This window comes from Pantoea sp. Lij88 (assembly GCF_030062155.1).
Taxonomy (GTDB): domain Bacteria; phylum Pseudomonadota; class Gammaproteobacteria; order Enterobacterales; family Enterobacteriaceae; genus Pantoea.
The window spans coordinates 2071890-2128155 of record NZ_CP118269.1; the positions used below are offsets into that span (position 1 = coordinate 2071890).

Here is a 56266-nt window from a genome sequence, read left to right on the forward strand (position 1 = left end):
ATATCTTTAATGGCATATCGGGCAATGTTCTCTTCGGTGATCGCGCTGCCGGTGAGCTCTTTGGTGATCCGCCCCTCCCGCATGACCAGCACCCGGTCAGAGATGCGCATGATCTCGGTCATCTCTGACGACACCACCACGATGGCTTTACCCGCCTGCGCCAGTTTTTCGATCAGGTGATAGATTTCAGACTTGGCGCCAATGTCGATGCCGCGCGTCGGCTCATCAAACAGGAACACGTTGGCATCCGCTGCCACCCAGCGACCGATGATCACTTTCTGCTGATTGCCGCCGCTGAGCGTGCCGATGGTTTTTTCGATGTCCAGCGGGCGCAGTTTCAGATCGCCCATCACCCTCAGCGCCTCACGGTCGAGCCGGGCCTGGTTCATCAGTCCCGCCGAGGTGAAACGGTGCATCGACGGTAGTGCCATGTTCATCTTCACCGCCCGCTCTTTGATAATGCCCTCTTTCTTGCGGTCTTCCGGCACCAGGCCAATGCCCGCTTTGATCGCCGCGCGCACGTTGTGGTTCTGCACTGCGTTGCCGTTGACGCTGACCGTGCCAGCAGTGCGCCTGTCGATACCGGCAATCAGCTTCAGCAGTTCGGTACGCCCTGCACCCACCAGCCCGGCAATCCCCAGCACTTCGCCAGCCCGCACGCTGAAGCTGGCGGCCACCACGTCGTTGCCACGCGTCAGATCCTCTACCCGCAGCACTTCGCGATCGCTGACAAACGCCTGATGGTCGAGCTTGTCGATCTTCCGTCCGACCATTTTGGCGACAATGCTCTCCTCATCCTCGTCACTGATGTTGACCACGCCTACCTGCCTGCCATCACGCATAATGGTGGCGCGGTCGCAGACCCGGAAAATCTCATTCATCTTGTGCGATACGTAGATCAGCGAGACGCCGGTCGATTTTAAGTCACCAATCAGCTCCGCCAGACGGTCGAACTCGCGGGGCGTCAGGCTGGAGGTCGGCTCATCCATGGCGATAATTTTCGCGTCATCCAGCAGCGCCCGCGCAATCTCAACAATCTGCTGCTGCGATACCTTAAGATTTCTGATCGGCGTATCGGGGTCGATAGTGGGATCCAGCGTCTTCAGAATCAGCGTCGCCCGCGCCAGCTGGGCTTTTTTATCCACCCACCAGCCCCCGGCACGGGTCAGCGGGCGGCCCAGAAACATGTTCTGCGCCACGGACAGCTCCGGAACGTGCTGCAACTCCTGGTGGATCATGGCGATCCCGGCCTGACGGGCGCTGAGAGGACTGCGGATCTGCACCCGGTTGCCGTTGACGCTGATCTCCCCGCTGTCCGCGCCGCGCACGCCGGAGAGGATATTCAGCAGCGTCGACTTACCCGCGCCGTTTTCCCCAATCAGCGCATGCACCTCGCCGGGCCGCACTGAAAAATCGACATCCTGCAGCGCGGCGGCGTTACCGTAACTTTTGCTGATGCCGCGCATCATTAAGCGAAACTGTTCCATACCCGCCTCCGCCGGCTTATTGCTGAGCCAGCAGCTCACGCAACCGGTTGTTGTCTTTGGTGGAGAACGCGTCGACATTCTCTTTGGTGATCAGCGCCTGTGGCGTAGAGATCACGCGCGACAGTTTCTGTCCATTGATCAGACGGATCATCACGTCCATCGCCACTTCACCGGTCAGCACCGGGAAGCTGTCGACCGTACCGGTGAGTTCACCGCGCCTGATGGACGCATAGGCATCGGAAATACCATCAGTACCGAAGATCGCCACCTGTGACGCTTTGTTCTGCGCCCGCACCGCTTCCACCACGCCCAGCGCCATGGTGTCGTTGTTCGCGTAGAAGCCAATCAGATCGGGATGCTGCTGCAGAATGGTCGAGGCGGCGTTAAATGCCTGCTCACGACTCCAGTTCGCCGGCACGCTGGCGACGATGGTGAACTTACCATTCGCGTCCAGCGTCTCTTTAAAGCCACGGGTACGCTGTCCGGCGGCGTACACCCCTGGCTGCCCTTCAATCACCGCGACCTTGCCGCCCTGCGGATGATGCTGAATAAACCACTTCGCGACCCGCACGCCATTATCTTTCTGGACGTTGCCGACGTAGTAGCGCACATTCGGCATCACCGCATCGTTGACGTTCACCACCGGGATATTTTTACTGCTGGCACTCTCCAGCGCAGGCTGCAGGTTGATATCGGTCTGCGGCGAGACCAGCAGGCCGTTAAAGCCCTGCGAAATCAGGGTTTCTGCAATCGACAGCTGACCGAGCTGATCGTCTTCATTGGCTGCCGCCTGATATTCGACGGTAATGCCATACTTCTTCGCCGCGTTCTGGTAGCCCTGGCCGAGCAGGCGCCAGTACTCATTGGTCAGGGTTTTCGATACCCCGCCAATCTTCAGCGACTTGTCGACTTTCGGCAGCGCGCCATATTTAGTGTCGAGCTGGGTCCAGTCGGTGCGATCCGGTTCGGTGTCTGACTGCAACGGGGCCAGTTCTGCCGCATAGACGGTGCTGCAGAGCAGTGAGGAAGCGATAAAGGCAAGCAGGCGTTTTTTCATGTTTTTATTCTCAGCATGTTGGGTAGAGTTTTTTTGTTATGCAGGGTGCTGTTGTTATCGCGCCAGCATGATGTCATTGACGATCTGCTGGGTGGCGACCGCATCCTGGCGCTCAATGGCCGCCAGTAACGCTGCGTTGCCGTGCAGCTGGTCGCAGAGCCGCAGCAGCCGGGTCACGGTCGCGATATTGCTTTCTGCTTCGCGGATCGGGTCAAGACCGCTGGCATCCGGGAAGGTATCGAAGTAGTAGGCCCCGCTGTAGCCGTCGCGCTGCATCTGCCAGAGAAACTCCAGCGTCGCGCGCGGATTCACGGAGGCGACCATCAGGCCGTCGTCACGTTTGCCCCAGCCGTCATTGAGGTCCAGCCCCAGCAGGCGTGAGCGGCGTGCCACCATGGCAGCGGCGTAAGCCGGAATCTCATTGGCAAACAGCACGTGCGCAAAATCCAGGGTGATGCCCAGATTGGCGCAGCCCGCCTCTTCTACCGCCAGCAGACAGGTGGTGGCGTTGGGGAAGATGCTGTAGGCGCGTGGCTCATTGGGTTTGTATTCAATGCTGACGTCCACGTCCGGGGCATACTCAGCCACTTCACGCACGGCGCTGACCGCATCCTCCCAGATCTTCTTATAGTCCGCCTGGAAGCAGTAATCGAACCCATCCTGCCCCATCCACAGCGTCATCAGCCGCGAACCGAACTCCCGGCCTGCATCGATGCCGCGCTTGGTCAGCTCGATCGCTTCACGCCGCACTCTGGCGTCAGGATGGGTAAAGGCGCCGATTTTGAACTGCGGCGCATCCCAGCGCATCTGCATGCCGTTGACGGCCAGACCCGCGTCACTGATTGCCTGGCGCAGAGTGGGAATATCGCTGGTCAGATGCTGCGGAAAGTTGAGGTCGAGATGCGTTAAGCCTTTGACCTTGCCTGCGCGGGCAACCATCTGCAGCACAGAGGGCTTGCCCTGCTGATCGGGCCAGTAGAGGTGAGCTCCCGAGGCAAACGAGTTGAGACGGGTAGCAAATTTCAGTTCCGACATGAGCATCAATCCTTCAGAGTGCGTATTGTGAAGTACTTTTCATATTCACGATTAATTGTGAAGTTATGTATTAATCTACGCCTCGCGCTTCAATGCGCAAGTCAGTCAGGCCAGGGAAATCCTTAAACCGGGAGCGCGGTCACGAAATAGTTTCGGTGCGTTATCAGATGAATGACAGGCAGCCTGGGGGGAATTGCAGAGAAATACAACGGATTGAGGCGGGAAGCCGGGGCGTGAAATCTGACAGGAAAAAGCGTGAAAAAAGCTGAGCGCCAGGGCGGCGCTCAGCGGGACGACATGACGTTACTTCAGACGGAAAGCGACAACGCTGTCGCCCGCCGTGGTGCCAAGCGAGCCGTGGCCGCCTGCGGCAATCACCACATACTGCTTACCATCTTTACCCATAAAGGTGGATGGCGTGGCCTGCGCTCCGGCGCTGAGTTCAGTCTGCCACAGCAGTTCACCGGTGGTGCTGTCGTAAGCACGGAAGAAGTTATCTGCCGTTGCGCCGTGGAACACCAGATCACCCGCCGTCAGCAGCGGTCCGCCGTGCGCGACCATCCCCATCGGGAAACCGAGCGGGAAGCGGCCAGGCAGGAAGCTGGTTTTGAGGTTTTTCGTGGTGCCAACGCGACGCAGCCATTCGGTTTTGCCGGTGGTCAGATCCACACCCACCATCCGTCCCCACGGTGGCGCGATGCAGGGAATACCCAGCCCCGACGCCATCTGCTGGATGTGGATAGCGTAGTCACCGTGGAAATTCTCATTCCAGTACGGCGTGCCATCTTTGGTGAAGGTACGCTGGGTTTCGGTTTCTGGCGTGCGTTTAATCAGGTTGTATTTGTAAGCCAGGCGCACCGGTGCCGCAATCAGCATCTGACGCTGTGGATCAACGGCCACGGAACCCCAGTTAAACACCCCGATATTGCCCGGGAAGATCAGCGAGCCTTTTTCGGTTGGCGGCGTCCACGGGTTACCGTCATAACGCAGCTCACGGAACGTGATGCGGCAGGCCATCTGGTCAAACGGCGTGATGCCCCACATTGACTTCTCAGTCAGCGGCTGCGGAATGAAGTTCAGGCTGGAGACCGGCTGGGTCGCCGCATACTGCTCGCCCTTGATGCCATCCGTGGAGACCTTAACCTGCTCTACCGGGTAAACCGGTTCGCCGGTCAGGCGGTTCAGTACAAACAGGTTGCCGGTTTTGGTCGGCAGGATCACCGCAGGCTGCGGGTTGCCCTGATAGTTGATGTCCACAAGCGACGGCTGTGACGGGTTATCGCGATCCCACAGGTCGTGGTTCGAACTCTGATAACGCCATTTGAACGCACCGGTTTTCAGATCCAGCGCCACCAGCGCATCACGGAATTTCTCCGTGTTGCTGGCCGGGTCGCGTTCAATGCCGACTTCATCCGGCGAGGCGTTACCAAACGGCACATAGACCAGGCCGTTTTTCAGGTCCGCGCTCAGGGTCGCCCAGGCGATCGGGGTATCCTGCGGATAGGTGGCACCTGCCGCGACCGGTGCGGTGTTATCCGGGTTAGCCGGATCGAAGTTCCACACCAGACGACCGCTGACGGCGTCATAGGCACGGATCACACCGGATGGGTTGCCGCTGTTAAAGCCGTTATCCATCACTGAGCCGCCGACAATCACCAGATTGCCCGCCACCAGCGGTGCTGCGGTCTGCATCAGCGCGTGCGGACGTACTTCGCCCATGTTATCGCGCAGGTTCACCACACCGTTGTCACCAAAGTCAGCGCACGGCTTGCCGGTGTCGGCATCCAGCGCCAGCAGGCGGGCATCGGTGGTTGCGTTAAAGATACGCTTGCGGCAGAGGGCCGGGGACGCGCCCGTCTGCTGCTGCGCCTGCTGACCGGCGTCGAAATAGCTCACGCCACGACAGGTCTGGTGCTGCTGCAGATAAGAGCGGTTTTTATCCGGCATCGTTTTCCACTTCACCGCACCGGTTTCCGGGTCGAGCGCATGGACTTCGTTGTGCGGCGTACAGAAGTAGAGCATGCCGTTGGCTTTCAGCGGCGTCGCTTCAAAGGTGTACTCGGTTGCATCATCACCCTGACGCAGATCGCCAGTATGATAGGTCCAGGCCACTTCCAGATCTTTGACGTTATCTTTGGTGATCTGCTTCAGCGCAGAGAAACGCTGGCCATCCGCCGTTCCGCCGTAGGCGCTCCACTCTTCAGCGGCACCACCGGTCGCAGAGGCGTTGCGCGGCGTAGTAATGGTCCCCTGCTGCGGCAGCGGATCGTAAAAACAGAGGCCGATAACCAGCAGTACCATCAGCACCACCGAACCGCCGAGGAAAGGATGGAAGCGACGCTGCCCCTGATAGAGCGGACGTACCACCCACGGCAGAGCCAGCCAGACGCCCAGCACACCAAACAGATCGCCGCGCGGGATCCACTGCCATTTGTCGAAGCCCACTTCCCGGATAGTCCAGAACAGCGTGACCCACATCAGCAGCGCATAGAGCGTCAGCGCACTGCGTTTGTTCATCATCAGCAGAATCGCGCTGAGCAGAACACCCACGCCCATCAGCGCATAGAACGCGCTGCCTCCTGCCAGCAGGAGTTGTCCTCCCATGTAAATCAGGGCAATAGCAAATATCACCATGATTATACTGGTTATTTTATTGATCATGATCCTTCCTCGGGTCATTAGCGGCGATTAAAAAGTTAATCCCGAAACATAATTTCAACGCGATTTTAACGTATGGTCGAAATATGTAAAAACGTGTACAGGCGTAAATGATTAGTAATATTTATTATAAATGTGACTCGCAGAGGGGTTCAGGCCGATTTTTTTACTTTCTGAAGGGGGAAGAACGGGATAACCATCACAAAAAGTTAACCATAGGCTGCTAACTATCGCACCTTTTGTTCAAAGGCGAACAATTAACAGACAAGCGGTGCTTCTCTGATTCCCGGCTAAAAGTTTTCCCCGGCCAGCCATTACAGGGTGTGAATTACCCTATTGATATTAATGGCCATCTAAATGGAATCTGCTTCTCAGGGCAGTAATAAATCACTTCACATAGGGACTGCATCTCATCACTTTAACACTCAAGCAGGCATCAACGGATGGACTCCATCACCGTTGACGAATGTCAACACAGAGAATAGAATCCAGTTATTCGGAGGCAAATGAAGAAACATCCGAACAGGCCTGTTCAGGCAGCCATTGATTATGCGCTAAAGAATGGCTGGATTTGGGTTCCACCGGGCGATTCAGCCCATTGCTTTTGCAAGCTGCGTTGCGGGAATCCAGAAGATGAGCACCGGGATCATCAAATGAGTGTGTGGTCTACGCCACGAAGCCCGGAGAACTACGCTAAGCAAATCAGGCGTAAGGTCGATCGCTGCACATGATTTTGCCCGGTAATGAGCCGTTAACGCCACTCTTTACCGGGTCACACACCCACGAAAAGAAGAGGTAATATGGCGCTTTATAACTTCACTCTGACTCTCTCCGGCGTAACCTATGAGACCGAAGGACTGGAAGATGCGCTGTTTGAAAGCGGCTGTGACGATGCGCTAATTTGCGCATATGGCCGATCTGTTTATCTGGAATTTGACCGTGAAGCAGACTCGCTGGACTACGCTATTGCATCCGCAATTGATAACGTGGAGTCTGCCGGTATAGGCGCTACAGTAACGTCTGTGGATTCTGCACTGGTCGGGCTAAGCGACATTGCAGAGATCACAAAAATGTCCCGCCAGGCCATCGCTATGCTGAAAGACGGCACGCGCGGTAACGGTGACTTTCCCTGCCCGATTCAGCGCATTAAAGGCCAGTCACCGCTTTGGGATTGGGCTGACGTTGCTGCATGGCTGGCAGAGAATGGACGAATTAAAGCAGGCAGCGAACTGGCTGCTAACGCCCGTACACTCAGCAAATGGAATCTGGCACTAAGAGCCAGTGCTTCAAAAGACTTTACGGAAGTGGAGTCGATCGCTACCAGACTGATCGAACGTCGTCGCCAGGTATGTGCATAGTTGTCGGGAAAAGGTCGCGATCGGACGTCTGCTATCACGTCATGGCTGATAACCAGTGTGAGCAATTTTACTGTCAAATAATCGTAATGATTGATTCACCCTGCCCTGCAATAACTCTTAATGCTGAAATCGGGAAAGTCTCCGCTCTGCTGTTAATATCGGTGTGATATTCAACGCTGGTGCGGGGTGATGCATTTTCAGAGGCATTAATTTCTCGAGTCACAGACCATTTCATTATTTTTTTAGTTACACACCCCTCAAAAAACAGATTAATTAAAAGCGGAATACGGACAGTGAAAACGATTTCAGATATTCCGTAGCCTGACGCTGTTTTTATCTGTGATATATATCATCACTCTTATTATTATTTATCCGGCCAGCAGGCGGAATTTTCTCTGGCAGCAATAACCCAGGCAGGTTCACTATGTCCGTACTCCATGCTATTTATCGCAAGTTTCGTTTCCCGTTTAAATTTATCAATGCCGCGCTTCGCTATCCTGCTGCACAGGCACGGGTAAAACGTTATTCCGTTATGTCGATTGAAGAAACCATTGACCTGTTATTACATAATCCACAATTATCGCTGGCCCGGTATGGCGACGGTGAACTGGAAATGACCTGGTATAAAAATATTGGTTTCCAGCCATTTGACCCGAAGCTGTCCGCCCGGCTAAAAGCCCTGCTGCAGCAGGATTCAGCGGCCAACCCGAACTGCCTGATTTGTCTGCCGGATGCCTTTCGTACCACCCGTAATATGCGGAGTGGATCGGCCCTGTTCTGGTTCTTCCATAAATCATTTTACTTTAAACATTATGAGGCTCTGCTGAATAAACAGGTCCGGTATGGAAATACTTCCGTGACCCGGCCTTATCACGATTATAAGGGCAAACAATTATCCCGGACGATATTTGATAAATTTAAACAGCTCTATCAGGGCCGTCGGGTATTAATTGTTGAAGGCAGTGGAACGCGTCTGGGATTAGGCAATGATTTACTGGAGGGTGCCAGCGAAGTGAAACGTATTACCACGCTGAACCGCAACGCCTTTTCTGTTTATGATCGCCTGTTTGAAACTGTATCCAGGAATGCCGTCAACTTTGATCTGGTCTTAATTTCCCTGGGACCGACGGCAACGGTACTGGCCTATGATTTAAGCCAGCAGGGTATCCGCTGTATTGATAGCGGCCATGTCGATATTGAATATGAATGGATGCTGGCCAGTGCCACTACAAAAATAATAGTGGAAGGTAAAAACGTGAATGAAGCGGGCGTACTCCTGAGCGAACAGACTACCGTGGCCGATGCCACTTATCAGCGACAGATTTTGCAGCATGTTGGCGAACAACCGCAGAGCAGGAGTGCTGAAGAGGTAGCGATCACTGAAGCCGTGGTTATCCCGCTGCCACACGTCAGCAACACGCATCATAACGCCGCCTGAGACTCACCATCGGCAGGCAGCGGCTGCACCGCATTGATGCGCAGGCAAATAATTAGCCGGATCAGTTAACAGCCTTTAATGCGGGCTTTGCGGCCCGCACCCACTTCCCGCCCCCTGTTTACCGCAGAATTGCCCTTCCGGCATCAATTTTGCTTCTGTTTTCCTGAAACATTTAATCAGGAGAAGTGAGATGACATCCAGCCGTTACCGTTACACCATATTTTCACTGCTGTTCCTGATCGCCCTGATCAACTACATCGATCGCGGCGCCCTGTCGTTTGCAGCCAACGCCATTGCGGCGGAATACCACTTCAGCAAAGTCCAGCTCGGCGCGGTGCTGGGCTATTTTGGCTTTGGCTATCTGTTTGGTTCGCTGTGCGGCGGCTTTCTGGCCGACCGTATCGGCACGAAAAAGGTCTGGCTGCTGGCCGGCGTGCTCTGGTCGCTGCTGGAGATTGCCACCGCCTGGGCCGGTGAACTGGGCATGGCACTGTTTGGCGGCTCTGCCATTATGGGTTTTGCTGCCCTGCGCATCCTGTTTGGCTTCTCTGAAGGCCCGGCCTATGCGCTGATGAACAAGGCGATTGCGCACTGGGCACCCGATAACGAGCGCGGCTTTGCGCTGGGCATTGGCCTGCTCTCAACGCAGGTTGGCGCGCTGCTGACGGCTCCGATTGCGGTGGGCCTGCTGCTGCTGACCCATGACTGGCGCATGATGTTTATCCTGCTGGGGGTGTTCTCCCTGCTGGCGATGGCGCTGTTTGCGCGCACCTTCAGCGACAGCCCGGATAAAAGCCCTCATACCAATGCCGCAGAACGCGCGTTGATCCAGAGCGGTCAGCGCCGCAGCGCGGGCGACAGCGTGCCACTGCCCTGGTGGCGTTTCTTCACCAGCCGCACGCTGGTCTGCAACGCTTTAGGCTACTTCTCCTTCCTCTACATCACCTTTACTTTGGTGACCTGGATGCCGAAGTATCTGCAGGATAATTTCCATTACGATCTGCATTCGCTGTGGTACGTGGCGATGATCCCGTGGAGCGGTGCCTGCATCACGGTGCTGCTGGGTGGCCGCATTGCCGACGCCCTGCTGGCCCGCTTCAATAATCTGCGGCTGGCGCGCAATCTGTTTGCCGCGGTCACGCTGTGCGGCACCGCCTGCTGCTTTATGGCGATCCCGTTTGTGCAGTCGGCCGCCGGCATTATTGCGCTGATGACCCTGGGCAATGCGCTGAATGCGCTGGTGAATAATGTCTACTGGTCGGTGGTGATTGATGTCACCCCGAAAGCGTCGGTCGGCACCTACAGCGGTATGACGCTGGCGATTGCCAATCTGGCAGCGATTATCTCTCCGATGCTCTGCGGCTGGCTGGCGGAATATTACGGTTATAACGCGATGTTTACCGTCACCGCCGTGATCGCCTTCGGCAGCATGCTGGCGATGACGCTGCTGCAGCCGGAGAAGCCGCTGGTGTCCGAAACGCAGACCGGTGCGGCGGATGTTTCAGCTGCCTGATCTGACGCAAGCCGATGGCCTGATTCATCGGTCATCTGACACGCGGGTGATCACACCCGCACAGACTCAAGCCCCTGAGTGACAGTTGCTCAGGGGCTTTATCTTGTTACTCCGCAGGATAAACTGACTTTTCCGGTGTGCCACGGCGATCCCAGCGGCTGGCGATAAGCCATAACAGTGCCGTCGCAAACCAGCCGACAATCCACGAAACATCATTACCGGCAAAAATCCAGGTCAGCGATCCATGGTGCAGCGGATTATCGATAAACGGCAGTTGCACCAGCACGCCCAGACAATAGACGCTAATCCCGGCGAGGTTCCAGCGTCCATAGCGTCCATCCGGCTGCGACAGAGCGGGGACATCAACCCTGCCTTTGGTGATGAGATAAAAATCGGTCAGGCTGATTGCGCTCCAGGGCACAAAGAAAGCCAGCAGAAAAAGCAGGAAGTGGGTGAAGGATTTCAGGAAGGCCGGTTCACTGAGCAGCGCAATGACGCAGGCCAGCGCCACCATCAGCACCACAAACAGAATGCGCGCTCCCCGGCTCAGCGTAGTTTGCTGCCGGAAGCCAGAGACAATGGTCGTCAGTGACATAAAACTGCCGTAGGCATTCAGCGTGGTAAACGTAATTTTCCCAAAGCAAATCGCGAAATAAATCACCATGGCCATGGTCGCCGTGCTGCCCATACTCACGATGTAACCCACCTCATTCCCTGCAAACGCACTTCCGGCAATCGCCGCGACAATGACCCCCAGCGTCATTGACGCCTGGGTGCCCAGTACGGTGCCAAAAAAGACCGAGCTGAACAGTTTCTTCGCGGAGACATCCGCTGGCAGGTAGCGCGAATAGTCAGAGACATAAGGACAGAAGGCAATCTGCCAGGAGGAAGAAAGGGAGACCGCCAGCAGGAAATTTGCCGGGGTAAAATGCTGGTTCTGCCACACGGCGGATAAGTCATGCGTAGAGAACAGCGTAATAAACAGATAAGCAAAGGCTAAAACGCCCACAACGCTTGCCACCTTCCCCAGCTGATGAATCACGCGATAGCCCAGTACCGCGATGATCACGATAAGGGTACTGAACAGGATCATCCCGGCTGAATTGCTGACATGGATAAGTTTAGCCAGCGCCTGCCCCGCTAAGACTGTCCCGCTGGCTGAAAACCCCACATACATCATGCACACCAGCACCAGAGGAATGACGGCACCAAACACGCCAAACTGCATCCGGCTGGTGATCATCTGCGGTAAACCCAGGCGCGGGCCCTGGATAGCATGCAAAGACATGATCGCTGCGCCCAGAATCTGTCCCACCAGCAGGCCGATCAGCGACCATACGACGTCACCCCCCAGCACCACGGCCAGCGCACCTGTGACAATGGCCGTGATTTGCAGGTTGCCACCAAACCAGAGCGTGAACTGGCTGAAGGGATGACCATGACGTTCACGCAACGGGATGTAATCAATGGAACGGGTTTCTGACAGACGCGGTTTATCAGCGCCTGAATAATCTGATACAGATGATTTGACCGACATAGATTCCTCGCTGGAACAGTGAGAGACGCCTTAACTGAAAAGGTAATGTGCCCGGTTTATGGTTGAAGATACATGTCTATACAATTAGCGAGAATGTCATGCGCCTCGGGAAGTTACAAGGCGACCTGTCATTGGAAAATGTGATGATATCGACAGGCTGACAACGCTGATCGGGAAGTGTGTGCGATGTCAGGCCTGCCAGGTGCAGCGTGTACCGGGGAGGCAATCACCCGATGGTTACCCCTTTGCAACCACCCGCTGACGGTGACAGTCGGCGGAGTCCAGTTTCTTCCCCTGCGAAGAGTAGACCTCCAGACGCGGCAGCGGCTTGCCTTCCGCATTATCCAGCAGCACCGAGTGGGTCTCGCCCTCTTCAAACAGATAGCGCTCGCCCCACTGGCGCATCGCCACCACCACCGGAAACAGCGAGCGGCCTCTTTCGGTCAGGACATATTCGCTGTAGGCGCTGCCATCAGAGGCGGGCGCAATCTCAAACACGCCAATCTCCACCAGCTGCTTCAGGCGCGACGCCAGGATATTTTTCGCCAGCCCTAAGTTACGCTGGAAGTCACTGAATCTGCGGACGTCATCAAAGGCTTCACGCACGATCATCATGCACCAGCGTTCCCCTATCGATTCCAGGGTTCTGGCAACCGGACACTCGCTGGTTCTCAGGGATTCCTGCTTAGCCATGTTTTCTCTCACTCTGCCTGTCTGATGAAACCAGCTTAGCCATCCTGAAAAGAAGTTGCAAAAAAAAACCAGCCCGGTTAATGATATTGCCAGTCCAGTTGCAAATAAAAACCAGAAGGCGCGAAAATGACCATGACGACATGCAAGACCCGTGAAGCCGATCCACCCGCAGACGCGACACCCATGCTTTCTCCCCGGATGATCCTGTTGTTCTCACTCACTTCTGCGCTTGCTGTCGCCAATGTTTACTCGGCACAACCGTTACTGGAATCGATAGCCGCCAGTCTGCAGGTTTCTCGCGCCAGCATCGGCGCGGTGGTCACAGCTACCCAGACCGGCTACGCCCTCGGGTTGATCTTTCTGGTGCCGCTGGGCGACTGCATCAACCGCAAAAAACTGGTGCTCACCCAGCTGCTGCTGTCCGTGCTGGCATTAACCGCTGCGGCTTTTGCGCCGGATCTGATGACGCTGCTCTGTGCGATGCTGCTGGTAGGTTTAATGGCCGTGGTCACGCAGCTGATGGTGGCCTGGGCCGCCATGCTGGCGTCGCCTGCACAGCGCGGACAGGTGGTCGGCAGCGTGACCAGCGGCATCGTGATCGGCATCCTGCTGGCGCGCTTTGTTTCCGGGATGATTTCCGATCTGGCGGGCTGGCGCGCGGTCTATCTGATAGCCGCCTGCCTGTTACTGCTTATCTCACTGGTGCTGGTGAAAGTGCTGCCCGCCACAACTGGTCAGGCGCAGCGCCCCGCTTATCCTCAGCTGTTACTGTCGGTGCTCCGGTTGTTCCGCACGGAACCGCTGTTGCGCAGGCGAGGCATCCTGGCGCTGCTGATTTTTGCCGCTTTCAGTATGCTCTGGTCTTCGATGGTGCTGCCGCTGACGGATCTGTCGCTGTCACACACCGGGATTGGAATGTTCGGACTGGCGGGCCTGGCCGGCGCACTGGCGGCATCCAGAGCGGGCGCATGGGCTGACCAGGGACGGGGGCAGCGTGCCACCGGCTTCGCCCTGGCGTTGCTGACCTTTTCCTGGCTGCCGATCGCCGCGCTGAAGAGCTCGCTCCTGCTGCTGATAATCGGAGTGATCCTGCTCGACTTCGCTATTCAGACGGTACATGTGATTAACCAGAGCCTGATCGTGGCGGCCCGCCCCGAAGCGGCCAGTCGTCTGGTCGGCGCCTATATGTGCTTTTACTCGCTGGGCAGTGCGCTGGGCGCGATTGCCGCCACCCAGCTTTATGCTCACTGGGGATGGCAGGCCGTCTGTTATGCCGGTGCCGCAGTCAGCGCCTCCGCTTTTCTCTGCTGGTATGGAGCACGTCACGCATGAAACTCTCTCATCTGCTGCTCGCCGTGCTGATCACCGCCATCTGGGGCGTTAATTTTTCCGTTATCAAACTCGGGTTGCACGCGGTCGATCCGTTTATCCTGGCAGGCATCCGCTTTACGCTCTGCGCCCTGCCAGCCCTGTTCTTTATTAAAAAACCGGACGTGCCGTGGCGCGACCTGATCGGCTATGGCCTGGTCTTCGGGATTGGTTTATGGGGTCTGGTGAATCTGGGGATTAAAACCGGGCTGTCGGCGGGCATCGCCTCGCTGCTGTTGCAGTTCAGCGCCTTTTTCACCCTGCTGCTGGGTAGTTGGGTATTTAAAGAGCGCCTCAGCCGTTATCAGATCGCCGGATGTTTGCTCGCCTGCGCCGGTCTGCTGAGCATTTTTTTCATTACCGATGGTTCGGTGACGCTCTCCGGGATGCTGCTGGTGCTGGCGGGGGCGATAGCCTGGAGTATTGCCAACATCATCAATAAAAAAGCGGGCACGCGGCAGGTTTTTGCGTTTCTGGTCTGGTCGAGTGCCTTCGCCCCCATCCCGCTCTTCCTGCTGGACGGGCTGGTGAATGGCAGCGCGGGTTATCACGCGCTGTTCACCCAGCTGGATGTGAAGGCGGTGTTGTCGATACTGTTTCAGGTCTACCCCAACACCCTGCTCGGCTACTGGGTGTGGAACTGGCTATTGAAACAGTATCCGGTCTCCACCGTCGCGCCACTGTCGCTGCTGGTGCCGGTGTTCGGCATCCTGGGGTCGGTGGCGATATTCGGCGAAACGGTTTCAGCGCAGAAGATCGTTGCGCTGCTGCTGATCATCGCCGGCCTGGCGGTGGGACTCTATGGTCAGCGGGTCGTACACTTTATCAGCGTGCGATTCGCCTGACGTCGAGAGGGCTATTCACCGTGCCGCTGGCAGAACGCTTCGATGTCGCCGTGCTGAAAGTCGGGCAGATTCGCCATCAGTTTCTCCAGCGGCCAGTTCCACCAGGCAATGCGCTGCAGACGGGCGGCAATCGCGGGCGTAAACCGCACCCGCAGTGGCCGGGCCGGCACACCACCGACCACGCTGTAGGGGGCGACGTTTTTCGTTACCACTGCGCCGGCAGCCAGCACCGCACCATCACCAATGGTGACGCCGGGCAGCACAATCACACCATGGCCGATCCAGACATCATTCCCGATCACCACCCGGTCGGCGCGACGGTCAGCAAAGAAGCCCTGATCGCGGCGGGCGGCGGGATGGTAGTACTCCGGGCAGTAGGTAAAGCGATGCTGGGAGGCGCGGTCCATGGGATGATTCGGCGCGCCGATACGCACCTGATTGGCAATGGCGCAGAATCGCCCTATCTGAGTGTCGGCCAGGCAACAGTGCTCGCCGACATAGGAGAAGTCACCCAGCTCGCTATATTCCAGCGAACTGTGCGCCAGGATCTCACACTGCAGACCTACGGTGGTGTCCCGCATCTTCACCGTGTCATCAATCCAGGTGTGCGCTAAACGGGCAGGCATAACGGCGGCAATGGACATATTACTCCCGGTCTGGATAAGCAGCGCCCCGGCGGCCTGCTTTCGCCGCACCACCTTACCCGCGCCTGATGACAGAGAATTGACACAGAAAAAAGGCGGAGTGGTTAGCTCCGCCTTGTTTCAAGTTCCGGTTAACCTGCGTGACCGGTCAGTTGCATAAGGGCAACGATGATCTGCAAGATGACCCGGATAAGATCCAGAATCAGCTTAGTCAGTTCCATCACTTTCCTTCTCCTTTTACAGGAGCGCGCTGTTCGGCAACCAGGGCTTTGACTCTACCCGCTGGGCGCCTAAGCACATCTTTGTGGAGAGGGCTGAGCGGCACTCATGGTTAAAGCCACAGGCCAGCACCACCTGATGCCTGCCGGGATTTTAAAACCGTGCCCCTGGGAGCGGCCAGTCGACAATGAGGCGATGCTCAACACCCAACACCTGTATAAACATACAGCATTTTGGCGAAACTTGAAATCCTTAGCCGCACATTTTACAATCTTGTTTGTGGAGAGTGCTGAGCACCTCGTTCGCAGCGCGGTTACCAGCCGGGTCGCGAACAAAAAATAAAGGATTTGGCGAGATGCCAAATCCTTTTTTTATGCCTGCTGCCTGCTCAAAAAAGCAGCGCAGAACCTACTTCGCGGCGCTGACACGCCAGACAGTATTCCCTGCATCATCCGCAATCAGCACACCGCCCTGTTTGTCGCTGGCCAGACCCACCGGCAAACCACGCACCTGCTTTTCGTCCTCCGTCAGGAAGCCCGAGACCACCGTCTGCGGCTGACCGACCGGCTTGCCGTTTTCGAATTTCACCCACACCACTTTGTAGCCATTGAGCGGCGTCCGGTTCCAGCTGCCATGTTCGCTGATAAACGCGCCGCCACGGTATTGCGGCATGTTATCGGCGCCGTAGAACAGCAGGCCCAGCGGCGCGACATGCGAGCTCAGGGCATAATCCGGCTTGATCGCCTTCTCAACCAGGTCGGGACGCTGCGGTTCGGCACGGGTATCAACATGCTGGCCATAGTAGCTGTAGGGCCAGCCGTAGAAGCCTTTATCCTGCACCGAGGTCATGTAATCAGGCACCAGATCGGAGCCGATTTCATCACGCTCGTTGACGATAGCCCACAGTTTGCCGCTCTGCGGTTCCCACTGTAAGCCGGTCGGGTTGCGCAGTCCGCTGGCATAAATACGGCTGGCACCGCTGGCCGCATCCACTTCCAGCACTGCCGCCCGACGATACTCCGCGCCAATGCCGTTCTCGGTGACGTTACTGTTAGAGCCGACACCCACATAGAGCTTGCTGCCATCCGGGCTGGCTACCAGCGATTTCGTCCAGTGGTGGTTAATCGGCCCGCCCGGCAGTTCCGTCACCTCTTCAGGCGCGGTGCGGATCTCCGTCTCGCCTTCGCGATACGGGAACTTCACCAGGCTGTCGGCATTCGCCACGTAGAGCGTATTACCAATCAGCTGCATGCCAAACGGCGAGTGCAGATTCTCTATAAAGCGGTGCTGCTCCCATTTGCCATTGACGTTGCGCAGCAGCGTGATGCGGTTGCCGCCGTCACCGCCCTTGCCAGACGCTTTCTGCACAATGCCCATAATCAGCTGTTTTGGCCGGGTGGTGGGCTTCGGTGGCCCGTTGGATTCCGCCACCAGCACATCGTTATTCGGCAGGACGTAAACCTGACGCGGATGCTGCAGATTCTCAGCAATCTTTTCAATCTTCAGTCCGTCAGCCACTTTTGGCATTTCACCGGCTTTCCAGGGGGTGCCTTCCGGCACCTGCATCGGCGGCATAAAGAAGTTCTGCGCCTGCGGCAGTTCGGGATTCGGTCCGATCTGCTTTTGCGGATCGACCAGCGCACCATCATCACAGCCTGCCAGCAATGCGGTCAGGGACAGCGCGAGCAGCGTTTTATGCGGTATGTTCATGATGGCTCCTCCTTAAGCGCTACGCTGACGTAACGCAAGTTGCACATTCGCCAGCAGCAGCAGCGCTACCACCAGCGTCGAAAGCGTCACGCCCAGCGGGATCACGGCGGCGGCATCACGGCTGTGAATAAACGCATTGACGATAGCGATCACAATCGCCACCAGCCAGAGCCAGAAATGGCCCTTCTCCGCACTGTCGCTACCGCGAAACAGATAAACCAGCGCGATGAGTCGCGGCACAATCGCCAGTATCAGTCCCAGCGCAATCAGCCAGCTGGCGGCATCCGTCCAGAACTGCACAAAGGTCTGCATGTAGAGGATGTCGAACAGCCAGGCCGCCACAAAAAAGCCCAGCGGTACGGGCTCCAGCAAGGCGTACAGCGTCACGGCAAAGGCCGATCTTCCCAGGGTATTGCGCATGTTTCTCTCCATTTTTAACGTGAATGCGGATTGGGTCAGACGTCGCGCTGCTCAGAGCAACCGACCCCGCGCCTGTAAAAGATTAGTAAATCTGAAGAGAAACAGAGGGTTTATTCGGAAGGAATTGCAGATCAGGCGGATGACGTCCCTGTCATCGCCGGTCAGTCAGGGCTTATCAGCGGGTAACGTCACCCAGTATCCTGGCTGGTAAGGCAGCGGCAGGAACTTCTCGTGGAACGTGCGGAAAGTGGCATCCGGATCCAGATCGGCAAAGAGATCGGGATGCAGCCATTTCGCCAGCGCCTGGATAGCCACAAACTGATACGGGCTGTCGTAGAACTGATGCCAGATGGCGTGAACGTTACCGTTGTGCGCGACCGGCAGGGTTTTAAAGGCATCACGCATCATTAGCGCTTTGAGACGTGCCGTGGCTTCGGTGACATTGGCACCCGGACCGACGCCGACCCATTTGCCCACGGTATTGTAGTTCTTCCAGTTCGCGCCGGTCACCACTACCACATCGGGCTGGCTGGCGATGATCTGCTCCGGGTTAAGGGTGCCGAAGGTGCCGGGGATCAGATCTTTCGCGATGTTACGACCGCCCGCGATCTCCACCATCTGACCAAAGTTCTCATTGCCGAACGACATACAACACTCGTCGCTGTAGCCGCCTGCGCGGTCAATCATCACTTTCGGGCGGTAGCCGGTAAAGTTCTTCAGACGCGAGGTCACAAGGTCAATCTGCTGCTGGCGGAAGGTGATGATCTCCTGAGCACGTTCCGGCTTGTTCACCAGTTCGCCCATGATGCGGATACTTTTCTCCGCGTTCACCATCGGCGCTTCACGGAAATCGATAAACACCACCGGCACGCCGACCGCGTGCAGTTTTTCAATCAGCTTGCCTTCATCGGTGGCCGCTTTGGATTCCAGATTCATCAGCACCAGATCGGGCTTCAGCGTTAACGCCTGTTCGATGTTAAAAGTGCCATCTTTCGCGCCGCCAAACGTCGGTAATTTTTTGATCTCCGGATAGCGTTTCTCATAAGCCTGATAACCATCCCAGTCCGCCTTATGCAGGTCATCGCGCCAGCCAATCACCCGTTTGAACGGGGCATCGGTATCAAACGCCGCCAGCAGATAGATCTGACGGCCCTCACCCAGGATGATGCGTTTTGCTTCCTGCGGCACCTCAACCTGACGGCCTGCAACATCGGTAATCATTTTGGCCGAAGCCGTCCCTGCCAGCGTTAGCAGCCCCAGCGCTAAAAACCATTTTTTCATTGTAAAAGCCCGCACAAATGATAATGAGAATTATTAATGTAAAGCGGCGTTACTATCACCTAAAAGTGCGGTCAGGGGAAGTCCCGGGTAAGGGTTTTTTGCGGCGGAGATTAAAAGGCAGACTGCGTCGCCACCCCTCTCCGGCGCGGGCGCAGCAGAGCTGAACAGTAGCGGACGAGGAGAGACAATAAAAAAGGCCGGTCAGACCGGCCCTGTCAAATCGGAAGACTTAGTGAGTCAGCTGACGCACAAAGGCAACGATCTCCTGGTTTTTGCCCTGTTCAAACAGGCACTGCTGGAAACGCGGGCCACTCACGGCGGTGCGTACCAGTTCAGGATCGATAGCGCGCAGGGTATCGAGGTAGTTCTCTTTGATCACCGCTGCCTTCACCTGATTCAGCAGACCGGCATTGCGCACCTGCGGTTCTTTACGTTCTGGCGGATAACCATTGCCCTTCTCGCCGGTGAACGCTTTTTCAAAGATAAAGCGCAGGTTGAGTTCAGCGCCCCAGCCAAACCCTTTGGCGAATGGCAGGGATAAGGCATTGCCGTTGTTGATCTGCGCGAACAGGTAAGCATCGGCCGGATCGATACAGTAACCGCAGACTACGCCCGGATGGATGTTCAGCGACATCAGCGCGCCCTGCCCGGTGCCGCAGCCCGCGACCACGAAATCCACCGCCTGGCTGTTGAGCAGCACGCTGGCCTGGATGCCGAGGTGAATGTAGGTCAGATGGTGATCCTGCTCATCGCTCATGCCAACGTTGAAGACCTGATGGCCCAGCGGCTGCGCGACGCCTTCCAGTTCTTTCAGCACGGTAACGTTTTTTGCGGCCTGGCTGTTTTCCATCATTAACGCGATTTTCATGATCTACCCTCACAAAATAAATGAAACACCGTTTCATTTTAGAGAAAAACCACTAAAGTGCATGGACTAATTCACCCTGGTGCTGTGAGAGACATCACAAAATGGCCACTGCAGCGCCCGCTACCGCGTGAGGATTACGATGTTTATCTACCATAAAGAGCGACCATCCGAAGATCTGGGTAACGGTGTTACCCGCCGCGTGCTGGCACATGGCGGCACGATGATGGCGGTTGAAGTGAGTTTCGAAAAAGGGGCTGTTGGCCCGCTGCATCATCATCCTCATGAGCAACTGACCTATGTGCTGAGCGGACGCTTTGCCTTCACCATCGATGGTGAGACGCGGGACGTGGGCGCCGGGGATACACTCTACAAAGCGCCAGAGGTGGTTCATGGCTGTGTCTGTCTTGAGGCAGGCGTGCTGCTTGATACCTTTACGCCACAGCGGGAAGATTTTCTGACTGCTAAATCCTGATCATAAAAAGTGCAGGCGACTCAGCGGGCCGCCGGTTTAACTGCCGCACCGCTGAGATCTTTTCCCTTCCCATGAATTTGACTTTAAACCCGTACAATTTTCCTGAAATCCCTGTACCGGCTAACTGGATGATTAGCCAGTGTTTCCTCCGGAGCCGCGCTACGCTTAGCCTCACCTAAAAAATCAATCAGGTCCATTTCTGTACAAAACCCGGATCGTTGTATAAGTTTAATAGCAACACCAGTGCGTTTTTTAACCCGAACAAGGATAATAATATGCCAATGCAAAACACCCTCACCTTGCCGCTGAACCACAACGTTCCGGTTAAAAATGAGTTCCGTTCATCCTTTGCGGCGTCTGAGCAGGATAAACTCAATTTTCTGATCGAAGAGTTAATGGAAGCGGGTAAGGAAAAAAGCTGCATGGAACTGCTGCGTCATCTGGCCTCTGCGGACAGTGCAGAAGAAGAAGCCTGCTGCCGTGAACTGCTGACCTTACTCATGGCCCAAAAATGAAGCCTCTGCCCGGCTGTTCAGCGCAGATTCACGTCCTCCTTTTTGCCTCGCTGATATCGTAGAACCGCCTGACCGCATCTCCCGTTCAGGCGCGTCAACTCGTCCGTAGGGTCTCCAGCAACAGCCACCTGTTTTGATCAGTGCATGACTCCCCACCGCCGCGAACGCGATGATGCGCATAACCATTAGTCTTAACTTCTTCCCGACCTCACGCCTGTGATTGCTTCTCTCTCACCTCTTTTGTTAGCCTGAATTGTTCCCGACTCATTATCAGGCCCCTCAGGAGTGACATAACCATGACCTCTTCCCATGCCATGCTGCATTTGCTGTGTGGAAAAATTGCTTCCGGGAAATCCACACTGGCCGCAGATCTGGGTGCTGCGCCCGGCTGCGTAGTGATCAGCGAAGATCAGTGGCTGGCCGCGCTCTATCAGGACGAGATGCAGTCGGTGGCCGATTACGTGCGCGTGGCGGCAAAACTCAGAAAGGCGATGACGCCCCATCTGGTGGCGTTGCTAAACGCAGGCGTGTCGGTGGTGCTCGATTTTCCGGCCAACACACGGGCGAATCGTGACTGGATGCGCTCGGTGATTCAGGCATCCTCTGCCGGCCATCAACTGCATTATCTGGACGTGACCGACGCGCTGTGTAAATCGCGGCTGCACGCCCGTAATCAGGGCGGCGAACACGCCTTTGCCGCCACGGATGAGCAGTTCGCGCTGATCACCCGCTATTTTGAACCGCCGCAGGAGGAGGAAGGCTTTAACCTGGTACGTCACGGTTAAGCCTTCTGACATGTTAAGCGAGTTCGAGTGCCGCGAGCACGTCAGCAATCTGCTGGCCATCTGCATCAGATAGCGGCAACAGCGGATGCGGTAGGCAGTCGCGCTCGGTCAGCCCCAGAAGACCCGCCGCCGCACTGATCACCCGGAAACTGCCGCCATGCTGGCGGAACAGCGCCCACAACGGCTGCAGCCGATCGGACTGCGCCCTGACGCTTGCATGATCGCCTGCGGCTGCCGCGTCGGTCATCGCTTTTGCGACGCGCGGAAACAGCCCGCCGCACACCGAATACCAGCTATCACAGCCCGCAATCAACGCATTAGCGGCAGAGGCATCCCCGCTGATGCCAATCGACACGGAAGCAGGCAGCGCACCGCGCAGCTGAGCCAGGCGATCGTTCGCCGCAGATTGCTCCGCCGGTGCACCCGGAATTTTCACTGAGCCGACACCGGGCAGTGCGGCGATCCGGCCCAGCAGCGCATCGGAAAAGGTAAAATGGGTGGTGCCCGGATTGTCATAGATGCAGATCGGCACCGAGGCGTGGCGCGTTACGGTCTCAAACAGCGTAAACACCTCATCTTCTTTCAACGCCTGATAACCCAGCGGCGGCAGCAGTAACGCGGCGGCGCCCGCCTGCTGCGCATCCTCCGCCAGCGTCAGCACCTCATCGGTACTCACCGCGCCGATGCAGATCATCACCGGAATCGAATCTGCCTGTTCAACTGCCAGTCCGGCAATGCGCCTGCGCTGTGAACGGGTCAGGTAGGCGTAGCTGCCGGTAGAGCCCAGCACGCCCAGGGAATCGACTTTTGCCTCAGTCAGCCTGCGCAGCAGCCGCAGAAAAGCCGCTTCATCGGGCTTACCATGAGCAAAGGGGGTAAGGGGAAAGGCACTGAGTCCGCTGAACATATCGTCTGCTCCTACGTAAACGTGAACGGGCTGGATATAGCCCATACAGCCATATTTCGTTACCGGCCGAAGCATCGGTTCGCCCCGCCCGCTATTCTGGCGCTATCAACCCTTTTACTTTCAAACCAGGGATAATAGCGATGATTGCCGTACTGTTTGAAGCCGAGGCCCGCCCGGAACACCAGATGCGTTACCTGCAACTGGCTGCCGACCTTAAACCGCTGCTGATGCAAAACAGCGGATTTATCTCTCTTGAGCGTTTCCAGAGCCTGACCGATGAGAAAAAAATCCTCTCGCTCTCCTGGTGGCGCGATGAAGAGTCGGTGCTGGCCTGGAAGCGCAACCTGTGCCACCAGGCCGCGCAAAAGGAAGGCCGTGAAACCCTTTTTGCCGGGTATCGACTGCGCATCGTCTCGCTGGTCAGAGAATATGCCTCACAACAGGGAATAAATTAACATGTTCGATATTCATGTGATCCTGCAAAATAGTCCAGGCACCCTTTCCCGACTTACCACATTGCTGGGCCGTCATGGCATCGGACTGGAAGGCGGCGGCCTGTTCTCTTCTGGTGAGCAGAGCCACGCCCATTTTCTGGTTGCCGAAGGCGAACGGGCGCGAGCAGTTCTGGAAGCGGAAGGGATCGCCGTTGAGGCACTCAACATTCCGTTGATTCGCAGGCTACCGCAGCAGCGTCCCGGCGAGCTGGGGGAGATTACGGCCCGCCTGGCCGATGCCGGGATCAACATTCTGGTGCAATACAGCGATCACGCTAACCAGCTGATCCTGATCACCGATAACAATCAATCAGCCGCCGGGCTGACCACTGAATGGATACCGTAATCTGATGACAGGGCCGCAACCGCAACACGTACCAGACGACAGTGATGCGCTTGAGCACGCGATTGTGGGCGTCGCCGCCGCATTGGCCGATTCGTCACGGGTCAGGATGCTGTCAGCGCTGATGGATGGACGCGCCTGGACCGCCACGGAGCTCTGTGCTGTAACCGACGTGGCGCCCTCCACCGCCAGCGCGCATTTGAACCGGTTGATTAACAGCGGTCTGATCGTCTGTGTGGCGCAGGGGCGTCATCGCTATTACCGGCTGACCGGCAGTGATATCGCGGCGCTGATTGAAAACATGATGGGCGTATCGTGGCGACGGATCGCCGCGCCGGAGAGCAGCACGCCGACAGCGCTTCGCACCGCCCGCACCTGCTACGACCATCTGGCAGGTGAAGTCGCAGTGCAGATCTACGCTGTTATGGCGCAACAGGCGTGGATCACGCCGGAGGGTAGCGCGGTCACCCTTTACGGACGGCAGCAGTTTGCGGCGTTGCGGATTGATCTCTCGCAGCCTGGTCGCCGCAAGGCGTGCTGCGGCTGTCTCGACTGGAGTGAGCGCCGCTTCCATCTCGGCGGCTACGCGGGAGCAGCGCTGCTGACCGCCTTTGATGCACAGGGCTGGCTCACCCGCCAGCCCGGCTATCGTGAGGTCGCATTTACCGAAGCGGGTGTCCGGCATTTACGTGAGGTTTTCGATATTACCCTTCGCTGACACAGCACGTCTGCGTTCCTGACCCTTTGCCGCCCCCGCTCTGCACGGGTGGCCTAAAACCGGCCGGGATCCCGCTGTCAGCTCGTAACACGCGTATGAATTCTGTCACATTTCCGCAAACTCGTCTCAGACCCGATAACACGCGGCAAAAAAACGCAACACCCAGTAATCGATTGAATCAAAACGCTTTTAAATGGTAACGCGCGGCAATCATGCGGAGAGCACATCAATTCATGCCCTTTTTGCACTTATTTCGCGCCGGGCGCTGATCCACTCTTCAGTAACAGGCGCGGCAAAAAGCGTCAAACCTTACTGGAGTTACTGATGCAGACGACCTCACCCATGACTCACCGCGCCAGGATCGGCGCAATATTCCGTGTGACCTCGGGCAATTTCCTCGAACAGTTTGATTTCTTCCTGTTCGGTTTTTATGCCACCTATATTGCCCATACCTTCTTCCCGGCCAGCAGTGAGTTTGCCTCACTGATGATGACCTTTGCCGTGTTTGGCGCAGGGTTCCTGATGCGCCCAATCGGTGCCGTGGTGCTGGGCGCGTACATCGATAAGGTTGGCCGTCGTAAGGGGCTGATCGTTACGCTCTCTATCATGGCGGCGGGCACCTTTATGATCGTGCTGATCCCCTCCTATCAGAGCATTGGCCTGTGGGCTCCAATGCTGGTGCTGATTGGCCGACTGCTGCAGGGCTTCTCCGCCGGTGCGGAACTGGGCGGTGTGTCGGTCTATCTGGCAGAAATTGCTACGCCGGGCCGCAAGGGCTTCTACACCAGCTGGCAGTCGGGTTCTCAGCAGGTCGCCATTATGGTCGCGGCGGCGATGGGCTTTATCCTCAACGCCGTACTGGAAGAGAGTGCCATCCGTGAATGGGGCTGGCGTATTCCGTTCCTGTTTGGCTGCCTGATTGTGCCGTTTATCTTCGTGCTGCGTCGTAAGCTGGAAGAGACACAGGAATTCAACAATCGTCGCAGCCATCCTGATGTGAAACAGGTGTTCCGCATCCTGCTCAATAACTGGCAGGTCGTGATTGCCGGGATGCTGATGGTGGCGATGACCACCACGGCGTTTTACCTGATCACCGTTTATGCGCCGACCTTTGGCAAGAAAGTCCTGCTGCTGAGCGCCTCTGACAGCCTGCTGGTGACGCTGCTGGTGGCGGTTTCGAACTTTATCTGGCTGCCGATTGGCGGCGCCATCTCCGACCGCTTTGGCCGTAAGCCGGTGCTGGTCGCTATGACCCTGCTGGCAATCGTCACCACCTATCCGGCGCTGAGCATGCTGGCGGCCGCTCCGGGCTTCTCAATGATGCTGGGCGTGCTGCTGTGGCTGTCGATGATTTACGGTCTTTATAACGGCGCGATGATCCCGGCGCTGACCGAAATCATGCCTGCGGAAGTGCGTGTGGCGGGCTTCTCACTGGCCTACAGCCTGGCAACTGCGCTGTTCGGTGGCTTTACCCCGGTGATGTCAACCGGCCTGATTGAGATGACCGGCGATAAAGCCTCGCCAGGCTACTGGATGAGTTTTGCGGCTGTATGTGCCCTGGGCGCCACGCTTTATCTCTATCGCCGTACCCGCAGTGCCGTGTCGCCTGCCCATGAAACTGTTAGCTGAGGAATGAAGATGAAACTGAAAAAGATGTCGCTGTACGCTGCCCTGCTGTTCAGCGTGGCAGGCAGCGCCACGGCGCAGGCAAAAGAACTGACGGTAATGATCTCCGGCGGGTTTAAAGCGGCATGGGATACGCTGTCGCCGCAGTTTGCAAAACAGGAAGGCATCACCATCAACACCGTTGCCGGCCCGTCCATGGGCAAGACGCCCCAGGCGATTCCGGCCCGACTGGCGCGCGGTGAACCGGCCGATGTGGTGATTATGGTCGGTGACGCGTTAAGCGATCTGCAAAAAAAGGGCGAGACGCTGCCGGGTTCGCGGGTTGAACTGGCGGACTCCCGCATCGGCGCTGTTATTAAAAAAGGGGCCACGCCGGTTAAAATCGGCAGCGAAAGCGAGCTGCGTGCCGCCCTGCTGAACGCCCCTTCCATCGCCTACTCCGACAGCGCCAGCGGCAAATATGTCAGCAGCCAGCTGTTCAGCCGACTGGGCATTGAGGACCAGGTGAAGGCGAAGGCGGTGAAAGTTGAACGCATCCCGGTGGCTTCAGAAGTCGCGGCCGGTAAGTACGCTATCGGCTTTCAGCAGGTCAGTGAGCTGCTGCCGGTGTCCGGCGTAACGTTTATTGGCGAACTTCCGGACAAGCTGCAATACACCACCCGCTTTGCCGGTGCCGTGGTGCGCAAATCCGCGCAGCCGGACGAGGCAGCGAAGCTGCTGCACTGGCTCGCCTCGCCAGCGGCGCAGCAGGCGGTGCACGCCAGCGGACTGCACACCGTGCAGGCGTCAAAGCCGGTTAAAGCTGCTGATACTGTTCAATAATCAGGTTCTCCAGTTCGCCGGCAATGTGCGACAGCACCCGGCCATCTTTCCGCAACAGACCCACGGTGCGTTTTACCTCCGGGTCGGTTAACGGCACTGCCATCAGCATGGCGTGATCGTATTCGGGCATCGACATGGCGGGGACGGCAGCAATGCCCAGCCCCGCCTCAACCATCCCAAGCATCGTGGTCACGTGCCGCGTTTCACAGATACAGGGCTTCTCCGGCATAACTGCCTGCAACGCCAGATCGAGCAGGTTGCGATTGCCGGAGGTTTTATCCAGCCCGACCCACTCATACTGATAAAACGCCTGCCAGCTCAGACTCTTTTTGCCTGCTATGGGATGATCACGCCGACAGGCGGCGACGTACGGATCATCCATCAGCGGCTGAAAATGCACATCCGGCTGCGAGCGGCTGGAAAAACTGATGCCGAAGTCGGCCTGACCGCCAATCACCGCGTCATAAACATTGGCCGCACTGCTGTCGATCAGCTTGACCCGCACTTTTGGATAGCGCGCCTGAAACAGTCGGATGATATTCGGCATAAAGTAGTAGGCGGCTGACGGCACGCAGGCCACGGTGATCAGCCCGGTACGCGCTAAGCTCACCTCACTCAGGTCGGCCATCACCTCTTCAAAATCGGCCAGCAGCTTTTCCGAGCGCTGAGCAAACGCGTGTCCTTTCAGCGTCAGCGTGACGCGACGCGTGGTGCGCTCAAACAGTTTGATTCCCAGCGTGGTTTCCAGCTTGTCGATGCGGCGGCTCAGCGCCGACTGTGAGAGGCAGATCGATTCCGCCGCCAGACGAAAATTGCCAAACTCCACCAGCGCGCGAAACGCGTAGAGATCGTTGAGATCGAAATTAACTGGCATACATTCCTCTTCCCTTAAATCGCATCATGCTTGTCATCATTTTCGTCGCCTTCCGTCAGCGTGAAATCGGTAACAAATCTGCTGAGCAGTTGCTCCAGCGTTTCGCGATCGCTGTCCGGCCATTGCCGGAAAACGCGCTGATAGACCTGCACGCGCTGCGCATCGATTTTATCGGTCATCGCCCGGCCATCTGCGGTAATGGCTGCCTCGTTAATCCTTTTGTCCTGACGATTTTTCTGCCGCACGACCAGCCCCGTTTCCTCCAGTTTCGCCACCTGACGGCTGACCGTGCTGTAGTCACGCCCCACCCGATCGGCCAGTTCGCCTACGCCGATCGGCCCGAACCGGCTGACCTGAACCAGCAGCGGAAACAGCGCCCGATCCAGTTCAATACCCGCCGCTTTGATCATCGCCATATCGCGCTGGGGCCGGTTAAGTGCGCCTGCAATCGTCAGCAGACAATTATGCAACGCATCGTATTTATGTGTATTTTGCACACTTTTCATTGACGCCATCCAGAGGCAGGAATAATGTGTGTACTTTACACCTATTAACCCCCGGACAGAAGGTGGATCAACAATGAAAGCAGCGATAATCGATCAGGCAGGCGCAAAACCTCATTACGGTGACAGGCCGGAACCTCAGGCCGGTGAGCATCAGCAGCGGATCACAGTCAGAGCCGCAGCACTCAGCCAGCTGGCAAAAGCCCGTGCGGCGGGCAGCCACTACAGCGCCGTTGCGCAATTCCCGTTTACTCCAGGCATTGACGGAACGGGTTACCTCGACAACGGTGAGGCAGTCTATTTTCTGGCTTTTGACGCCGCCTCGGGCAGTATGGCCGAGCGCACGGTAGTCAGTAGTGAACACATCATCCCCCTGCCTTCTGGCCTTGATCCGGTGCTGGCTGCTGCTCTCGCGAATCCGGGCATGTCCTCCTGGGCTGCACTGACCCGTCGGGCCGCACTTCGGCCCGGCGAGACCGTACTGATCAATGGCGCGACCGGCACTTCGGGTCGCCTGGCGATCCGCATTGCCCGCGCGCTGGGTGCAGGCAAAATCATTGCGACCGGTCGTAGCAGAGAAACGCTGCAGCAGCTGCATAATGAGGGTGCTGATATCACTCTGACGCTGGATGCTCTGCCCGCCGAACTTCCCGCCCTGATGGCAGAGGGCGTTGATGTCGTACTGGACTATTTGTGGGGTGAGAGCGCACTGGCGATCATGACTGCGGCGGTTCGGGGTGGTGACAAAGTCGTGCGCTTTGTGCAGATTGGTTCGCTGAGCGGGCAGGAGATTTCCCTGCACAGCAAGCTGCTGCGTTCATCCGGGCTAACGCTGATGGGTAGCGGGCTGGGGAGTGTGCCAGACCGTGAGCTGATCGCCGCTATAGGGGAAATGCTGCAGGCAGCCGGGCCGAACGGTTTTACCATTCCCTTCCGGGCGCGGCCATTAAGTGATATTGCGGAGGAATGGCAGAGCGACGACAGCCGTTGCCGGACGGTATTTACCCTTCCGTGACCGACGGCTCAACCTCATGCAGAAATCGACCCGGATAATCAGGTTGGATGGCGTGCTGGCTGCTGTAGCGGCCAAACAGCTTATAGCGGTTTAATGCGATGCGGTCATAGGCAAAATTACTGATCGCGTCGGGGAAGTGGCGCAGCACTGCCAGCCCGCGCCACGGGGCCGGCAGGTGCTGCATCACGCGGAACACCGCCTGCGCCCGCAGCCAGTGCTGATGACCATCAATGTAGACAATGGTACTGGTGTTCTCTTCCGGCATACCAGCCCAGCGCAGCAGCGCTTTGCCCTGCTCGCTCTGCACCGAGGCAAAACGGACCTGCCGCGCCAGATGGTGACGCAGCAGAAACTGAACCCAGCCGTTACACAGCTTACAGACGCCGTCATAGAGCACGGCGCTTTCACCGGTTTGCAGATACGGGGGCAACGACATCCTGCAACTCCTCACTCCTCTGATGATGAGCTGAAGTGTAGCGGGTTCTGGTCAGTTGCTGTTGCAGCCAGTGGATAACGGCAGCGTGATCCTGCGTACAGGCATCCACTTCATACACCGGTCCCAGCGCCATCGGCCTGGCCTGTTGCGCCAGCTGGCGCAGCTCCGGCAGATACTCAGCGCCCGGATGGCCCGGCAGCCGCTGCGACAGGCGCGCCTGATAGCGCGCCACCGCCACCTCCGGCTCTATCTTCAGCCACAGCTCCAGCGCTTCTTCGATGCCCGCCTGTTTCAGCCCCTGCTCCAGTAGCGTGCGCGGCTGGAAGCCAAACCAGGCGTCGATCAGCCAGATCTGACTGGCGGGCGCTTGCCCGACGATATTCCAGATCGCTTGGTAAGCCGCGCAGCCCAGTTGCCGGTTACGCTGGCGATCGATCGGCGCAAAAGCGTGCATAAACGGCTCTTTCAGGCTGTCGAGCGTCAGCACCGGCCAGCCAAAGTGTTGTGACAGCGCGTGCGTCAGGGTGCTTTTACCCGATGCCGGAATGCCGTTAACCAGCACCACGCGTTTGGGGGGTGAGTTTTGCGTCATAAGATATCGATGACCTCCGCGACACTGCTGGCCTGACGTAACCGGACCAGCGTCTCCTCATCCTCCAGCAGCGACACAATCGCGCGGATCCCCTCTTCGATATGGGCGTTGCTGTCACGTGCGCCAAACATAATCACGATGTCTGCCTTATCGCTGCCCTCAAATGAGATTGGCTCATTCAGCAGGATCATACTGAAACAGTCGCGGATTACCCCCGCTTCCGGTCGCGCATGAGGAATGGCGATACCCTCCTCAAACACATAATAAGCGCCATGAGCCAGGGTGTTGGCGATCACCGCATCCGGATAGGAGGCCGCGAGATAGCCGCCGCTGACCAGCGGTTCGGCCGCCAGCGCGATAACCTGACGCCAGTCCGTGGCGTCGATGCCTATCTGAATGGCGTTGGCCTCCTGCAATAACTGCTTAATCGTCATCAGCTCTCCTTAAATCGACTGGCGAACCACATTGCGTAATTCATCGATTTTGACAAACAGCGCATCAATTTCATTGCGGTAGCGACGGCTTTTTGCAAATAAACTTAATGCCCGGTTATATTCCAGCATTAATTGTTTTTGCGTTTCGCCATCACGCGGATTAATAGCCAGCTGCTGCTCCAGTTGCGTTATTTTCTCGCGACTTAATTCCGCCAGATGATCCTGTTGCTGCTCGCTGGGTTGTTCCACAGCCGGAGACTTTTTTAAGAATCCAAACATAGGCTCTCCTGCCCCATAGGATGTCGGGGTAGCTCAGATTAATTGTGATGATAAAAACGTTTAACGCAATAACCCGGTGATGGCGACGCGGGCGATTAACGGAATAACTGCATCTTCTCCACCAGCACATTTGTCACCGCATCATTGGCTGGTACCAGGAAATTACGCACGCTGTCATTCACCTTGCCTTTTTCGAAGGTCGATTTGCACTGTGCCACCCACTGAACATTCATTTCGGTGCCGACATTCACTTTCTCAATCCCGCTGCTGACTGCCAGCCGCATATCTTCATCGCTGACGCCCGTGCCACCGTGCAGCACCAGTGGCGTGTGCGTTGCCGCCGTAATATCCGCCAGACGCTGATGCTGAATATGCGCTTTACCGGTGTAGAGCCCATGCACGGTGCCGATAGAGATCGCCAGCATATCGACGCCGGTCTCTTCGACGAAGCGGCGCGCATCTTCCACCGGTGTAAAAGCGATGGCCTCCATCTCCACACATTTCCCATCTTCCGAGCCACCAATTGCGCCCAGCTCCGCTTCTACCGAAACATTATGTGGCCGCGCCATATCAATCACCCGCCGGGTATTGGCAATATTCTCTTCAATCGACAGATGTGACCCGTCATACATCACGGAACTGAATCCGGCATCAATCGCTGTCTGAATCGCGGCTAAATCGGAACAGTGATCGAGATGCAGACAGGTCGGCACATTCATACTTTCCGACAGCGATTTAATCGCATCAACCAGCAGCTTATGGCCGAGATATTTCGCCGTGCCGGTCGAGATCTGAATCATTAACGGACTGTTGGTTTTCTCTGCCGCTTTAAAATAGGCAGGCAGCATTTCCAGGCAGTGAAGATTAAAAGAACCCACCGCTTTAAAGTCACGCTGTTTAGCCAGCTTTAACAGGTCGGCGAAGTTATAAAGTTTCATGGATTTTTTCCTCTTGAGGTTTGGTGGATTTGCCGTTAACAAACCAGGCAAGCGCGGTAACAAAAGCAATAAACAGGGCGACGAACAGCCAGTTATTCTGGAAGGCGTGGCCGAGCACCAGGCCGGTACTGATCACGTCGGAGTCACTGAAGGTCACGCCGGTGAAGCCGTAGCTTTCCAGCATCGGCACCAGGATGGCGGGCAGAATGGTGATAAAGAGTCCGTGGACAAAGCCGCCGATCATTGCGCCGCGCCGTCCGCCCATGGCATTACCAAATACTCCGGCGGTGCCACCGGCGAAGAAGTTGGTCAGCAGGCCAGGCAGGATCATCGCCAGACCAAACATCGGGAAGACCAGCATGCCGACGATGGAACCCAGCGTGGTGGCGAGGAAGCCGACGATCACCGCGTTCGGGGCGTAGGGAAACATCACCGGGCAGTCCAGCGCCGGTTTAGCATCCGGTACGACGCGCATGGCGATACCGCGGAAGGCAGGCACCAGCTCGTTCAGCAGCAGACGGACGCCGCTGTAGAGCACAAAGACCCCGGCTACGAACTGAATCGACTGCATAAAGGCGTACATCAGGTAGTTCATGCCGTTACTGTACTGGGCGATGAACGCCGGACCGGCCGCCACGGCGGGGATCAGGTACATCGGCACCATCACCAGCGCCATCGACAGATAGGTATCCTGCAGAAACTTAAAGTTATCGGGCAGCTTCAGATCTTCGGTGGAGCGCGATCCTTTGCCAACCACTTTGGCAACTGCCGCCGTGACCAGATAACCGATGGTGCAGAAGTGACCCAGCGCCACGTCGTCGGAGTCGGTGATCCGCCGCACCACCGGCTGCGCCAGCGCAGGCATCACGACGGCCATGATCCCGCCAAAGATACCGCCGGTCAGAATCAGCGGCAGGCCGGTCAACCCCGCTTTGTAGCCGATAACGGCACCAATCGTTGCCATCCACAACAGGGCCTGGCCGGTCAGGAAGATGTATTTAAACGGTGTCAGTCGCGCGATGATGATATTGACGATAAAGATCACCAGCAGCGTCAGCGCCACTTCCGAGCCCAGCTCACGGTTGGCCAGACCGGCAATCGCGGCAACATCGGTGATATAGCCGCGCATACCAAAGCCGTGGGTAAATATGGTATTGAGGAACGTCAGGGTTCCCACAATAATATTGATACCCGCCATCATAATTAAAAAGCCGAGCAGGGTTTTAAAGGTGCCTTCCACCACCTTGCCCGCCGATTTTTTTTGCAGCAGCAGACCAATCAGGGCAATAAAGGCGATCAGAATGGATGCCTGCCCCAGCAGATCTTTTACCAGGAAGTCGATCACACTATTCATGGGCGGCGACCTTCTCGTTGCGTTCTTTTAAAAAGGCCAGGATCTTCTGCTCTATTTCGACTTTATCGGTGAGCCGGTTAAGAATAATGACCCGTTTAATCTGTTCCGGACTGGCGTCGGCGTTTAATACATCGGCGAAGGCTTTTTGCGTCAGGATCATATCTGACTTAAAGGCATTCGCTTCTGAAATGGTGGTGTGATCGATATCGGCCTCAATCTCCAGCTTTTTTAATACCGCTTTTGCGCTCATCTCAATCGCAAAACTGGAGCCTAATCCACAACCACAGACACATAATATTTTCAGCATGGTTTTTTCCTCACACTATATTGAGTTGTTTAGCGAGTTTGTAATGGTGCCCGTCAATATCGACCAGGCGTTTTTGCATGCTTATTAGATCAATCGGGATCGGTTTATTGCTGCCATTAATAATGACCGCTTTATTCCGCATGCCTGACTGAATACAACGCACCACTTCACTGGCCATAATGGTGCCCTGATAAATTTCTTCACAGGTGGGGTCACCATTGCGCAGCCCGTAACCGAGAATGGTTTTACGAACGCGCACGCCAATAAGCGGCTCGAGCTGTTTGATTAAGGTGTCAATCGCCCCCTGAAAACCGGGCGAATATTCGCGGGTGTAGCCTTCTGAACAGAGGATGACCACGCTGTTCTGCTCTGCCAGTCGCTGGGTGATGCGCTGCGCCAGTTGTGGCAGCGGGATCTGGCATTCCGGAATTAACGCGATATCCGCATTAGATTTAATTGCGGACTGCAGCGTTAATTCGCCGCAATAGCCGCCGAGCAGCTCCAGCATAAACACCCGGCCGGGTAAGGCGCGGCCGGTATTGCGCAGTTTCGCGACCTCTTTCAATACCTGCTCACAGGCGGTAGAAAATCCCAGCGTGTAATCACTGCCGAAGACATCATTATCGATGGTCATGCCGACGCCGAAACAATTAACGCCCGACTCCGACAGGATGTGGAGAAATTGCAGCGATCCGTCACCGCCCGCCATGATTAATACGTCGATGCGGGCGCTTTTCAGCTGGCGCGCAATTAACTCATATTCACTGCGCACCAGTTTCTTTTGCGTGCGTCCCGACTGCATCACCGGAATCGGGGCGATGGCAAAGTCGAGCAGATCGCGCTGGCTGATATCACGGTGGTTATTTGCCAGCAGGCCGGGAATGCCGCCGTCAAATATCACCATCTCAGCCTGGGCCAGACGCCCTATCTGGAAGACAAAATTATTAATGCCGGTGACATCTCCACCACTGATCACCATTGCAATGCGCATTTCCCTCACCTCGCTGGCTTCATCTGCTGAGGGCCATTCTTCCGGTTCGCGGGGTTGCTATTTGCAGAGGAGATCACAGTTACGCGCGGTATTTTTCGGGCAGGCATGTTGACAGCGGCAGTTTAAAGCCTTTATTTGTGACCTTAGTCACGCTATTCCAACTTATTACTTCACGGACGAATCAATAAAAATCATCAGGTTAGATTGCAGAACGGGATTTTGATTTGGCTGACAGAATAACGGGGGATCGCGCGTGAAACCGGCATTGCGAATTTGTGACTTTCGCCTCATTTTTCGCGATTCTGACGCAAAGTGGCGGAGATTCAGATGTGGAAATAAATGCCGGGGGCTGATGTTAAGCTGATTTATTCCCTCTGTTGCGAACAAGTAGCAACCTTCTGTATAACTTTAAAAAGCAGATAAATGCAGCAGAACGATGATGAATTCATAGGCGAATTTCTCATATTTTTTACAGGTGAGAACATTATCTGTGTCTGATGCTGTGATCCCACAAGACAAAGCAGGCGTTGACACTCACCAAAGCCCGGTTTGTCATGCACACCTACAATAAGGATTCGACGCATGGAAATAGCTATCCGCACCCCTCTCATCCATTCCCTGCCATTAAGTCAGCACAGCGGAAGTCATGTCTGGCTGAAAATGGAATCAGCTCAGCCGACCGGATCGTTCAAGCTCAGAAGCGCGGGCCATATCTGTCGCCACTATGCTGAAAAAGGCGCAAAGGCGTTTATTTGCTCCTCCGGCGGTAACGCGGGGATTGCCGTGGCGCACAGCGGGCGCAGAATGGGGTTGCCGGTCACGGTGGTCGTTCCTGAAACGACCTCAGCACGTGCCAGACAGCTTATCGAACAGGAAAAAGCAAAACTGATCGTCCATGGCAAGATCTGGAGTGAGGCGAACGAATATGCCTTATCACTGGCGTCGCAGGAACATATCTACATTCACCCTTTTGACGATCCGCTGCTGTGGGACGGCATCAGCTCACTGGTGGATGAAGTCATCAATGATGGCCTGCGCCCGGATGCGGTGATCCTTTCCGTGGGCGGAGGCAGTCTGCTTTCCGGCATTGTACAGGGGCTGGAAAAACATCAGCTCAGCCACATCCCGATTTATGCCGTCGAAACTGAAGGGACGGCGTCGCTTAATGCTGCGCTAAAGGCCGGAGAGCGGATTTCTCTGGACAGGGTCAGCGGTATCGCTACCACGCTAGCGGCCAGCCAGGTCTGTGAAAATGCCTTTAATGTGGCACGCCGATCAGATGTCAGGGGAATGATAGTGACTGATGATGAAGCGGTGAATGCCTGCCGACGGTTTCTGGATGATCATCGCGTTCTGACCGAGCCAGCGTGTGGCGTGTCATTGTCGATGCTGTATGACAGGAAAATTCGCTTTAAGCCGGAGGACAACGTGCTGGTTATCGTCTGTGGCGGGGCGTCCGTCACTCTGGAGAGTCTGCAGAGCTGACGAATGACAGGGGTTAGATGGCGCAGCCAGAGGCGCTGCGCCAGCCGTTTGTTACTTCGCGTAGGCTTCAGTAGACAGCGTCAGGGTGACGTCGTCGCTTACTGCCGGGACATATTTGTCCAGCTTGAAGTCAGAACGCTTGATGGTGCCGGTGGCATCAAAACCAATCGCCTGCTTCTTCACCATTGGATGCTCGCCCTGCTTGTTCAGCGTCGCGTGCAGCGTAACTGGCTTAGTGATGCCTTTCAGGGTCAGGTTGCCTTCAACGTCAAATTTGTTGTCGCCCTTCGCAACCACTTTGGTGCTGTGGAAGGTCGCCGTCGGGTATTTTGCGGTGTCAAAGTACTCAGCGCCTTTGAACTCTTTGGTCAACGCCGCAACGTGGCTGTCGATTTTGCTGACTGGCAGGGTCACGTCAACGCGTGAGGCTTCCGGATGATCTTTATCGAACACCAGAGTACCGGATGCATCCGGGATATCCGCGGTTGGATTTGAGAAGCCAAAATGGTTCCAGGCAACAATTACCGACGTATGCTCAGGGTTCAGCTGGTAGTGCATCGCCTCAGCCTGCGATAACGGGGCGTAGAGGGTTGCAGCAGCTAACAGGGGCAGTGCGATACGTTTGAAGTTCTTCACGGTCAGTTCCTTATGCGGACAAAAGTAGATTGAGTGTGGTCCACTTTGCCCGGAATAGACAGTGAAGAGATTTGTCCGTAATTTTCAAATAAATTCAGCAACTTTATATCGGGTGCTATATATTTTCGCCCCCGGTGAACAGCACACGCCAGCGGCGGCGATCCTGAATCAGCGTGCGGTGCAGCTGCTGCAGATCGATAAGCGTCAGCGCATCAATCTGCGACGCGTCCGGTTCTGCCAGACCATTTTCCCGGCGTAACTGCGCCAGCGGCTGATCCACTTCCTGACTCAGCAGACGCGCTTTCAGTGCCACCAGATCACAACCTGCCAGCGCCTCATTCAGGGAACGCAAAAAGTTGCGGCAGTAGCGCAGCAGAGAGAGCGCGCTGTAATCGGGCGACTGCAGCGCAAACAACACGCCGTCTTCATCGGCACAGCGCATATAGCGGCTGTTAACCACATAACCGATAGGCTGCTCAACGCGATAGCGCTGGAAGAAACGCGGCTCGTAGATCAGCGCCAGCGCGCGCAACGCGGTCAGCTGTTCAGGACGATGCAGCGGAATAAACAGCACCAGCGCGTTATCCGTGCTGGCATGCAGCAGCCGCGTCATGCCGGTTTGCGTGGTCATGCGCTTTGGCGGCGTGGCCGGGTTAACCGGCAGCGACAGCGCGCTCAGCCGCCGGGCAATGCGGGAATGCAGCGCCGCGTTGCCGCCTTTCAGCGCCGCCCGCCAGCAATCCGGTGTAAAGGTTGCCGCCAGTTGGTAGGGCAACTGCCGCAGCAGCGCGCGGATAGCGATACTTTCGACAGGCGATGGCTTGTCCGCTCTAACCGGCAGAGCCAGCGCGGCGACAATCTGGCTGAGCGCCTGGTCAGTCACGGCCTCATCGGCTGTCAGCTGGAGCGTCAGTTGCCATACGCCCTCCACTTCCTGCCAGCTGCCGTTACCGCCCTGATGACGAAGCGCAGCAAACAGCGGACGCAATCGCCGCCCCAGCGCGTCGCCCACCTCTGCGGTAAAGGTTGAGTAAAACTCCGGCCGCAGGATCAGCGTTGCCTGCAGGTCATCTGACTGATGATGCGGCAATGCCACGGCCTGCGCGGGCAGCGGCGCAGGCGTGATGACGGCATCAAGCGGATAGAAATCGAAATTCACCGCGGGCAGCGCCTCAGGCGGCGATGGCTGCCAGTCGGTCAGCGCCAGGCTGAAGCCCTGCGTGACGAGGTTTTCCGTTGCCGGTTGCGGCGTGCAATGGAGCAGCGTGCCTGGCGCGCTGTTCAGTCTTTCCAGCAGCGGCAGCAGTGCAGGCAGCGTTTCATCCGGTGCAAAGCCGATAGCGCGCTGTCGCAGCTGCTCCATCGGTGACAGCGTCACAAATCGCTGCTTCGCCAGCTGATGATAGTGCTGATGTTGCGCCTCACCGGTCTGGCTTAGCGCGTTCAGATAGTGGTCAATCAGAAGATGGACGGTCTCAGGCTGCTGCGTTTCCACGCCCAGCGCCAGCCAGAGTGCGCCGCCCGCCTGATAGATCCACTTCAGCTCCAGCGACTCCGCCAGGCCCTGCTCGCGCAGGGTCGCCAGCAGCGATCCGGGCGCTTCATCCAGCAAAAACTCGCGCCATAACGTGACACCGTCACAATTATTCAGCAGCCAGCTGCGCCACAGCGCGGATGAGGCGGTTCCGGCCAGCTGCCAGCAGGCATTGCCGTTCAGCTGCGGCGGTGGCAAATCCTGCCGCCACTGACCGGCAGGCAGCGCGGCGGCAAACTGACGCGCCCGCTGTTCCAGCTCATCCAGTGTCTGCGGTCCCTGCAGCCAGAGCCGCATATTACTGGCGAAATAGTAGCGCTGATGGAACTGACGCAGCGCCCGTTGCAGCGCAGACATCTCGTCGCCAAAGCTCTCCCGGCTGCCGATGTGGAAGCGCTGAAATTCAGCGGGTGACTGCACGGCATGCAACAGTGCCGCTTCAATGCGGGATGGCTGATGGCGCTGCAGCAGCTGATATTCGGCGTCGATGACCGCCACTTCCTGCGCGATCGCCTGATTATCCAGCAGCGGAGAGACGATCATATCCTGCAGTCGCGCCAGCCCGTCAGCCAGCTGCGACGGCGTCACCTCAAAGAAGAACGCGCTGCGCCGGGCCAGCGTAGTGGCGTTAACCTTGCCGCCCTGCGTCTGGATCCAGCTCATCAGCCGGCCCTCATCCGGCCAGCCGCTGCTGCCGGTGAACAGCAGATGCTCCAGCAGATGCGCCAGTCCGGGCCAGCGTTCAGGCTCGTCGTGGCTCCCTGCGCCCACCTGAATCAGGGCGGCGGCCTGGCTGGCATCAGCCTGATGCACCAGTTCAACCGTCAGACCGTTTATCTCCAGGCAACGCGTTTTCATCAGAGGTTCCGTGTTTTGTAGATCAGTTGCGAGTTGCTGCGGTTGCGGAACTGCAGCTGACCAATTTTAATGTCGCTGCAATCCGCCTCACGCCGGGCTTCAAGGATTTTGCCGTGATGCGGCGATTTGCTGCAGACCGGATCGGTGTTGTCGGCATTGCCGGTCAGCATGAAAGCCTGACAGCGACAGCCGCCAAAGTCTTTCTCTTTCTCATCACAGGAGCGGCACGGCTCCGGCATCCAGTCGAAACCGCGATAGCGGTTAAAGCCGAACGAGTTATACCAGATATCGTCCAGGCGCTGCGTCAGTACTGACGGAAACTCGACCGGCAGCTGGCGCGCACTGTGGCAAGGCAGCGCGGTGCCCTCTGGCGTGACGCTGAGGAAGATCGCGCCCCAGCCCCCCATGCAGGGTTTAGGTCGCTCTTCGTAGTAGTCTGGCGTCACAAACAGCAGGTTGGTCAGATTGCCGGTGGTGCTCATCCGCTCACGGTAGGTTTTCACCACCGCTTCCGCACGGGCGATCTGCTCACGCGTCGGCAGCAGGCCTTCGCGATTGAGCTGCGCCCAGCCGTAGAACTGACAGGTCGCCAGCTCCACGTCATCCGCCTCCAGCTCAATGCAGAGGTCGATGATTTTATCGATCTGGTCGATGTTATGGCGATGCAGCACGAAGTTCAGCACCATCGGATAGCCGTGGGCTTTTACCGCCTTTGCCATCTCCAGCTTCTGCTGAAACGCTTTTTTCGAACCGGCCAGCGCCGCATTCAGGGTTTCGTCACTCGCCTGGAAGCTGATCTGGATATGATCCAGACCCGCCTCGCTGAACGCATCCAGTTTCTTCTCGGTCAGGCCAATGCCGGAGGTGATCAGGTTGGTGTAGAAGCCAAGATCGCGCGCCGCTTTGATCAGCTCCGGCAGATCTTTACGCACCAGCGGCTCACCGCCCGAAAAACCGAGCTGGACGCTGCCCATCGCGCGCGCCTGACGAAAGACCTCAATCCACTGCTCCGTGGTCAGCTCCTTCTCCTGCTGCGCGAAATCCAGCGGGTTGGAGCAGTAAGGACACTGCAGCGGACAGCGATAGGTCAGCTCGGCCAGCAGCCAGAGCGGCGGATTCACGCCAGGTTTATGCGGGGTCACGGAACTGTATCCACTTCTGTTCATAGGCTGACTGCAGGAACTCTAAAACATCCGGCCCTACACCGCCCGCTTCCGGAAAACGGCTATCCAGCGTCGCGATAATCGCGGCGATATCCTTTTTGCCATCCACCAGCTCAAGAATGGCGGCGGCGGTTTCGTTCAGCTTCGCCATGCCTTCGGGATAGAGCACCACATGGGTATCCTGGGCGGCTTCCCACTGCATGCGGTAGCCGCGACGAAACGCGGCAATCGAGTTTTCATTCATCTGTTATACCAGTCGGGTGGTGTGCCACGCCGCCTTGTCGGTGACGGTGTGATAAGGCGGACGTTTCAGCTCGTAAGCCATGGTCATGGCGTCCAGCATGCTCCATAAAATATCGAGCTTAAACTGCAAAATTTCCAGCATCCGGTTCTGCGTTTCCGCGGTAGTGAAATACTCCAGTGCCAGCGCCAGACCATGTTCCACATCGCGGTTTGCCTGACCCAGGCGGCTGCGGAAGTAGAAATAGCCCTCTTCTTTGATCCACGGATAGTGCTGCGGCCAGCTGTCGAGCCGCGACTGATGGATCTGCGGGGCGAACAGCTCGGTCAGGGAGCTGCAGGCCGCCTCCTGCCAGTTGGCGCGGCGGGCGAAGTTAATGTAAGCATCGACCGCGAAGCGCACGCCCGGCAGCACATGCTGCTCTGACAATAATTCTTCGCGCGTCAGCCCGACCGCCTCGCCCAGCCGCAGCCAGGCCTCAATGCCGCCCTCTTCGCCGTTGCTGCCGTCGTGGTCCAGGATGCGCTGCACCCATTTGCGTCGGGTGGCCGGATCGGGGCAGTTCGCCATGATCGCCGCATCTTTCAGTGGAATAGTGGTCTGGTAATAGAAGCGGTTCGCCACCCAGCCCTGAATCTGCTCGCGCGTGGCCTGACCGTTATGCATCGCGATGTGATACGGGTGATGGATATGGTAGTAAGCGCCTTTGTCGCGCAGGGCCTGTTCAAAAGCCTGCGGTGACAGCGTGTCAGTGATCTGCATGATTTAGCCCTGAAGGTGGATCGCCATCCCGTCCCAGCTCACCTCAATTCCCTGCTCCGTCAGAAACTGACGCTGCGGTGACTGCTCGTTAAGGATCGGATTGGTGTTGTTAATGTGGATCAGAATTTTGCGTTCAGCCGGCAGCGACGCCAGCAGCGCCATCAGTCCCTGCTCTTCCGCCAGCGCCAGATGCCCCATCGCTTTGCCGGTATTGTGCCCCACGCCGGTGGTGAGCAGTTCATCATCCTGCCAGACGGTGCCATCAATCAGCAGGCAATCCGCTTTTTGCAGCCACGGCAGGATCACCGCATCCGGCTCGCCCAGACCTGGCGCGTAGAGCAGCGTCTGGCCATTCGCCCGGTTCTCAATAAACAGCGCCACGTTATGGCCAGCCAGCGGCCGGTCGCGATACGGCGAGTAAGGCGGTGCATTGCTGATGATAGGAATCGCGGTGAACTGCAGATCGGTGCAGACATCGACGCTGAACGGCGTCAGTGGCGCAATCGGCCGGTGCTGTAAGCCGCCGTTCCAGTGGGTGAGCATCGGAAAGATCGGGAAGCCGGTGCTGAGGTCGGCATGCACTTCCGGCGTACACCACACCTGATGCGGGCAGCCCTCACGCAGGCTCAGCAGCCCGGTGGTGTGATCGATCTGGCTGTCGGTAAGGATGATCCCTCCGATCGCCGTGCCGCGCAGTACACCTTTACGGGTCAGTTCCGGCGTATGCAGGATCTGCTGGCTGATGTCGGGTGAGGCATTGCATAACACCCAGTCTTCGCCATTATCGCTGAGGATAATCGACGATTGCGTACGTGCCTGGGCCTGGATTGAGCCATTACGCACGCCGTGGCAGTTAGCGCAGTTACAGTTCCACTGCGGAAACCCGCCACCCGCGGCTGAACCGAGGATTTTGATAAACATAGAGGAAAACCAAAAGTTGAAAAAAAATGCCCGCTCAGAGGGCGGGCAGAACGATTAACGGTTGGAGATGTAAAGAGTCACTTCCAGACCGAGACGCATATCAACGAAAGTTGGTTTTTTCCACATGAGTTACTTCCTCTTGGTTAACAGTAAATGAGCTGCCTGAAATCAGCGTGACCGGCAATGAATGAGACCGCCGTCACAATTTCCAGGCAGATGTTGCGCCAATGGCGCGTCGGGATCAAGTCCGGAACGTAAGGAAATTGTTATCACAGCCCGGTCAGTTGTAAAACCCGCTGCCAGTTTCCCCATGCCAGTTTCTCTGTCAGTGTCTGATCATAGCCCGCTTCCTGAAAAGCGGCGAGCAATCGCGGCATTCCGCTGACATCGCCCAGCGCTGCCGGAGGGGTAATCCCGTCGAAATCGGAGCCAAAGGCCACATGGTCGCCGCCCATTATCTTCATCAGGTGATCACAATGCTTAACAATTTCTGTTAATGGTGTGTCAGCGTCGCGTTTACCGTCGGCGCGAAGAAAGGCATTGCCGAAATTGATGCCGACCAGGCCGCCGCTGTCGCGGATCGCCTCCAGCTGATCATCGGTCAGATTACGCGGCTGCGGACAGAGGGCATGCGCGTTGGAGTGGCTGGCAACCAGCGGCGCACCGGAAAGCCGGGCGGTCTCCCAGAACGTCTTACTGTTCATGTGCGACACGTCGATCATCATCTTCAGCTCACCCGCCTGCTGAATCAGTTTTTCACCGGCAGCGGTCAGGCCCGGTCCGGTATCCGGCGAGCCAGGAAAGGTGCCACTGACGCCTTCACCAAAGCGACTGCGCAGGTTCCAGAATGGCCCGATGCTGCGCACACCGGCCTGCCAGAAGGCGTGCAGTTGCTCACCCTCCTCATCCAGCGCATCGGCACCTTCGATGTGGGCCACCATCGCCAGCACACCGTCGGCGCGGCAGGCGGCAATGTCCTCACTGCTGCGGCAGAGTCGCGCCCGTCCGCCGGACGCATCGGCCAGCTGCTGCAGGATGCCGAGCTGCTGCCACATGATCTCCAGCGGCTGATACGGCTCCCCGGCGCGTGCCGGAATGGTGCGGGCGATGTACTCCTGCGGCGGCACAAAGATCGCAAACAGCCCCCCGCCCATTTCGCCCTGCTGAATGCGCGGAAAGTCGAGATGGCCCCGTTCAATACCCTGAAAAAACGCCTGCGCAGGCGCATCGCGATGATGCAGCCAGAGGTTGAGCAACAGATCGTTGTGACCGTCAAAAATCAGCATAAGCGTTCACCCAAAGAAACAGGCGACCATGCTAACCCCACCTGGCGGATTCATCAAACAGACGCACGCAGCGTGTTGTCACTTTTGCGCATCAGGTTGTCAGCATTGCGCGCGCGGCCCGCAGGGCGTGTCGGCAGACTGGTAAAAAAACAAAAGGAGATTCCTGTGCTGACTCAACCTGCTGATAAATATCGTGCCTCCCCGGTCGTGTCCCTGCCCGACCGCCAGTGGCCTTCGCGCCAGCTCACCCAGGCTCCGCGCTGGCTCTCTACCGATTTGCGTGATGGCAATCAGGCGCTGGCTGAACCGATGGATCGGGAGCGGAAGATGGCCTTCTGGGATCTGCTGCTGCGCTGCGGGTTCCGCGAGATTGAGGTCGCCTTTCCCTCGGCGTCGCAGACGGATTTCGATTTCGTCCGCGATCTGATTGAGCAGCAGCGCATCCCGGAGGAGGTGACGTTACAGGTGCTGACCCAGGCACGCGAGGATCTGATTGCCCGCACGTTTGTCGCGCTGCAGGGTGTGCCGCGCGCCATTGTGCATCTCTATAACGCCACCGCGCCGCTGTTTCGCGAGCGGGTGTTTAAACAGAGCAAAGCGGAAATCGTCGCGCTGGCGACGGCCGGTGCACGGCAGATCCGTGCGGAATGCGAGGCGCAGCCGGAGACCCAATGGACCTTTGAATATTCCCCGGAGACCTTCTGCTTTACCGAGCCGGCGTTTGTGCTGGAGATTTGCGAAGCGGTGGCCGATGTCTGGCAGCCTGACGCGCAGCGGCCGATGATCATTAACCTGCCCGCCACGGTGGAAGTGAATACGCCCAACGTCTATGCCGATCAGATTGAGTTTTTCTGCCGTCACTTCAGCCGCCGCGACGCCGTCTGCATCAGCGTGCATCCGCACAACGATCGCGGCACCGGCGTCGCCTGTGCCGAACTGGCGCTGCTGGCGGGCGCTGACCGGGTGGAGGGCTGCCTGTTTGGCAACGGCGAACGCACCGGCAATGTGGACCTGGTAACGCTGGCGCTGAATCTCTATACCCAGGGCGTGTCGCCGCAGCTCGATTTCAGCCAGATGCATGAGGTTATCGAGGTGGTGACCCGCTGCAACCAATTGCCGGTTCATCCGCGTCATCCCTATGCGGGCGAACTGGTCTTCACCGCCTTCTCCGGTTCTCATCAGGATGCAATTAAAAAAGGATTCGCCATCCGCGCCGAACGGCAGGAGAAAGAGTGGCAGATGCCCTACCTGCCGCTGGATCCTGCCGACATTGGCTGCAGCTATGAGGCGGTGATCCGCGTGAACAGTCAGTCGGGAAAAAGCGGTGCCGCCTGGCTGCTGGAGCAGAATCACGGGTTACAGATGCCGCGTGCGCTGCAGCAGGATTTCAGCCGCTGTGTTCAGCAGGAGACGGACCGGCACGGCGGCGAGATGACGCACTACGCGCTGTGGCAGCTCTTCTGCCGCCAGTATGGCGTGACACAGCCTGCGGTGGCCTTGCAGCGGGCAGACAGCCAGAGTGACAGCGGCGGACAGACGCAGATCAGCGCCAGCGTCGTGGTTCAGCAGCGCTCGCTGACATTGAGCGGTAGCGGAAACGGCTGGCTGTCGGCGGCGGTGAATGCCCTGCGCAGCGCGTTTGACCTGCAGCTGACCATTGAGGACTATCACGAGCATACGCTGGGACGGCGCAGCGACAGCCGTTCTGTAGCCTATATCAGCTGCGTGGATGCCCGTGGTGTACGGGCCTGGGGAGTGAGTATTGATAACGATACGGCCCGCGCCGCATTGCAGGCGCTGCTCAGCGCGGCAGGCCAGTTTCTGCAGGCGGAAAGTAGTCAGTGGGCGCAACGCCCAGCAGACGACGAAACATCGCACTAAACGCGCTGGGGCTTTCATAGCCCAGCTCCAGCGCCACCCGCAGCACGGAGTCGCCCTGCGCCAGTCGCGTCAGGGCGATTGCCAGGCGGGCACGACGCACCCAGTCGCTGAACTGCAGGCCGGTTTCGCGCATGAAATGACGGGCCAGCGTGCGGCCCGAAACGTTCATCTGAGCGCTGGCACGCTGCAGCGTCCAGCTTTCACCGGGCGTCTGCTGGATCTGTTCACACAGCGCCTGTAACCGCGGACTGTCGGGCGTCGGCAGCGCAAACGGCAGCACATCCATGCCCCGGATTTCATCCAGAATCAACTCCATCACCCGCTCGGCCCGGCTCCCGGCGCTGTAGTGCTCCGGCAGGCTCAGCGCCGTGACGATCAGCTCACGCAACAGCGGTGAGATCTGCACCACCTGACAACTGGCGGGCAGATCGGCGCGCGCCAGCGGATCGATAAACAGCGTACGCGCCGCCACGCTGCCGGTAATCTGCAGCGCATGGCGGGTAAACGCGGGCAGCCAGACGCCGCGACTCGGCGGCACTAACCAGCTGCCGAAATCCGTCTCGACCCGCACCACGCCGCTCAGCGTGTGGATCAGCTGCGCGCAGGCGTGATGATGCCAGGGTTCGCTGGCACCGTGCAGGTAGTCGTGCGCCAGCGGCACCAGCGGGCGCGTGCTGAAATCAAAATGCTGCTGACTCATTACGCCTTCAGGAAGCGGTAGATGACCGCCAGATCCTCTTCACCGTGTCCGGCGTCCACCGCCTGCTGCCAGAGCTGCGCGATATTCTCCAGCGCCGGTAATGGCGTCTCTGCCGCATCCAGCGCCAGGCGGGCATCTTTCAGCGCCCAGATCAGATGCATCTGCGGCGTGTAATCGTCGCTGGCGATCATTCCGAGCTTCATTTTTGCATACGGCGCGGCCAGCGGACCGCCCTCCAGCACCTGCCAGAGATCGTCGGTGGAAAAGCCGAACTGCTCAGCCAGCCGGGTACTTTCGGCCAGGCTCTGCATCATGCCGATCAGCCAGCTGTTGATGACCAGTTTCATGCGGGTGCTTTTGCCCGCTTCACCCAGCCATTTTGTTCCTTTACTGATGGCGGCAAACACCGTTTCTGCCGCCTGCGCCCTGCTTTGATCGCCGCTGGCCAGCACCAGAATCTGTGCATTTTCTGCTGGCGCTTTGGTGCCGGAGACCGGTGCATCGATCAGCAGCAGATCGGGACGCTTGTCCGCGAAAAAGGCGATCAGCGCGTCGGTTTTTTCCACGCCGATGGTGCCCATCTGGCACAGCGTCGCGCCCTGCTTAAAGGCCTCTATGGCCTGATGCAGCACCTGCTCAGTCGTATCGCCATCGGAGAGCATGGCGATCACCACATCCGCTTCACGCACCGCCTCTTCCGGCGAGTCAGCCAACTGTAAACCGGCCTCCAGCAGATCCTCGCCGCGGGCGCGGGTGCGGTTCCAGCCGTGTACGCGAAAGCCTTTTTTCAGCAGGTTGGCGGCAAATGCGTGCCCCATTGCGCCTAATCCCAGAACCGCCACTTCAGGTTGTTTCATGCTGACTCCCGTAAGTTTTTAGTCTGCATCCGACCACATCGGACGCCTTGTCACTGCAAAAGATGGATTCCAGCCTGGCGGTAAACAGAGAAAAAATCCAGCCCGAAACGGTGTACCCCGGCGCATCAAACCCTTACCATACGCGGCAATTGTTCCACCTGGTTCATTTACGCTTCTTTTTTCAGGCCTCTGATAATGAAAATACTCTCTCTGCGTCAGGCGACGCTGTTGATGTTGCCTGCCATTTTACCGCTGCCGCTGCTGGCGGCGGATAATGACAATACTCTGGTCGTGACGGCCGCCCCGCCGGAAACGGGCCTTAACGAACTCGATACGCCCGCCGCCCTGAGTGTGGTCAGCGGCGACGATATGCGTCAGGCGGCACCGCGCGTAAACCTGTCGGAAAACCTCAGCAGCGTGCCGGGTCTGCAGATCCAGAACAGACAGAACTACGCGCAGGACCTGCAGCTGTCGATGCGTGGCTTCGGCTCCCGCTCAACCTATGGCGTGCGCGGTCTGCGCATCTACGTGGATGGGATTCCGGCCACCATGCCGGATGGTCAGGCGCAGACCTCCAATATTGATATCGGCTCTGTCGATCATGTCGAAGTGCTGCGCGGCCCGTTTTCGGCGCTGTATGGCAACGCCTCGGGCGGCGTGATCAATGTCACCACCCAGCAGGGTCAGCAACCGACCACACTGGAAGCCAGCAGCTGGTACGGCAGTTACGGCAGCTGGCGCAACAGCGTCAAAGCCAGCGGTGCCACCGGTGACGGCAGCCACGCCGGGGATGTGAACTACACCGTCTCCGCCTCCCGCTTTACCACCCACGGCTATCGCGATCACAGCGAAGCGCAGAAGAACCTCGGCAACGCGCGGCTGGGTGTGCGGATCGATGATGTCAGCACCCTGACGCTGCTGTTTAACAGCGTTCACATCGACGCGCAGGATCCCGGTGGCTTAACCGAAGCGCAGTGGCGTGACAATCCGCGCCAGGTGGTCAGCAACGTCCCGCTCTACAACACCCGTAAAACGGTAGATCAGACGCAGGGCGGCCTGCGTTATCAGCGCCAGATGAGTGAAAACGATGACCTCAGCGTGATGCTCTATGCCGGGATGCGCGAAACCACTCAGTTCCAGTCGATCCCTGCCGCCGTTCAGCGCAACCCGGCCCATCCCGGTGGCGTAATCGCCCTGACCCGCCACTATCAGGGCGTCGATACCCGCTGGACCCATCGCGACACGCTGCTGTCGATCCCGGTGGCGGTGACCGGCGGCCTCGACTACGAAACCATGACCGAGCGCCGCAAAGGTTATGAGAACTTTACGGTCAGCAACGGCGTGACGCAGCTGGGCGAACAGGGCAATTTGCGCCGCAACGAACGCAACCTGATGTGGACGATCGATCCCTATCTGCAGAGCGCCTGGCAGCTGACCGATAAGCTGTCACTGGATGCAGGCGTGCGCTTCAGCACCGTTAACTTTGATTCAAATGACTTTTATGTCCGGCCCGGTAACGGCGACGACAGCGGCGATGCGCGCTATCACAAGTGGCTGCCTGCTGCTGCGCTGAAGTATGCCTTTGACCCCAGCTGGAACGCGTGGATCTCCGCTGGTCGCGGCTTCGAAACCCCGACCATCAATGAGCTTTCATACCGTTCAGATGGCGCGACGGGCCTGAATCTGGGGCTGAAACCGGCCACCAGCGACACGCTGGAGATCGGCAGCAAAAAACGCATCGGCAATGGCATTGTCAGCGCGGCGCTGTTCCAGACCGATACCCGTGATGAGATTGTTGCGGATACCAGCAGCGGCGGACGCACCACCTATAAAAATGCCGGTCAGACCCGTCGTCGCGGTCTGGAGCTAAGTCTGGATCAGCAGTTTGCCTGGGACTGGCGGCTGAAGATGGCCTATACCCTGCTGGATGCGCGCTATCGCAGCAACGCCTGTGGCAGCGAGAGCTGTGACGGCAACCGCATCCCTGGCATCGCCAGAAATATGGCATACGCCGGACTCGGCTATCTGCCGGAACAGGGCTTTTATGCAGGCAGCGAAGTGCGCTATCTGAGCCAGATCGCCGCTGAAGATCAGAATGCGGTGAATACCCCGTCCTACACCGTGGCGGCGGTAAACAGTGGCTATAAGTGGCTGGTAGATAACTGGACGCTGGATCTGTTTGGCCGGGTCGATAACCTGTTTGACCGGCGCTATGTGGGTTCAGTGATTGTGAATGAGAGCAATGGTCGCTACTTCGAATCGGCACCAGGCCGCAACTACAGCGTCGGTTTAACGCTGGGTTACGCCTTCCGCTAAACCATCCGGGCCACCGTTGCGGTGGCCCGGATCTTACCTTCACAGGCTTATCAGGCGCGTGATTTCAACTGCGCCAGGATGTCCTCACGGCTGCCGGTTTCACCCAGACGCGGGAAGATCAATTTCACGCTGTTGTTGTGGGTATCAAGGCAGCAATCCAATAAGGAGGACATTGAAACTCCCAACACAATACTGACATTATTTTGCAGATTGAATAAATGACCATATGGTTATCACAATAATACCTGGATAACACATCGTAAATATAAGGAGTCCGATAGATGCATGAAAAAAACCTCTTCAGGATTTAGCTTTAATTTGTCGCATTTATTTACGACGCGATTTATCCAATAATAAAAAATGACAAACACTAAATTAAATATTATTGCTGAAATAAAGCTATTAATGGAACCCATACTCTTGCCTGCCGCCCGATTATAAAGAACTTTTAAGGCAGCAAACGATGCAATGCAGCCAGGAGCTTCACTCACAGAATGGTAAAAACTTCAGAAGCTTATCCCTTCAATGCAGCAACAATTCCCGAAAGATCAGAGTGCATTCTCATAAAGAAACCAGACAAAATGACTTTTCGTTCAGGGGAAAAGCCATCATCCAGAAATGTTGATCATAAAAATATCGTCATACTGGCTATCGATTTGGCTAAATTGTTAAATGCTCTGTAATTTCACTGCGGAGAGCGAGGCATGTAGATAAGCAGATATAAAAAATTGTCTCCTGGCAAGATTCAGATATTATGCGCCAAATCTTTGTGATATCTAATTACTGTTTATAATATTTTTTGCGCAACGCATTAGGATTATTTAGTATCGTATTGATATTTTTTGAGGAGCGACTGTTATGGATAATAAGCTTCAAATTGCGATGTCTCCGGTACATCTTGCGGCAGTGATTTCCGATAAGTCAGTTACTGAGTCTGAGGGAATGAGCAACCGTCTTATGGGTGGTCTTGAGCTGCTCATGGGAAGTCTGGAATTGGCTGGTGCAACAGTATTGTGCATGGCCCCCGAACCCACCGGGCTAACAAAGGCAGCATGCGTTGTCGTTGGTGCCCACAGTATGGATAGCATTAATGCTGCAGCTAACCGGGTGCTGACTGGCCAAAATACCCGGACTGCCACCTACCAGACTGCTGTTGCTCTCGCAAAAAAATTTGGCGCAGACGATAAGGCCGCATGGAATATCGGTCTTGCCGTAGATGTAGGCGTTCCTGCTGCGTTTGGCCTTTCGGTTGGTGCCGCCCGGGTTGCTTACGTCCGGGCTGGAACGTTCAGAATTGCTGAGCATGAGGCTGTAAGCTCTGTCAGAGCTGGCGGCCACACCATTGCTAAGCACGTCGCAATTTCTGATAAGGATTTACTTGCCAGGTTAGCCCGCAGCCCAAATATGCAATCAGTATCATCATATTATTCAACTCAGATCGCAGAGAAGTCGGTCAGTTCAGCCCTGAAAGCAAACCGACTAAAGATCATTTACTGGGCGAACCGGGGAAATAAAACCAGTCCTCTTGAACTTGTATACCCTACCCGGGTTGCTGTGGGTTATGGGTTCAGGCAGGGTAATGCAACGAAAGAAACATGTTACGCTGTGCGTGTTGTACTGCTTAAGCAAACCTATAACGGAAAACCTTATTATGTTCTCTCGTCTTATCCGTGGATGGGGTAATAAACCTGAAAAACAGTATCCGGCGCTAACCGGTATGCTGAGAGTGTTTTTAAGCTGCCACCATGATGACTTCGGCAATACACTTGAGGAAATGCTTCAGAGCTATGTAACTCATCACATGCCTGTTCTGGAAGCGCGGAATGAAATAAGTATCCTGCTTCAGCATGAGAACGATGATGAATTGAATATCATCATGTCAGCAATTGCGGGCGATGAGTTTCGTCCGGCTCACTGGGGAGAAACATGGCGGAGTTTTTTGATAAGAGTGATGACTACCCTCAGCATTGAAAATAAGTCTTAACGACCGCTATCCGGAGGTCTTTAACCGGGCTGAAACCGGCCACAAGTGACACACTAACTGGCTGGCTTAGAGTTGTTAACCGGATGCTGAATTTACCCGTTCGGGTCGGTTACGCCTTTCGCTAAACCATCCGGGCCACCGTTGCGGTGGCCCGGTTCTGTACGCTTATCAGGCGCGTGATTTCAACTGCGCCAGGATTTCCTCACAGCTGCCGGTTTCACCCAGACGCGGGAAGATCAATTTCACGCTGTTGTTGTGGGTATCCATATTGAGATCGGTCATCGCATCCGTCGCCAGCGTGACGTTGTAACCCAGCTCATACGCCTGGCGCGCGGTCGACTCCACGCCAATGCTGGTCGCAATACCGCAGATTACCACCTGAGTAACGCCGCGCTGTTGCAGCTCATCGTGCAGCGCCGTGGCATGAAACGCACCCCAGGTTTTCTTGGTGATGGTGAGATCATTCTGCTGCGGGGTCATCGCCGGAACCAGCGTCGCCCAGTCGGCAGGGAATTCGCCGCTGTGACGCGCCTGCTCGTTACGGCCCGGTGCGCCACCCGCCACATTCACCAGCACGACCGGCAAATCGTGCGCGCGAAACGCCTCTGCCAGACTCGCACAGCGTTCGATCACCGGCTGCGGTTCATGAACCAGCGGCAGCGCCACAATACCGTGTTGCAGGTCGATAACAATCAGCGCAGTTTTTGCATCAAGTGTGGTTACAGCCATGTTGAATCCTCGGGTTTAATCGTCAGTGAGTCGTTGCAACAGAGGGAGAACGTCTGTCAGCTGCTGCTGTTCTGCCGGGCTGAGTCGCGCTTCAAGCGTCCGGACCAGCCAGTCATCGCGCATCGCGCGACTTGAGTTAATCACCGCGAGGCTCGATTCGGTGGGCAGATAGCGGGTTTTACGGCCATCGTGCGGATCAGGCTCGCCGGTCACCAGTTCTGCCGCCAGCAGCCCGGCCACGGTCGCGCCCATTGACTGAGTGCGGACGCCCTCGGCGGCGGCCAGTTGCGTGACCGTCATCGACCCATCACGCACCAGATGGCCCAGCACCGCGACCTGCGACCAGGTGAGTTCGCCAGGCGGTGCCGACTCGCGCAACCTGCGGCCCAGCTTGCCCACCAGCATGCGCAGCAGGGCAGCGGATTCAGTCAGATCGCTCATTACTCGTCTCCATCGATAAGCGAAAGTATAAAGATACGAAGGTAAACTGTGTAGTTTGCTGCAGTATCAATTTGTAACGTCCGGGCGTTGCAGGTAGTGAATCAGGCTGTGAAAACGCAGCGGCGTGCTGAGCGGGTTACGGTAGCTGTGCAGCACGTCGGCCCTGAACTGAAAGGCGTCTCCGGTAAGCAGACGTCGCCAGAGATCCCCGACGCCCAGCAGGAGTTCACCCTCGATCACCACCACCTGCTCGACGCAGCCTGCTTCATGCGGCGACGAGTGACTCTGCGCGCCCGCTGCCAGCTCCACCGCCAGCAGATCAAAGCGCAGTTGCGGATCGTAAGGCAGCAGCGATCGGACCGACATTTCGGCATTGGGCTGACTGAACCCTGAAGCTGTGCCGGAAGGCAGCGTGCTGCCGTCGATAAAAAACGAAAAGGGAACGTTGAAACCAGTGGCAATTTTCCACAGCGTCGCCACAGTGGGGCTCGACTCGCCGCGCTCGATCTGCCCCAGCATTGCTTTACTGACGCCGGTTCGCTCCGCCGTCAGCGTCAGGCTCCAGCCATTGGCCTGGCGCAACTGTCTGAGCGCGCCGCTCAGGTGTTGATGAAAATCCGCCATTTTTTCTCCTGAATTCAGGTCCTGATGAGGGACATTATGGCGATAGTGTAACACTTGTGCGTTATAGCGCATCATGCGACCATGTGCGCTATAACGCACAATTTCACTGAGAGTCCGATCATGACGAGAGCAGAACCGTCCCGTTTTACCCTGCCGATGCTGGTCTCCGGCTTCGTTGCCGTGCTGGTGGGCTACAGCAGCAGCGGCGCGATTATCTATCAGATGTTTCAGGCGGCTGGCGCCACACCTGCGCAGATTGGCGGATGGCTCTCGGTGCTGGGTCTCGCGCAGGGGATCGTCTCGCTGGGTCTGTCATTACGCTACCGCATGCCGGTACTGGCCGCCTGGTCCACGCCGGGTGCCGCGCTGCTGGCCACCAGTTTTCACGGCGTTTCGCTGAATGAGGCGGTGGGCGTCTTTGTTTTCGCCAACCTGCTGATTGTTGTGTGCGGCGTGACCGGCCTGTTTGCCCGGCTGATGAACCACATTCCCGCCTCGCTGGCGGCGGCGATGCTGGCGGGTATTCTGCTGCGCTTCGGGCTTCAGACTTTTGCCGATTTGCAGAGCAACTTTGTGCTGTGCGGCAGCATGTGTCTGGCCTGGCTGCTGGCCCGACGCTGGCTGGCCCGCTATGCCATTCTGGTGACACTACTGGTGGGGATTGTCGTCGCGCTGGCCCAGCACGCCATCCACTTTCCGCCGCAGTCGATTATGCTGGCGCTGCCGGAACCGGTTATGCCGCATTTTACCCTGACGACGCTGCTGGGAATTGGCGTGCCCTATTTCATGGTGACAATGGCGTCGCAGAATGCCCCCGGCATCGCGACGTTACACGCGCACGGCTACCGACCGCCGGTCTCGTCACTGATTAGCTGGACCGGCTTCACAGCCCTGCTGCTGTCGCCGTTTGGCGGTTTTTCAGTTTGCGTAGCGGCGATTTCGGCGGCGATCTGCATGAGCGATGAGGTTGACGCTAATCCTCAGCAGCGCTGGCGTGCGGCGGTGCTGGCCGGGGTGTTCTATCTGCTGGCGGGCGCGTCCGGTGCGCTGATCGCCGTGCTGTTCAGTGCCCTGCCTGCGGTGCTGATTGAGGCGCTGGCGGGTCTGGCACTGCTTGCCACGCTGGGCGGCAGCCTGCATCGCGCACTCGATGTGCCTGCCGAACGCGACAGCGCGCTGATCACGTTTCTGCTCACCGCGTCGGGCGTTTCTCTGATGGGTATTGGCCCTGCCTTCTGGGGACTGGTGGGCGGCGTGCTGGCTCACCTGCTGCTGCTGCGTAAAACCACCTGATTGCGTGATACCTGCTGAAATATCGGTTATTTTTCCACCCGCCGATGAAAAAAACACTGGATTTACCTCCTTTTCTGCCGTTTGATTTGTCATTGCCCCGCGTAAAATCAACCTAATCGTCGATAACACGCGATTTTCTGCCTCAGACAACGACCGATAAGGGCCCAACAGGTGGCAAAAACTATTCTGCGCAGCGGTAATTTAGATGCAGTTCTGGCGTTAGGTGAAAATGGCCAGCCGGTCTATGCCTCAGCACTGCAAATTCGTGAAACCCTGCGCCTGCGCCGTCAGGGCGCACTGGCAGATTGCCTGGCGATTCCCCAGGCCAATGAACGGGGCGATCGCCTCGACTGGTATGCCCCTTTTAGCGGTCGGGTGAAATCCTGGCTGGGCGCCAGCGATCATGAACGTCGCGCGGCGCTGCAACAGCTCACCGCCTGTCAGCAGGATATGCAGGAGCTCAGTACGCGCGCGCGCGCGGCAGAGAACCCGTCGATGCGCCTGTTTGGTGCCCTGCTGAGCAAAACGCTGCAATTCCCCGACCAGCAGTATGTCTATCTGGTTGATGGCAAACCGGTTATCACCTTCTGGGGCTTTGTCGATGCCCAGGCACGCAGTCGAGATGACGCGCTGGCCTGCCTGCGTGACACGCTGGAAGAGAACCTGCCGGCTACGCTGGTTGAACCGCTGCCTGAGCTGCCTGCTGCACCAGTGGTCGCTGAGCCAGTCGTTATTGCTGAGCCCGAACCTGAATCCACACCTGAACCCGAAGTTGTTGCAGAACTGCTGCCGGTTGCGGCATCCGCTGAACCACAGCCGGTCACGCCAGTGGCGGCCCGCCGCCGTTTCCGCGTCTGGTATCTGTTACCCCCCGTGGCGATTGCTGCTGCCGTGACGGTAGCCGTGCTGCTGCATAAACCGGAACCTGTGGTTACACCGGTTGCCACAACGAAGCCGGTAACTACCCCAGCGCCGGTATCCACCCCGGCACCCGCGGCGACTCAGGCACCGGTTGCGGCGACACAGTCTGCTGCACCGTCCGCTACGACACCTGCGGAGACAGCAACGACTGAGAAACAGCCCGAATCGCTGCCGCTGAAACCAGCCAGTGCTGGTACGACCGAAGCCGCGCCTGCCGCTTCATCTGCTACCCTTGCCAGTGTAGTAACGCCGCCGGTTCCGGCGAAAGCCGATGACCTGATCGTGACCCCGGACGCCGTGCGTGAAGGTCAGGTGCAGGTGATTGATGGCCGCTGGCGTGTCACTATCGACCAGATACAGACGCCAACCGGTAAACCGCCGGTGATGCGTTTCCAGTTTAAAAATGGCAAAGGCACCGTGCAGGTCGCCCAGGGCAATACCATCTGTAAAGCCGATGTCAGCGCCGCCATGACCAGTGCCGGTAACCTGGTGATTGAGAGCCGCTACACGGCGAAATGTCAGAACAATTCGCGCTACCGTATGCCACTGCTGGTCTGCCATGCGAGTATGGGCGCCGCCGTGTGTGAAGCACAGTATGCTGATGACCGGGTCTTCCCGATGACGATTAAGCGTGAGAGTAAATAACGATGCTGGCTCCCCTGATCGATGACAAACAAAAAATTTCGCTGATTGAAAACAGCGGTGTGCAGTTTCTGGATTTTGGCCTGCAACTCTCTGATACCCCGGCGCGCCGCCAGTTTGTGCGCCAGACTGCCAACGGCCCACTGTTACGCCTTAAGGTCGATGGCAACAGCGGCAAGTTCCTGCTCTACCCGGAAGATGGAGGTGCCGCTGAAGTGGTGCGCCCGGAGTCCGATATCGCCCTGGCGGATTCACTGACCCTGCTGTCGGCCTGCTGGCTGCCGTTGCCGATGCTGCGCTGCGCCAGCGGACGCCGTTTTATCGGCGGCCCTGAAAACTGGGCGCGTATGCGTCTGGTAGCCCTGCCCGCGCCCGATGCGGCGGGCAATACCCATCGCGTCAGCCTGGCCTTCGATACCCGCTGCGTGGCGGAGCAGGATGGCGGCGAACAGCTCG

59 protein-coding genes (2 of these 59 only partly in view) are annotated in these 56266 nt (G+C 57.3%); 23 read left to right on the forward strand and 36 right to left on the reverse strand.

Annotated features, from left to right (window positions below):
* The 4 genes from PU624_RS13425 to PU624_RS13440 form a co-directional block, all read right to left on the reverse strand.
* Nucleotides 1–1487 carry the 5' portion of a sugar ABC transporter ATP-binding protein gene (locus tag PU624_RS13425; protein WP_283545386.1) on the reverse strand. The gene continues 16 nt to the left of window position 1, outside the view, so only the first 1487 of its 1503 coding nucleotides appear in the window; its start codon is at nt 1485–1487; its stop codon lies off the left edge, out of view.
* 16 nt (nt 1488–1503) lie between these two features.
* Nucleotides 1504–2544 (reverse strand): sugar ABC transporter substrate-binding protein, encoded by a 1041-nt coding sequence (locus PU624_RS13430; RefSeq protein ID WP_283545387.1) that lies wholly within the window; start codon nt 2542–2544, stop codon nt 1504–1506.
* 54 nt (nt 2545–2598) lie between these two features.
* The gene (locus PU624_RS13435) at nt 2599–3579 is read right to left on the reverse strand and encodes a TIM barrel protein (RefSeq protein WP_283545388.1); all 981 of its coding nucleotides are present in this window, start codon (nt 3577–3579) and stop codon (nt 2599–2601) included.
* Between the two features lie 303 nt (nt 3580–3882).
* Nucleotides 3883–6240 (reverse strand): membrane-bound PQQ-dependent dehydrogenase, glucose/quinate/shikimate family, encoded by a 2358-nt coding sequence (locus PU624_RS13440; protein WP_283545389.1) that lies wholly within the window; start codon nt 6238–6240, stop codon nt 3883–3885.
* 503 nt (nt 6241–6743) lie between these two features.
* On the opposite strand from PU624_RS13440, the gene PU624_RS13445 reads away from it, so the two are divergent.
* The 4 genes from PU624_RS13445 to PU624_RS13460 all read left to right on the forward strand — a co-directional run bounded on the left by PU624_RS13445 (nt 6744) and on the right by PU624_RS13460 (nt 10546).
* Entirely contained in the window at nt 6744–6968 is a 225-nt protein-coding gene (locus PU624_RS13445) for a hypothetical protein (RefSeq protein ID WP_283545390.1), read from the forward strand.
* 69 nt (nt 6969–7037) lie between these two features.
* Nucleotides 7038–7595 carry a helix-turn-helix transcriptional regulator gene (locus PU624_RS13450; RefSeq protein ID WP_283545391.1) on the forward strand — a complete coding sequence of 186 codons (558 nt, stop codon included), beginning with the start codon at nt 7038–7040 and terminating at the stop codon, nt 7593–7595.
* A gap of 424 nt (nt 7596–8019) precedes the next feature.
* Nucleotides 8020–9033 carry a GT-D fold domain-containing glycosyltransferase gene (locus PU624_RS13455; protein WP_283545392.1) on the forward strand — a complete coding sequence of 338 codons (1014 nt, stop codon included), beginning with the start codon at nt 8020–8022 and terminating at the stop codon, nt 9031–9033.
* Nucleotides 9034–9223: 190 nt separating this feature from the next.
* Entirely contained in the window at nt 9224–10546 is a 1323-nt protein-coding gene (locus PU624_RS13460; RefSeq protein ID WP_283545393.1) for an MFS transporter, read from the forward strand.
* Between the two features lie 106 nt (nt 10547–10652).
* Here the strand turns inward: PU624_RS13460 and PU624_RS13465 are convergent, their stop codons facing one another.
* Both PU624_RS13465 and PU624_RS13470 read right to left on the reverse strand, forming a co-directional pair.
* On the reverse strand, nt 10653–12083 hold the full coding sequence (locus tag PU624_RS13465) for a purine-cytosine permease family protein (protein WP_283545394.1): 1431 nt from the start codon (nt 12081–12083) through the stop codon (nt 10653–10655).
* A 237-nt stretch (nt 12084–12320) separates the two neighbouring features.
* Nucleotides 12321–12776, reverse strand: a complete 456-nt coding sequence (locus PU624_RS13470; RefSeq protein WP_283545395.1) for a winged helix-turn-helix transcriptional regulator — start codon at nt 12774–12776, stop codon at nt 12321–12323.
* A gap of 126 nt (nt 12777–12902) precedes the next feature.
* Here PU624_RS13470 and PU624_RS13475 point away from each other — a divergent pair, with 126 nt between their 5' ends.
* Nucleotides 12903–14108, forward strand: a complete 1206-nt coding sequence (locus PU624_RS13475) for an MFS transporter (protein ID WP_283545396.1) — start codon at nt 12903–12905, stop codon at nt 14106–14108.
* Nucleotides 14105–14989: an EamA family transporter gene (locus PU624_RS13480; RefSeq protein WP_283545397.1), complete on the forward strand. Its 885-nt coding sequence runs from the start codon at nt 14105–14107 to the stop codon at nt 14987–14989. The genes PU624_RS13475 and PU624_RS13480 overlap by 4 nt, the downstream gene beginning before the upstream one ends.
* Nucleotides 14990–15000: 11 nt before the next feature.
* Here PU624_RS13480 and PU624_RS13485 read toward each other — a convergent pair whose 3' ends face one another.
* From PU624_RS13485 to PU624_RS13505, 5 genes are all read right to left on the reverse strand, one after another.
* On the reverse strand, nt 15001–15633 hold the full coding sequence (locus tag PU624_RS13485; RefSeq protein WP_283545398.1) for a DapH/DapD/GlmU-related protein: 633 nt from the start codon (nt 15631–15633) through the stop codon (nt 15001–15003).
* Between the two features lie 627 nt (nt 15634–16260).
* On the reverse strand, nt 16261–17562 hold the full coding sequence (locus PU624_RS13490; RefSeq protein WP_283545399.1) for a PQQ-dependent sugar dehydrogenase: 1302 nt from the start codon (nt 17560–17562) through the stop codon (nt 16261–16263).
* Nucleotides 17563–17574: 12 nt separating this feature from the next.
* Nucleotides 17575–17982 carry a DUF2231 domain-containing protein gene (locus PU624_RS13495; protein ID WP_283545400.1) on the reverse strand — a complete coding sequence of 136 codons (408 nt, stop codon included), beginning with the start codon at nt 17980–17982 and terminating at the stop codon, nt 17575–17577.
* 165 nt (nt 17983–18147) lie between these two features.
* Nucleotides 18148–19263, reverse strand: coding sequence for an ABC transporter substrate-binding protein (locus tag PU624_RS13500; protein ID WP_283545401.1), 1116 nt, complete (start codon nt 19261–19263; stop codon nt 18148–18150).
* Between the two features lie 229 nt (nt 19264–19492).
* On the reverse strand, nt 19493–20131 hold the full coding sequence (locus tag PU624_RS13505) for an RpiB/LacA/LacB family sugar-phosphate isomerase (RefSeq protein WP_283545402.1): 639 nt from the start codon (nt 20129–20131) through the stop codon (nt 19493–19495).
* Nucleotides 20132–20270: 139 nt separating this feature from the next.
* Between PU624_RS13505 and PU624_RS13510 the strand changes: the two genes are divergently transcribed.
* The 3 genes from PU624_RS13510 (at nt 20271) to PU624_RS13520 (ending at nt 21903) form a co-directional block, all read left to right on the forward strand.
* A complete protein-coding gene (locus PU624_RS13510; protein ID WP_283545403.1) occupies nt 20271–20603 on the forward strand; it encodes a cupin domain-containing protein in 333 nt (110 codons plus the stop codon).
* A 275-nt stretch (nt 20604–20878) separates the two neighbouring features.
* Nucleotides 20879–21118: a hypothetical protein gene (locus PU624_RS13515; protein ID WP_283545404.1), complete on the forward strand. Its 240-nt coding sequence runs from the start codon at nt 20879–20881 to the stop codon at nt 21116–21118.
* 290 nt (nt 21119–21408) lie between these two features.
* A complete protein-coding gene (locus PU624_RS13520) occupies nt 21409–21903 on the forward strand; it encodes a P-loop nucleotide/nucleoside kinase family protein (protein WP_283547983.1) in 495 nt (164 codons plus the stop codon).
* 13 nt (nt 21904–21916) lie between these two features.
* Here the strand turns inward: PU624_RS13520 and PU624_RS13525 are convergent, their stop codons facing one another.
* Entirely contained in the window at nt 21917–22810 is an 894-nt protein-coding gene (locus tag PU624_RS13525; RefSeq protein ID WP_283545405.1) for a dihydrodipicolinate synthase family protein, read from the reverse strand.
* Between the two features lie 140 nt (nt 22811–22950).
* On the opposite strand from PU624_RS13525, the gene PU624_RS13530 reads away from it, so the two are divergent.
* From PU624_RS13530 to PU624_RS13550, 5 genes are all read left to right on the forward strand, one after another.
* Nucleotides 22951–23265, forward strand: a complete 315-nt coding sequence (locus PU624_RS13530; RefSeq protein ID WP_283545406.1) for an antibiotic biosynthesis monooxygenase family protein — start codon at nt 22951–22953, stop codon at nt 23263–23265.
* 1 nt (nt 23266) lies between these two features.
* Entirely contained in the window at nt 23267–23650 is a 384-nt protein-coding gene (locus PU624_RS13535) for an amino acid-binding protein (protein ID WP_283545407.1), read from the forward strand.
* A gap of 4 nt (nt 23651–23654) precedes the next feature.
* On the forward strand, nt 23655–24365 hold the full coding sequence (locus PU624_RS13540; RefSeq protein WP_283545408.1) for an ArsR/SmtB family transcription factor: 711 nt from the start codon (nt 23655–23657) through the stop codon (nt 24363–24365).
* A 321-nt stretch (nt 24366–24686) separates the two neighbouring features.
* Nucleotides 24687–25994, forward strand: a complete 1308-nt coding sequence (locus PU624_RS13545; protein ID WP_283547984.1) for an MFS transporter — start codon at nt 24687–24689, stop codon at nt 25992–25994.
* 9 nt (nt 25995–26003) lie between these two features.
* On the forward strand, nt 26004–26813 hold the full coding sequence (locus PU624_RS13550) for a molybdate ABC transporter substrate-binding protein (protein WP_283545409.1): 810 nt from the start codon (nt 26004–26006) through the stop codon (nt 26811–26813).
* Here the strand turns inward: PU624_RS13550 and psrA are convergent.
* The gene (gene psrA / locus PU624_RS13555; RefSeq protein WP_283545410.1) at nt 26788–27687 is read right to left on the reverse strand and encodes an L-proline-binding transcription factor PsrA; all 900 of its coding nucleotides are present in this window, start codon (nt 27685–27687) and stop codon (nt 26788–26790) included. The genes PU624_RS13550 and psrA overlap by 26 nt on opposite strands.
* A gap of 14 nt (nt 27688–27701) precedes the next feature.
* Nucleotides 27702–28193 (reverse strand): MarR family winged helix-turn-helix transcriptional regulator, encoded by a 492-nt coding sequence (locus PU624_RS13560; protein WP_283545411.1) that lies wholly within the window; start codon nt 28191–28193, stop codon nt 27702–27704.
* Nucleotides 28194–28266: 73 nt separating this feature from the next.
* On the opposite strand from PU624_RS13560, the gene PU624_RS13565 reads away from it, so the two are divergent.
* Nucleotides 28267–29205 (forward strand): quinone oxidoreductase family protein, encoded by a 939-nt coding sequence (locus PU624_RS13565; RefSeq protein WP_283545412.1) that lies wholly within the window; start codon nt 28267–28269, stop codon nt 29203–29205.
* On the opposite strand, the gene PU624_RS13570 is transcribed toward PU624_RS13565, so the two are convergent.
* From PU624_RS13570 to PU624_RS13605, 8 genes are all read right to left on the reverse strand, one after another.
* Nucleotides 29192–29641: a thiol-disulfide oxidoreductase DCC family protein gene (locus PU624_RS13570; RefSeq protein ID WP_283545413.1), complete on the reverse strand. Its 450-nt coding sequence runs from the start codon at nt 29639–29641 to the stop codon at nt 29192–29194. The two genes, PU624_RS13565 and PU624_RS13570, sit on opposite strands and share 14 nt — an antisense overlap.
* On the reverse strand, nt 29610–30233 hold the full coding sequence (locus tag PU624_RS13575) for a P-loop nucleotide/nucleoside kinase family protein (RefSeq protein ID WP_283545414.1): 624 nt from the start codon (nt 30231–30233) through the stop codon (nt 29610–29612). The genes PU624_RS13570 and PU624_RS13575 overlap by 32 nt, the downstream gene beginning before the upstream one ends.
* Nucleotides 30230–30667 (reverse strand): PTS sugar transporter subunit IIA, encoded by a 438-nt coding sequence (locus tag PU624_RS13580; RefSeq protein WP_090961123.1) that lies wholly within the window; start codon nt 30665–30667, stop codon nt 30230–30232. The genes PU624_RS13575 and PU624_RS13580 overlap by 4 nt, the downstream gene beginning before the upstream one ends.
* A gap of 9 nt (nt 30668–30676) precedes the next feature.
* The gene (locus PU624_RS13585) at nt 30677–30946 is read right to left on the reverse strand and encodes a hypothetical protein (RefSeq protein ID WP_010245053.1); all 270 of its coding nucleotides are present in this window, start codon (nt 30944–30946) and stop codon (nt 30677–30679) included.
* 95 nt (nt 30947–31041) lie between these two features.
* Nucleotides 31042–31884 (reverse strand): class II fructose-bisphosphate aldolase, encoded by an 843-nt coding sequence (locus PU624_RS13590; RefSeq protein WP_136198029.1) that lies wholly within the window; start codon nt 31882–31884, stop codon nt 31042–31044.
* On the reverse strand, nt 31871–33238 hold the full coding sequence (locus PU624_RS13595) for a PTS sugar transporter subunit IIC (protein WP_008925155.1): 1368 nt from the start codon (nt 33236–33238) through the stop codon (nt 31871–31873). The genes PU624_RS13590 and PU624_RS13595 overlap by 14 nt, the downstream gene beginning before the upstream one ends.
* Nucleotides 33231–33545 carry a PTS sugar transporter subunit IIB gene (locus PU624_RS13600; protein ID WP_003853506.1) on the reverse strand — a complete coding sequence of 105 codons (315 nt, stop codon included), beginning with the start codon at nt 33543–33545 and terminating at the stop codon, nt 33231–33233. The genes PU624_RS13595 and PU624_RS13600 overlap by 8 nt, the downstream gene beginning before the upstream one ends.
* 10 nt (nt 33546–33555) lie before the next feature.
* On the reverse strand, nt 33556–34536 hold the full coding sequence (locus PU624_RS13605; RefSeq protein ID WP_283545415.1) for a 6-phosphofructokinase: 981 nt from the start codon (nt 34534–34536) through the stop codon (nt 33556–33558).
* 582 nt (nt 34537–35118) lie between these two features.
* On the opposite strand from PU624_RS13605, the gene PU624_RS13610 reads away from it, so the two are divergent.
* Complete coding sequence (locus PU624_RS13610; RefSeq protein ID WP_283545416.1) at nt 35119–36021, forward strand: pyridoxal-phosphate dependent enzyme; 903 nt, start codon at nt 35119–35121, stop codon at nt 36019–36021.
* Between the two features lie 51 nt (nt 36022–36072).
* Here the strand turns inward: PU624_RS13610 and PU624_RS13615 are convergent, their stop codons facing one another.
* From PU624_RS13615 to PU624_RS13650, 8 genes are all read right to left on the reverse strand, one after another.
* On the reverse strand, nt 36073–36657 hold the full coding sequence (locus PU624_RS13615; RefSeq protein WP_179895795.1) for a YceI family protein: 585 nt from the start codon (nt 36655–36657) through the stop codon (nt 36073–36075).
* A gap of 115 nt (nt 36658–36772) precedes the next feature.
* Nucleotides 36773–39049, reverse strand: a complete 2277-nt coding sequence (pqqF, locus tag PU624_RS13620) for a pyrroloquinoline quinone biosynthesis protein PqqF (protein WP_283545417.1) — start codon at nt 39047–39049, stop codon at nt 36773–36775.
* The gene (pqqE, locus tag PU624_RS13625) at nt 39049–40215 is read right to left on the reverse strand and encodes a pyrroloquinoline quinone biosynthesis protein PqqE (protein WP_502921569.1); all 1167 of its coding nucleotides are present in this window, start codon (nt 40213–40215) and stop codon (nt 39049–39051) included. The genes pqqF and pqqE overlap by 1 nt, the downstream gene beginning before the upstream one ends.
* The gene (gene pqqD / locus PU624_RS13630; RefSeq protein ID WP_283545419.1) at nt 40178–40456 is read right to left on the reverse strand and encodes a pyrroloquinoline quinone biosynthesis peptide chaperone PqqD; all 279 of its coding nucleotides are present in this window, start codon (nt 40454–40456) and stop codon (nt 40178–40180) included. Before pqqD ends, pqqE begins: the two co-directional genes overlap by 38 nt.
* Before the next feature lie 3 nt (nt 40457–40459).
* Complete coding sequence (pqqC, locus tag PU624_RS13635; protein WP_010245074.1) at nt 40460–41215, reverse strand: pyrroloquinoline-quinone synthase PqqC; 756 nt, start codon at nt 41213–41215, stop codon at nt 40460–40462.
* Between the two features lie 3 nt (nt 41216–41218).
* Nucleotides 41219–42136, reverse strand: a complete 918-nt coding sequence (gene pqqB, locus PU624_RS13640; RefSeq protein WP_283545420.1) for a pyrroloquinoline quinone biosynthesis protein PqqB — start codon at nt 42134–42136, stop codon at nt 41219–41221.
* Nucleotides 42137–42190: 54 nt separating this feature from the next.
* Complete coding sequence (gene pqqA / locus PU624_RS13645) at nt 42191–42262, reverse strand: pyrroloquinoline quinone precursor peptide PqqA (RefSeq protein WP_010245082.1); 72 nt, start codon at nt 42260–42262, stop codon at nt 42191–42193.
* 143 nt (nt 42263–42405) lie between these two features.
* Nucleotides 42406–43422, reverse strand: coding sequence for a dipeptidase (locus PU624_RS13650; protein WP_283545421.1), 1017 nt, complete (start codon nt 43420–43422; stop codon nt 42406–42408).
* Nucleotides 43423–43587: 165 nt separating this feature from the next.
* Here PU624_RS13650 and leuA point away from each other — a divergent pair, with 165 nt between their 5' ends.
* Nucleotides 43588–45303, forward strand: a complete 1716-nt coding sequence (gene leuA / locus PU624_RS13655) for a 2-isopropylmalate synthase (RefSeq protein ID WP_283545422.1) — start codon at nt 43588–43590, stop codon at nt 45301–45303.
* Here the strand turns inward: leuA and PU624_RS13660 are convergent.
* Together PU624_RS13660 and PU624_RS13665 are read right to left on the reverse strand one after the other, a co-directional pair.
* On the reverse strand, nt 45224–46003 hold the full coding sequence (locus PU624_RS13660; RefSeq protein WP_283545423.1) for an AraC family transcriptional regulator: 780 nt from the start codon (nt 46001–46003) through the stop codon (nt 45224–45226). The genes leuA and PU624_RS13660 overlap by 80 nt on opposite strands.
* A complete protein-coding gene (locus tag PU624_RS13665; protein WP_283545424.1) occupies nt 46003–46860 on the reverse strand; it encodes an NAD(P)-dependent oxidoreductase in 858 nt (285 codons plus the stop codon). Before PU624_RS13665 ends, PU624_RS13660 begins: the two co-directional genes overlap by 1 nt.
* Nucleotides 46861–47055: 195 nt before the next feature.
* Between PU624_RS13665 and pqqU the strand changes: the two genes are divergently transcribed.
* A complete protein-coding gene (gene pqqU, locus PU624_RS13670) occupies nt 47056–49176 on the forward strand; it encodes a TonB-dependent receptor PqqU (RefSeq protein ID WP_283545425.1) in 2121 nt (706 codons plus the stop codon).
* 50 nt (nt 49177–49226) lie between these two features.
* Here the strand turns inward: pqqU and PU624_RS13675 are convergent, their stop codons facing one another.
* Nucleotides 49227–49349, reverse strand: coding sequence for a hypothetical protein (locus PU624_RS13675; protein ID WP_283545426.1), 123 nt, complete (start codon nt 49347–49349; stop codon nt 49227–49229).
* Nucleotides 49350–50034: 685 nt separating this feature from the next.
* Between PU624_RS13675 and PU624_RS13680 the strand changes: the two genes are divergently transcribed.
* Together PU624_RS13680 and PU624_RS13685 are read left to right on the forward strand one after the other, a co-directional pair.
* The gene (locus tag PU624_RS13680; RefSeq protein ID WP_283545427.1) at nt 50035–50859 is read left to right on the forward strand and encodes an RNase A-like domain-containing protein; all 825 of its coding nucleotides are present in this window, start codon (nt 50035–50037) and stop codon (nt 50857–50859) included.
* Complete coding sequence (locus PU624_RS13685; protein WP_283545428.1) at nt 50828–51160, forward strand: contact-dependent growth inhibition system immunity protein; 333 nt, start codon at nt 50828–50830, stop codon at nt 51158–51160. The genes PU624_RS13680 and PU624_RS13685 overlap by 32 nt, the downstream gene beginning before the upstream one ends.
* Nucleotides 51161–51328: 168 nt before the next feature.
* On the opposite strand, the gene PU624_RS13690 is transcribed toward PU624_RS13685, so the two are convergent.
* The 3 genes from PU624_RS13690 to PU624_RS13700 form a co-directional block, all read right to left on the reverse strand.
* The gene (locus PU624_RS13690; RefSeq protein ID WP_283545429.1) at nt 51329–51889 is read right to left on the reverse strand and encodes an isochorismatase family protein; all 561 of its coding nucleotides are present in this window, start codon (nt 51887–51889) and stop codon (nt 51329–51331) included.
* Between the two features lie 15 nt (nt 51890–51904).
* Nucleotides 51905–52330 (reverse strand): MarR family winged helix-turn-helix transcriptional regulator, encoded by a 426-nt coding sequence (locus PU624_RS13695; RefSeq protein ID WP_283545430.1) that lies wholly within the window; start codon nt 52328–52330, stop codon nt 51905–51907.
* A gap of 66 nt (nt 52331–52396) precedes the next feature.
* A complete protein-coding gene (locus PU624_RS13700) occupies nt 52397–52954 on the reverse strand; it encodes a helix-turn-helix domain-containing protein (protein ID WP_283545431.1) in 558 nt (185 codons plus the stop codon).
* Between the two features lie 120 nt (nt 52955–53074).
* On the opposite strand from PU624_RS13700, the gene PU624_RS13705 reads away from it, so the two are divergent.
* The 3 genes from PU624_RS13705 to PU624_RS13715 all read left to right on the forward strand — a co-directional run.
* Entirely contained in the window at nt 53075–54247 is a 1173-nt protein-coding gene (locus PU624_RS13705) for a benzoate/H(+) symporter BenE family transporter (protein WP_283545432.1), read from the forward strand.
* A gap of 171 nt (nt 54248–54418) precedes the next feature.
* The gene (locus PU624_RS13710; RefSeq protein WP_283545433.1) at nt 54419–55813 is read left to right on the forward strand and encodes an SrfA family protein; all 1395 of its coding nucleotides are present in this window, start codon (nt 54419–54421) and stop codon (nt 55811–55813) included.
* Nucleotides 55814–55815: 2 nt separating this feature from the next.
* Nucleotides 55816–56266, forward strand: the 5' end (the start) of a protein-coding gene (locus PU624_RS13715) for a virulence factor SrfB (RefSeq protein WP_283545434.1). 2513 nt of this gene lie beyond the right edge of the window; only the first 451 of its 2964 coding nucleotides appear in the window; the start codon lies at nt 55816–55818; its stop codon lies beyond the right edge, outside the window.

Coding starts and splice junctions, on each gene's coding strand:
- PU624_RS13430 (WP_283545387.1), bottom strand. CDS start 2,544: ATGAAAAAACGCCTGCTTGCCTTTATCGCTTCCTCACTGCTCTGCAGC.
- PU624_RS13435 (WP_283545388.1), bottom strand. CDS start 3,579: ATGTCGGAACTGAAATTTGCTACCCGTCTCAACTCGTTTGCCTCGGGA.
- PU624_RS13440 (WP_283545389.1), bottom strand. CDS start 6,240: ATGATCAATAAAATAACCAGTATAATCATGGTGATATTTGCTATTGCC.
- PU624_RS13445 (WP_283545390.1), top strand. CDS start 6,744: ATGAAGAAACATCCGAACAGGCCTGTTCAGGCAGCCATTGATTATGCG.
- PU624_RS13450 (WP_283545391.1), top strand. CDS start 7,038: ATGGCGCTTTATAACTTCACTCTGACTCTCTCCGGCGTAACCTATGAG.
- PU624_RS13455 (WP_283545392.1), top strand. CDS start 8,020: ATGTCCGTACTCCATGCTATTTATCGCAAGTTTCGTTTCCCGTTTAAA.
- PU624_RS13460 (WP_283545393.1), top strand. CDS start 9,224: ATGACATCCAGCCGTTACCGTTACACCATATTTTCACTGCTGTTCCTG.
- PU624_RS13465 (WP_283545394.1), bottom strand. CDS start 12,083: ATGTCGGTCAAATCATCTGTATCAGATTATTCAGGCGCTGATAAACCG.
- PU624_RS13470 (WP_283545395.1), bottom strand. CDS start 12,776: ATGGCTAAGCAGGAATCCCTGAGAACCAGCGAGTGTCCGGTTGCCAGA.
- PU624_RS13475 (WP_283545396.1), top strand. CDS start 12,903: ATGACCATGACGACATGCAAGACCCGTGAAGCCGATCCACCCGCAGAC.
- PU624_RS13480 (WP_283545397.1), top strand. CDS start 14,105: ATGAAACTCTCTCATCTGCTGCTCGCCGTGCTGATCACCGCCATCTGG.
- PU624_RS13485 (WP_283545398.1), bottom strand. CDS start 15,633: ATGTCCATTGCCGCCGTTATGCCTGCCCGTTTAGCGCACACCTGGATT.
- PU624_RS13490 (WP_283545399.1), bottom strand. CDS start 17,562: ATGAACATACCGCATAAAACGCTGCTCGCGCTGTCCCTGACCGCATTG.
- PU624_RS13495 (WP_283545400.1), bottom strand. CDS start 17,982: ATGCGCAATACCCTGGGAAGATCGGCCTTTGCCGTGACGCTGTACGCC.
- PU624_RS13500 (WP_283545401.1), bottom strand. CDS start 19,263: ATGAAAAAATGGTTTTTAGCGCTGGGGCTGCTAACGCTGGCAGGGACG.
- PU624_RS13505 (WP_283545402.1), bottom strand. CDS start 20,131: ATGAAAATCGCGTTAATGATGGAAAACAGCCAGGCCGCAAAAAACGTT.
- PU624_RS13510 (WP_283545403.1), top strand. CDS start 20,271: ATGTTTATCTACCATAAAGAGCGACCATCCGAAGATCTGGGTAACGGT.
- PU624_RS13515 (WP_283545404.1), top strand. CDS start 20,879: ATGCCAATGCAAAACACCCTCACCTTGCCGCTGAACCACAACGTTCCG.
- PU624_RS13525 (WP_283545405.1), bottom strand. CDS start 22,810: ATGTTCAGCGGACTCAGTGCCTTTCCCCTTACCCCCTTTGCTCATGGT.
- PU624_RS13530 (WP_283545406.1), top strand. CDS start 22,951: ATGATTGCCGTACTGTTTGAAGCCGAGGCCCGCCCGGAACACCAGATG.
- PU624_RS13535 (WP_283545407.1), top strand. CDS start 23,267: ATGTTCGATATTCATGTGATCCTGCAAAATAGTCCAGGCACCCTTTCC.
- PU624_RS13540 (WP_283545408.1), top strand. CDS start 23,655: ATGACAGGGCCGCAACCGCAACACGTACCAGACGACAGTGATGCGCTT.
- PU624_RS13550 (WP_283545409.1), top strand. CDS start 26,004: ATGAAACTGAAAAAGATGTCGCTGTACGCTGCCCTGCTGTTCAGCGTG.
- psrA (WP_283545410.1), bottom strand. CDS start 27,687: ATGCCAGTTAATTTCGATCTCAACGATCTCTACGCGTTTCGCGCGCTG.
- PU624_RS13560 (WP_283545411.1), bottom strand. CDS start 28,193: ATGAAAAGTGTGCAAAATACACATAAATACGATGCGTTGCATAATTGT.
- PU624_RS13565 (WP_283545412.1), top strand. CDS start 28,267: ATGAAAGCAGCGATAATCGATCAGGCAGGCGCAAAACCTCATTACGGT.
- PU624_RS13570 (WP_283545413.1), bottom strand. CDS start 29,641: ATGTCGTTGCCCCCGTATCTGCAAACCGGTGAAAGCGCCGTGCTCTAT.
- PU624_RS13575 (WP_283545414.1), bottom strand. CDS start 30,233: ATGACGCAAAACTCACCCCCCAAACGCGTGGTGCTGGTTAACGGCATT.
- PU624_RS13580 (WP_090961123.1), bottom strand. CDS start 30,667: ATGACGATTAAGCAGTTATTGCAGGAGGCCAACGCCATTCAGATAGGC.
- PU624_RS13585 (WP_010245053.1), bottom strand. CDS start 30,946: ATGTTTGGATTCTTAAAAAAGTCTCCGGCTGTGGAACAACCCAGCGAG.
- PU624_RS13590 (WP_136198029.1), bottom strand. CDS start 31,884: ATGAAACTTTATAACTTCGCCGACCTGTTAAAGCTGGCTAAACAGCGT.
- PU624_RS13595 (WP_008925155.1), bottom strand. CDS start 33,238: ATGAATAGTGTGATCGACTTCCTGGTAAAAGATCTGCTGGGGCAGGCA.
- PU624_RS13600 (WP_003853506.1), bottom strand. CDS start 33,545: ATGCTGAAAATATTATGTGTCTGTGGTTGTGGATTAGGCTCCAGTTTT.
- PU624_RS13605 (WP_283545415.1), bottom strand. CDS start 34,536: ATGCGCATTGCAATGGTGATCAGTGGTGGAGATGTCACCGGCATTAAT.
- PU624_RS13610 (WP_283545416.1), top strand. CDS start 35,119: ATGGAAATAGCTATCCGCACCCCTCTCATCCATTCCCTGCCATTAAGT.
- pqqF (WP_283545417.1), bottom strand. CDS start 39,049: ATGAAAACGCGTTGCCTGGAGATAAACGGTCTGACGGTTGAACTGGTG.
- pqqE (WP_502921569.1), bottom strand. CDS start 40,215: ATGAACAGAAGTGGATACAGTTCCGTGACCCCGCATAAACCTGGCGTG.
- pqqD (WP_283545419.1), bottom strand. CDS start 40,456: ATGAATGAAAACTCGATTGCCGCGTTTCGTCGCGGCTACCGCATGCAG.
- pqqC (WP_010245074.1), bottom strand. CDS start 41,215: ATGCAGATCACTGACACGCTGTCACCGCAGGCTTTTGAACAGGCCCTG.
- pqqB (WP_283545420.1), bottom strand. CDS start 42,136: ATGTTTATCAAAATCCTCGGTTCAGCCGCGGGTGGCGGGTTTCCGCAG.
- PU624_RS13650 (WP_283545421.1), bottom strand. CDS start 43,422: ATGCTGATTTTTGACGGTCACAACGATCTGTTGCTCAACCTCTGGCTG.
- PU624_RS13660 (WP_283545423.1), bottom strand. CDS start 46,003: ATGAGTCAGCAGCATTTTGATTTCAGCACGCGCCCGCTGGTGCCGCTG.
- PU624_RS13665 (WP_283545424.1), bottom strand. CDS start 46,860: ATGAAACAACCTGAAGTGGCGGTTCTGGGATTAGGCGCAATGGGGCAC.
- pqqU (WP_283545425.1), top strand. CDS start 47,056: ATGAAAATACTCTCTCTGCGTCAGGCGACGCTGTTGATGTTGCCTGCC.
- PU624_RS13675 (WP_283545426.1), bottom strand. CDS start 49,349: ATGTCCTCCTTATTGGATTGCTGCCTTGATACCCACAACAACAGCGTG.
- PU624_RS13680 (WP_283545427.1), top strand. CDS start 50,035: ATGGATAATAAGCTTCAAATTGCGATGTCTCCGGTACATCTTGCGGCA.
- PU624_RS13685 (WP_283545428.1), top strand. CDS start 50,828: ATGTTCTCTCGTCTTATCCGTGGATGGGGTAATAAACCTGAAAAACAG.
- PU624_RS13690 (WP_283545429.1), bottom strand. CDS start 51,889: ATGGCTGTAACCACACTTGATGCAAAAACTGCGCTGATTGTTATCGAC.
- PU624_RS13695 (WP_283545430.1), bottom strand. CDS start 52,330: ATGAGCGATCTGACTGAATCCGCTGCCCTGCTGCGCATGCTGGTGGGC.
- PU624_RS13700 (WP_283545431.1), bottom strand. CDS start 52,954: ATGGCGGATTTTCATCAACACCTGAGCGGCGCGCTCAGACAGTTGCGC.
- PU624_RS13705 (WP_283545432.1), top strand. CDS start 53,075: ATGACGAGAGCAGAACCGTCCCGTTTTACCCTGCCGATGCTGGTCTCC.